Below are 54897 nucleotides of genomic sequence, written 5' to 3' on the forward strand. Positions count from 1 at the left end.
CACGCCGCGAGGTCGCGGAAGCCAGCATCTAGATCAGGGAGGGGCCGGACCAGCCGCGACGGCGCCTGATCGCGGCGAACGTCGTGCCCGGGTCGGGGACCAGCGGGCGGCCGGCGGGGCGGGGCGCGGGCCGCTCGTGCCCGGCGTTCGCGCGGGCCCAGTCGACGATCGCCCCGTCGGGGTCGACGAGCGGCCGCAACCGCTGCTCGATCGTCGCCCAGACCCCCGCGTCTCCCCACTCGCGGAGCCGGCGCCAGCAGGTGACCCCGGCGCCGCAGCCCAGCTCCTGGGGCAGGTCGCGCCAGCTGATCCCGGTCGCCAGCACGTGCAGGATCCCCTCGAGCACCGCGCGGTCGTCACGACGGCGGCGTCCGGGCTGCTGACGCCGCCGCGGGACCTCCGGGATCAGCGGGGCGATCTCCGCCCACAGCTGCTCGTCGATCGGCACGGCCGGGCCGACCCGGACCGCCCGCAGGGTCCGCCCACGGGCGCGGATCGCCCGCGGCTGCTGCGCGTAGGGGGACGCGGTGCTCACCGTGGGGCTACCGCGCCTCGGCGAGGACGAAGCGGCCGACCAGCAACTCGAGCTGGTTGGCGGTCGCGGCCAGCTCCTGGGCCGACGCGGCGATCTGCTGCGTCGAGGCGCTGGTCTGCTCGGCGGACGCGGCGACCTGCTCGGCGGACGCGGACGACGCCTCGGCGACGGCCCCGATCTCGACGACCTGGTCACCGGCACGGGCGGACTCGACCGCGGTCTGCTGGGCCGACGCGGCGATCCCCTCGATCCCGGCGGTCATCTCCGCGACCGACTCGCCGATCCGCTCGAACGCGGCGCGGGCCTGGGCGACGGTCGCGACGCTCTCGCCGGTCCGCTCGGAGCCGGACTCGACGACCACGACCACGGCCTGGGTCTCGCTCTGGATCTGCGTCACCAGCGCGGCGATGTCGGCCGCCGCGGCCTGGCTGCCCTCGGCGAGCTTGCGGACCTCGTCGGCGACGACCGCGAAGCCGCGGCCCTGCTCGCCGGCGCGGGCCGCCTCGATCGCCGCGTTCAGGGCCAGCAGGTTGGTCTGGCCCGCGATCCCGGTGATCGTCGAGACGATGCTGCCGATCTCGTCGGACTTGCGGGCGAGGCTGGCGATCGCGTCGCTGATCTGGAGGCTCGACGAGGCGACCTCCTCGATCGCGGTCGTCGCGCGCTCGGCCGCCCCGATCCCCTCGTGGGCGACGGTCTGGGCGCGATCGGCGGCCTCGTGCGTCTCGCGGGCGCTGATCGCCATCTCGCCGGCGATCGTCGTCGCCTGCCCGACCGCGCCGCGGAAGCCCTCGACCATCTGCGACTGGCGCTCCGCCCCGCGGGCGACGTCGCCGACCGCACCGGCGATCTCGCCGACCGCGCGGCCGGCCTCGTCGGAGGTCGCCGCCATCTGCCGCGACGCGGACGAGACCGATCCGGCGCTGTCGGAGACGGCCCCGATCATCCGCGCCAGCTCGTCCCGCGCCGTCGCGTAGGCGGTGATGCTCTGCTGGACGGTCTCCAGCATCTGGTTGAAGGTCTCCGACGCGCGGCCGACCTCGTCACCGGAGTCGACCTCGATCGGCTCCGTGACCGTCACGGCCTCGTGCGTCAGCTCGCCCGCCGCCAGCCCGTCGAGCGCCCGCCGCAGATCGGTCATGCAGTACTCGGAGAGGCTGATCATCCGGTCGGTGAGCAGCCGCAGCGGGTGGATCAGGTGGGCGGCCAGCAGCCGCCCGGCGACCAGCGCGATCACCGCGACGACGACGAACAGCCCGATCACCAGCAGCGTCGAGATGTCGACGAGCTCGGTGGCGCCGTCGGCCAGACGCGACGCCTCGCCGGGATCCTTGGCCGCGATCGCGCCTGCTTGTTGCAGCCGGTCGTCGACCCGGTGCAGCGCGATCAGCGCGACCGCGGCGAGCGCCGCGACCACGAGCACGACGACTCCGAGGATGACGCCGAGCCTGACGGCGAACGGCTGGTTGCGGATATGTCTCATGGGATGCTCCGTCCGGGTACCGGACACGCGACCGACCGGTCACGCGGACGACCTGGTGGGTCGGTCACGTCCCTCCATCGGCCGGAGCCAACAGAAGTTGAGGACCAACTACCGGCGGTAGGACGTCCCGTGTTCCTAGGCCAGGGCCTTCTCGACGGCGGTCAGCACGCTGCCGGGCGAGAACGGCTTGACCACGAAGTCGCGGGCGCCGAGCTTGACCGACTCGAGGACACGCGACTCCTGGCCCAGCGCGGAGCACATGATCACGCGCGCCGCCGGGTCGATCTCGATGATCTCGCGGAGCGCCTCGAGCCCGTCCTTCTCGGGCATCGTGATGTCCATCGTGACCAGGTCCGGTCGCAGCTCCTGGTACTTGCGGACCGCGTCGGCGCCGTCCCCGGCCTCGCCGGTGATCTCGTGGCCGGCACCGACCAGCACGTCCCCCAGCATCTTGCGCATGAACGCGGCGTCATCGACGACGAGCACTCTGGCCATCAGGATCCCTCTCCTTGTGATTCTTCGCTGTTGATCCCGTTGACGGTCTCGATCCGGACCGCCCACTCGCTGCCGTCCACGACGACCAGCCGTCCGGTCCCGAACGGCAACCCGCCGACGTAGAGGTCGACGGGGTCCTCCGCCAGCCGGTCGAGGGCGACGACGCCCCCGGCCGGAGTCCCGACCAGCTGCCCGGCCGGCATTCGCGTACGCCCCAGCTCGACCCAGACGTCGACCTCGACGTCGACCATCGTCGCCGCGGTCAACATGACCGGCTCGTAGGTGGCGTCGCCGTTGCCGCTGCCCTGCAGCTCGGCCCCACGGTCGTCGAGCGCCCGGGCCATCCGGACGACGATCGCGTTGGGCACCAGCTGGACCAGCCGGCACGGCTCGCCGAGCACCGAGAAGGCGATCGTCGCGGCGTGCGGGGCCGGCTCGTAGAGCCCGTCCGCATCCCGCGGGACCGTCAGGTGCTTGGTGCGCGGCGGTGAGATCTCGACCTCGATCCCGAGCACGCCGCTGGTCGCAGCGGCCGCCGCAGCCATCATCTGGTTCATCGCCTCGCCGACGGCGGAGCGCTCCAGCTCGTCGAGCGGGCCGTCGACCTCGCCGGCGTCGGGGTCGGCCCCGGTCATCGCGCAGGCCAGCCGGCGGGCGCCGGTCGGCGTCATCACGAAGACGTTGCCGCCGGTGACGCCATCGACGTACTGCACGTCGGTGGCCACGGCGGGGAAGCTGACGCCCGCCAACGGATGGGTGTCGGGGTCGAGCACCCGGACGTCGCCGACGATCACGTCGTCAGGCGCGTAGGTGCGGAGGGCGACCGCGGCCGCCGCAGCGGTCGAGGCCCCCAACTCACGCAGGACGCGGGCGATCACGCTCACGGGTTCACCTCGGCGGGGCTGGTGATCTGGACGGCGCGGCGGGCCGCGAGCCGGCCCGGGTGGCCGCGGAAGACGACGGCCTCGTCGGCGCAGAGCACGACGCCCTGCTCGACCGATGCGTCGAGCCGCAGCACGTCACCGGGCCGCAGCGCACTGACATCGCCGAGCGAGAGGCGCACACGGGCGACCTCGGCACGGACGTCGACGGAGACGCCACGGACGGCCGCGTCGGCCTCACCACGGCTGTCCTCGTCCGGGAGCACGCCGTGGTGCTCGCCGCTGAAGCCGCCGACCGCGCCGGCCACCGCCACGTACGGGATCAACAGCACGATCGTGCTGCTGCGCCGGAGCATCCGGGCCTCGACGGTGACGGCCAGGGTCGGCTCGCTGACCGACGCCAGGTGCGACGTCTCAGCCGTCGAGTCGAGCCCGACCAGCTCCATCGGCACGCCGCAGAGCTCCTCCCAGACCGGGCTCAGCTGCGACACGAACAGCTCGAACAGCAGCCGCGAGAGCGCCCAGTCGATGTCGCCGAGCCGGCGGCCGGCCGCCGGCGGACGGTCGCCGCCGAGCAGCCGCTCGACCGCCGAGAGCACGAACGCCTGCTCGGCCGCGAGCAGCACCCGGCGCCCGCCGGTCAGCAGGGTCGCGCCGATCGCCTCGCGCGGGAGACCGCTGTGGGCGCTCGACCAACCGAGCTGGTCGATGTCGATGACCTCCAGCTCGAGCTGCGTCCGCAGCTCGGCGGAGAGCCGGGTCGTGGCGGAGCGGCAGAAGGCGTCGACCGCGCGGTGCGTGCGGCGCTCCTGGTCGCTGCTGAACTTGGTCGGGCGGGTGAAGTCGACCCGGCGCACGCGCCGCGCGCGGCGCCCGCCGTTGCTGTTGTCCGGCTCGTTCAGGGCGCCGGTCCGGGCCGCAGCCACCAGCGCCGTGATCGCTTCCTGCGTGAGGCTCTCGCTCATGCCGTTTCCGTTCCCGTCAGGCGACGCTCGACGCCGCCGACCTGCTTGACCCGCACGCACCCGTCGGCGTGCACGCGCAGCGTCCGCCCCTTCGAGCCACCGACGTCGTCGTCGACGACCGGGATCCCGGCCTTGTCGAGCGCCTGCCGGACGGCCGCGATGTTGCGGTCGCCGATCTCGACGGCGGGGCCGCCCTGACGGGGCGGGAACATCCGCGCCCCGCCGACGAGCACGGCCTCGAGCCGCGGCCGGTGGCCACCGTTCGCGGTCACCCGGCGCAGCAGCGCGGGCACCGCAGTGTCGGCGAACTTGCCGCCCGGATCCTCGCGACCGTCGGCGGCGGGCAGCACGACGTGCGCGAGCCCCGCGACCCGACGGACCCGGTCCAGCAGCGCCACGCCGACGCAGCTGCCAAGGCCGACAGTGCAGAGGACGCCGCCGTTGCCACGGACCGTCGCCAGCTCACCCATCCGGACCATCGTCTCGCCCACTACGTCCCCAGCCCGATCCGCTGGAGCAGCCGTTCGATGTCGGCGGTGCCCGCCAGCAGCACGAAGGCCAGCTCGCAACGCTCGCCGGCGACGTGCAGCTGCGAGTCGACGACGATCGCCGCGTCGTAGGCGACCGGGCTCGCGGCCAGCGCCGACGAGACCAGCGCGGCGCGCATGTCGGTCACGGTCACGGGCGGCTCGGGCTCGGCCTCGCCGCCGCCCAGCGCGACGACCGCGTTCAGGTAGGCGGTGCCGAGGATGTTGCCGATCTCGCTGACGGCGGACTTCGCCATCGCGTCGTCGGTCGGGTCGACCCCGAGCAGGGTGCAGAGGCTGACCACGTCGTCGGCCGAGAAGACCAGGAGGACGGCCGCGGCCAGGTCGCCACGGACCGGCAGCACGACCGCGGTCACGATCTCCTCGGCCGGGCCGAGCGCCTCGACGGCGTCGGCGAGGTCGAGCGCCCGCACCTGCGGCACCGACAGATCGACGCGACGACCGAGCATCTGGGCCAGAGCCGTGCTCGCCTGCCCGCAGCCGACGTTGGCCAGCTCGCCGAGCGCGTCCCGTTGGAGCTCGGTGTAGTTCGGAACGGTCATCGGATGCTCCCTGGGGCTGCGGCCAGCCGTGGATCGGCACGAACGGGATCGGGGACGAGCGCGTCGACGTCGACGATCAGCGCGATCTGGCCGTTGGCGAGGACGGCCCCGCCGGCGACGGGGGTGTCCTGAACCGCGCTCGCCGGCATCGGCCGGGTGACGAGCTCGCGCTGGCCGACCAGGTCGGTCACGCTCATCGCGATCACCCCGTCGCGGCCCCGCAGCAGCAGGGCGTACGGGGTCTCGGCGGCGTCGGCGGTCGCGAGCGTCTCGGGTCCGTCGAGCAGCGGCACCGAGCTCTCGGCCTGGAGCAGCACCGCGCTGCCGGCGACCGAGCGGACCGAGTCGTCGTCGAGCCGCACGATCCGCTCGACGCGGTCGAGCGGGACCGCGAACGGCTGCCCGGCGACGTCGACCAGCAGCGCCGACGTGATCGCGAGGGTCAGCGGCAGGCGCAGGCGGGTGGTGGTCCCCTGGCCGGGGACCGAGCTCATCGCGACGTCGCCGCCGAGCTCGCCGACGGCGGTCCGGACGGCGTCCATCCCGACGCCGCGCCCGGAGACGTCGCTGGTGGTGATCGCGGTCGAGAAGCCGGGCGCGAAGAGCAGCTCGACGGCACCGGCGGCGTCGAGCGACGCGGCCTGCTCCTCGTCGATCACGCCACGCTCGAGCGCCCGCTTGGCGACCGCGCGCGGGTCGATCCCGCGGCCGTCGTCGGCGACCTCGATCACGACCTGTCCCCCGGCCTGGCGGGCCGAGATCGTCACGATCCCGGTCTCCGACTTGCCGGCGGCGACGCGGGCGGCAGGATCCTCGAGGCCGTGGTCGAGCGCGTTGCGCACGAGGTGCACGAGCGGGTCGCCGAGCGCGTCGACGACGGTCCGGTCGAGCTCCGTCTCCTGGCCCTCGAGCCGCAGCTCGACGCGCTTGCCGAGCTGGCCCGCGAGGTCGCGAACCAGTCGCGGCAGCCGGACCAGGACCGCCTCGACCGGGACCATCCGGACCTGCATCACCATCTGCTGGAGCGCGTGCGACGAGCGCTGCATGTCCTGGAGGGCGGTCTGGAGCTCGAGGTGGTCGACGGTCTCGGCCAGCGCCTCGATCCGGGTCCGGTGCACGACCAGCTCGCCCATCCGGTGCATCAGCGCGTCGAGCCGGTCGGCGTCGACGCGGACGCTTGCGGCGCGGCGGGGATGGTCGGCCCCGGTCGCACGGCGCGGAGCACGCGCGGCGTCCGGGGTCGCACGGGCGGCGGTGGTTGCTGCCGGGGTGGCGCCGTTGCCGTTGCCGGTCACGGCGCCGTTGGCCGGGGAGGCCGCGGTCGCGGTGGCCCCGTTGGTGGCCCCACCGCTCGCCGCGGTGGGCGCCGTCGGCTCGTCGTCGGCGGCCACCGGCGTGTCGGCCGGCACCGCCTGCACGGCAGCCGTCGCGACGTCGCTGACCCGCAACACGGCCGCCTCGATCTCGGCCAGCTGGTCGGCCTCGGGGCCGGCGATCCAGACCCGGATCTCGCGCCCGCCGAAGTCGTCTACGGCATCGGCAGCCGGCGTCGAGCCGACGACCTCGCCGTGGCCCCCACAGGCGGCCAGGGCCATGTAGGCCCGGACGGCCGGCATCGAGACCGCGTCGTCGAGCCGGGCCAGCACGTACGTCAGTGGGCGACCGTCCGCGGCCGCGGCGACCGTCGCCGGGATCGCGGGGATCTGCGGAAGCTCCGGGGCCTCGTCGGCGGCGTCCTCGTCGGCGGCGTCGGTGGCCGCCTCGTCGCCGGCAGCGGCGTCGTCGGAGTCCTCGGGCGCGTCGTCGGTCGTCCCGTTCTCGGGCACCGCGGTCTCGTCGGCGGTCGCCGGGACCGGCTCGGCCGCCGGGGCACCGGCCTCGGACGCCCGCAACCGCTCGACCAGCGGGGCCGGATCCAGCCCCTCGTCGGCGCCGTCCTCGATCCGCCCGATCGCGGCGTCGATCTCGTCGAGCGCGGCAAGCAGGGTGTCGACCAGCGGACGCTCGGCGGTCGCGCCGCCACGCAGCGGCTCCAGCGCGTCCTCGATCGCGTGCGTGACCGCGGCGATCGCGGCGAAGCCCATCGCCGCGCTCATGCCCTTCATCGAATGGGCACCGCGAAAGATCGCCTCGAGGGTGCCGGCGTCGCCGTCACCCCGTTCGAGTTCGACGATCGCGACGTTCAGCTCCTGGAGGTGCTCGCGCGCCTCGGCCAGGAACATCGGAAGGTAATCGGCAACATCCACGATTCAGGACCGCCGCAGCATGAAGGGAACGACCGGCTCGAGACCGGCTTCGGCCGGCGCGGCGACGCGCTCGGTCGGGCCGATGACGAGATAGCCGCCAGGACGCAGCCCCGCCGCCAGGCGCGCGTGCAGCGCGTCACGGTCGGACGGGACGAAGTAGATGACGGTGTTGCGACAGATGACGATGTCGAACGCGGCCCGCCGGATCGGCTCGGTGAGCAGATCGCTGGTCTCGAAGCGGACGCCGCGCCGCAGCGCGTCGTTGGCCCGCCAGCCGTCGTCGGTGCGCTCGAAGTGCCGCTCCAGTGCCGCACGTGGCGCGGTCCGGGCATCGGCCTCGGTGAAGACCCCGAGCTTCGCGCGCTCGACGACCCGGCGGTCGACGTCGGTCCCGAGCACGGTGACCGTGACGCCGGGGGCCGCGTCGCGGCAGACGGCCGCGGCGGTGTACGCCTCGGCGCCGTTCGAGCAGCCGGCGCTCCAGATCCGGATCCGGCCCTCGGTCGCCAGCTCGGGGACCAGCCGCGAGGCCATCGTCGTCCACTGCTCCGGGCTCCGCCAGAGCGACGAGACGTTGATCGTGACGCGGTCGAGGAACGAGTCGAGCTGGGCGCCGTCGCGCCGCAGCAGCCGCAGGTAGGCGCTCAGGTCGGGCGTCCCGCAACGGTCCGCGTGGGCCCGGATCCGGCGCTCCATCTGGGCGCGCTTGTAGCGGCTGAGGTCGATCCCGCTGAGGGTCTGGACCCCGCGGCAGAACACGAGGTAGTCGTCGCCGGCGAGCGCCGGGGCCGTGCTCATCGTGCGCTCCGGGCGACGGCCGGGCCACCGGCGTGCTCGGCGATCGCGCCGGCCAGCTCGGGAAGCGGCAGGATCGCGTCGGCGAGACCGGCCTCGGCGACCGAGCGCGGCATCCCGTAGACCGTCGACGTCTCCGCCGACTCGACCAGGATCCGTCCGCCGAGCCGCCGGACCTCGCGCGCGCCGTCGGTGGCGTCGCGACCCATCCCGGTCAGGACCACGAGCAGGACCCGCTCGCCGAAGCAGCGGGCGATGTCGGCGATCGTGTGGTCGGCCCGCGGCCGCAGGCCGCCGACCGGCGGCTCGAGCGTGGTCCGCACGCCGCCACCCTCGTCGACCCGCAGGTGCTGGCCGCCCGGGGCCACCAGCACCGCGCCGGGCTCGAGTCGGTCACCGTCGACGGCCTCGCGCACGTTCAGCGCGGAGCTGCGGTCGAGCCGCTCGGCGAGCGAGCGGGTGAAGCCGGCCGGCATGTGCTGGACCACGACCGCACCGCGGCCGAGCGGCGCCGGCAGCTCCGGCAGCAGCACGCTGAGCGCGCGCGGGCCACCGGTCGAGGAGGCGATCACGACGACCTTCGCGCGACCGGCCCGAGCGGGACGGGCTGCGCGGACCGGTGGCCGCGGGGCCGGCGGACGGACGGCCGACGGGCGCTCGCGGGCGGCCGCGCGGCTCGCGCGGCTGCGCTCGGCGGCGGCCCGGACCTTCGCCTCGAGCTCGGCGGTGAACGCCAGCAGCTCGCCCGCCGCCGGCTTGGCGACGAGCTCGAAGGCGCCGGCGGTCAGGGCGGCGATCGCGGTCGCGCCCTCGGACGGCGAGAACGCCGAGACGACGACGACCGGCACCGCCGGCGCCTCGCCGGCGGCCATCCGCCGCAGGACCTCGAGTCCGCCCATCCCCGGCATCGTCAGGTCGAGCGTGAGCACGTCCGGACGCACGTCGCGCAGCAGCGCGAGCGCCTCGGCACCGTCCCGAGCGCGCCCGGTGACGGTGAAGCCGGCGTCCTCCAGCGCGCGCCCGACGAGCGCCCGCATCAGGCCGGAGTCGTCGGCCAGCGCGACGCGAATCGGAGCGGTCGAGGCCATGGACTAGGCGGCGGGAACGGCGTCGGCCGCGTCCGCGACCGAGGCCACGACGGCGTCGGCCGCGTCCGCGACCGAGGCCACGACGGCTTCGGCCGTGGCGTCGTCGAGGACGACGGCCGAGGCACCCTGCAGCAGCGCGACGGCGTCCAGCAGGACGACCAGCCGCTGTCCGACGCGAGCGACGCCGGCGACCGCGGGCGAGGCCGCGCGGGGACGATCGATCGACTCGTCGTCGACGGTCAGGACCTCGGTCACGTCGTCGACGACGATCCCGACCGGGCCGTCACCGGCGTCGACCATCACGATCTTGGTCGGCGACTCGATCTCGACCGGCAGGCCGAGACGGTGTCCGACGTCGTGGACGGGGACGATCGTGCCCCGGAGGGCGATCACGCCGCGAACGCCGGCGTCGGAGGCCGCCACCGAGCGCGGCTCGGTGTAGCGGATGATCTCCTGGACCTGGGCGATCGGCAGCGCGTATTCCTCGGCGCCGAAGGTGAAGGCGACGAACTGCTGGGGTTCGTGAGTGGTGGTCATCGACGGGCTCCGCGGGTCATGCGCCTTGGTCATCGGCGGGCAGCGGCCCGGCTTGAGGGTCGTCGGCGGCCGGAACGGCGGGCAGGTCGGCGGCGAACGCCAACCCGGCCTCGGCCTCGTCGGGCGCGACGGCGTCCGCCGCGTCCAGTCCCTCACGGCTACCGACACCGTCGACGACCATCTCCGTGATCCGGAGCGCGAACTCCTCGTCGACCACGACGACCTCGCCGCGGGCGATCGGCTTGCCGCCGGCCAGCAGGTCGACGGGCTCCCCCGCCGAGCGACGCAGCTCGACGATCGCGCCCGGGCCGAGGCCGAGGGCCTGCCCGAGGGTCATCACGGTGCGGCCGATCTCGACCGACAGCTCGACGGGGACGTCGTGCAGACGGGTGAGGTCGTCGACGACCTCACCGGCCCGCGGCTCCGGCGCCAACTCCTCGTCGGCGGCCCATTCGGTGGTGTCCACAGCTGCTCCTACTGGACCGTGACGTCAGGGAAGAAGACGTCGTTGATTTGCAGATCAGTGCTCTGCGTGAGCCGCCGGCGCAGGGTCCGCTTGACCTTCTCGCGCCCGCCGGAGCTGCTCAGCGCCGGACCGTCGGCGGCCCCGACGACGTCGGTCACGATGCCGCGCACGACGGCCTCCTCCGGCAGGCTGCCGTAGCCCTCGGGCGGGGTCCCCTCGCCCTCGGCCGCAGCCGGGTCGTCCCGCAGCAGCAGCGCGACCGTCAGCTTCGCGTAGCGCCCGTCGCTCAGGTTGATCAGGAACTCCTTCGGCAGCACGTAGACGCTGCCGTCGACCTTGCGCGGACCGGCGTCCGCGCTCGAGAGCAGGAACTTGTACGCGCCACCCGCGATCACGAGGACCACGATGGCGATGATCAACAACTTCTTCTTGAGCATCAGGGACCGACGGTGGGGGATGGGGAAACTGGGGTCTCGAGCCGGGTCAGGGCGATCTCGACGCGACGGTTCGTCCGTCGTCCGGTATCGGTGTCGTTGCTGACCCGCGGCTTCTGGGCGCCGTGGCCGGTGGCGGCGAACCGCGACGGGGCCAGCGAGCGTCCGATCAGGAACCGGGCGACGCTCGTCGCCCGGGAGGCCGACAACTCCAGGTTGTCGGGGAAGCGGGCCGTCGAGATCGGCACGTTGTCGGTATGCCCGTCGACGGCGATCGGGTGACGCGTGTCGACGCGCAGCACGCGGGCGATCCCGGCGAGCAGCTCGCGGCCGCCCGGCTGGAGCGCGGCCGAGCCGGAGGCGAAAAGGACGTCGTCGGTGACCACGCGGATCACGAGGCCGCGGCGCTCGACGGTCGCCTCGACCCGCGCGTTCAGTCCACGCTCGCGAATCGCCTCGTCGATCCTCCGCTTGAGCTCGATCAGCTCCTGCTCCTCGCGGCCGGCGGCGGCGGCCCGCTCCTCGACCCGGCGCTTGTCGTCCTTCGCGAAGTCGGGCACGAACGGGGCGATCGCCGCGATCTGCTCGACCGGCTGCTTCGGGCCGCCGTCGCCGGTCGGCTCCTCGCGGATCGAGCCACCGCCGGTCAGGACCTTGCCGTTGAACGCCTGCTGGAACGACCGCGAGACGATGTCGAGCTTCTGCTGGTCGACGACCGAGACCGAGAACATGACGATGAACAACGCCATCAGCAGCGTGATCATGTCGGCGTAGGTCAGCAGCCAGCGCTCGTGGTTGGCGGGAGCAACCTGCTGGCCGCGCCGGCCGGACCGCCGCCGGCTCATGCGGCTCGGCGCCGGCGAGCGTCGTCGATCGACGGAACCTCGTCCTTCGTGGCCGAGCCACGAAGGGCCGGCGGCACGAAGGTCTCGAGCCGCTCGCTGATGATCCGCGGGTTCTCCCCCGCCTGGATCGCCAGCGCGCCCTCCATCGTCAGCTCCCGCAGCTCCTGCTCCTCCTGCGACATCGCCGCGAGGCGGTTGCCGATCGGGAGCAGGGCGACGTTGGCGATCCCGACGCCGAGCAGCGTCGCCACGAACGCACTGGCGATCGCGGCGCCGAGCATCGCCGGCTGGTCGAGGTAGCCGAGCGCGTGCATCAGGCCGAGGACCGCGCCCATGATGCCGATCGTCGGGGCGAACCCGCCGGCCTTCTCGAAGGCGCCGGCGCCGGTCGCGTGACGGGCGGCCATCGCGTCGATCTCCGACTCGAGCACCGAGCGCAAGGCCTCCGCCTCGGTGCCGTCGACGACCAGCTGCATCGCCTTCCGGCAGTACGGGTCGTCGATCTTGCTGACCTCGCTCTCGAGCGAGAGCAGACCGTCGCGCCGCGCCTGCTCGGCGAAGCCGACGAGCTGGGTCGCACGCCCGGCGAGGTCCTGGGTCTCGCCGGTGATCGCGCGGCGGGCCAGTGACGGCATCCGCTTGAAGACGTCTATCCCGACCGCCGCGAGCGTGACCCCAGTCGTACCGCCGATCACGATCGCGATCGCGGGGATGTTCATCAGGGTGCCGAGGGACGTGCCCTCGACCATCGCCCCGCCGAGGATAGCCACGACGGCGACGACGATCCCGATTCCGGTAGATGCCTTCATCACCGTTGGTGATCGGCGGCACCCACCGGAACTTCAGCGATCGGCCGAACTTCAGCGATCGGTGCGGGCGCGATTCAACGACACGACCGAGCTGTCGAGCCCGACCGCGCGGAGCGCGTCGATCAGCAGGCCGCTGCGCCAGGCGGCGATCGCATTGCGGATCGCGTCGGGCGTCTCGGTGACGGGGATCCGGACCCCGGACGTCAACGTGATGATCGTGTCGGGGTGGGCCTCGACGGTCGCCACCAGGTCCGGGTTGAGGTGGAACGGCTCGGGCTCGCGGGCCAGCCGGTGCAGCAGGATCACGAGCGACCCCGCGGGCACGACCGCCGCGCCCGCGAGCGCGCCCGCCGGCCGGACAGGCGCGCCCGCCCACCCGCCGGACGGACGCGCGACGCGCACGCCGAAGCGAGCGGGATGCTCACCGCTTCATGTTGACGACGTCCTGGAGCATCTCGTCGACCACCGAGATCACCCGCGAGTTCGCCTGGAAGCCGCGCTGGGCGGAGATCATCGTGGTGAACTCGCTGGCCAGGTCGACGTTGCTCATCTCGAGCGCGCCGGCCATGATCGCGCCGTTGCCGTCGACCGCCGGGGTGCCGGTCACGGCGGCGCCGGAGTTGGCGGTCGCCGACCACAGCGACCCGCCGTTGCGCTCGAGTCCGGACTGGTTGGAGAAGCGGCTGACCGCGAGGTAGCCCGCCACCTGGCGGGTGCCGTCGTTCGGGCCACCCGAGTGGTCGACGTAGCTGACCGAGCCGTCGGCGGCGATCGAGACGTCCGACGCCTTCGCCGGCATCTGGATGAAGCCCGGTCCCGCGGCCGTGTTCGGACCACCGGCGGGGGCGGGCGGGAAGCCGAGGACGTAGTAGCCCTCCTGCGTCACCAGGTAGCCGTCGTTGGTGGTCGTGAACGCCCCGGCGCGGGTGTACTGGCGCGCGTCGGCGGCGGGCAGCGGAGCGCCCGGGGTACCGCTGGAGACGGTGAACCAGCCCTCGCCCTGGATCGAGACGTCGAGCGGGTTGCCGGTCGTCTGGGTCGAGCTGCCGCCCATCAGGTTGTCGATCGAGGCGACCTTGACACCGAGCCCGACCTGCAGGCCGTTGGTGCCACCGGTCCCCGCCGTGCCCGCGGACGCGCCACGGATCTGCTGCGAGAGCGAGTCGGAGAACGTCGCCCGCGACGCCTTGTAGCCGATCGTGTTGACGTTGGCCAGGTTGTTGGCCGTGACGTCGAGCAGCGTCTGGTGGGCCTTGAGCCCGCTGATAGAGCTGTACATGCCGCGAATCATCGGATCGTGCTCCTTAGGGGGTGACGGGCGCCGGGTCACCGGCAGCCGGGGGTGTGGGGACCGAGCCGCCGGGGGCGTTCTCGGGGGAAGAGGGGGTCTCGGCGACCTCGGTCACCGCGGCCGGGGAGATGCCGGCGACGCCGCTGACCGTCAGGGTCGCCGCGCCCTTGTCGAAGACCACGCGCTCGACGACGCCGGTGTGGGTCTTGCCCTGGGCGTCGACGTAGGTGACGGTCTTGCCGCTCAGCGAGAGCGCCTGGGCGGTGGCCTGGGCGCCGAGCTGGAGCGCCGAGTAGTCACCGACGTTGGTGATCTGCTCGAGGGTGGCGAACTGCGCCATCTGGGCGAGGAACTGCGTGTCGTCGACCGGGTTCATCGGGTCCTGGTGACGCAGCTGCGTGACCATCAACTTGAGGAAGTCGTCCTTCCCCAACCCGCCGGAGGTCGCCTTCGCCTGCATGTTGCCGTTCGCCGGGGACGCGGCCTGGTTCTCGTTGGCGGCCGCGCCGACCGCCGGGTTCGTGGGGGGAATCGTGCTCATCGGTCCTCGTTCAAGCGAGCACGTCCACGAGCGACCCGTCGGGCAGCTCCACGGACGTACGGCGTTCGGTGTGGTCGAGCGGAAGGTCGACGCGGGCGCTGCCGGAGCGACCGGACCAGCGGTCGCCGCCGCGGTCGTGGTCGGGCGACCGCTGGCCGCCGTCGGTGCGGGCCTCGCCGATCTCGACCCGCAGGACGGCGATGCCCTGGGACTCGAGCTGACGGCGGAGCTGGTCGCCGGCCTGCTGGAGGGCGCGGATCGTCTCGCTGCCGTCGGCGGTCAGCTTGGCGTCGAGCCCGCGGGTCGTCTGGCGGAGGACGATCTCGATCCCGCCGAGCGCCTCGGGCCGCAGGCTGAGGCGGGCGAGCGTCGCCCCGCGACGGGCCAGCAGCTCGACGGCGACGGCGATCGTCGGCAGCGCACGGGCGGCCGCGGCGGCGAGCGGATCGACCGGGGCCGGTCCGGCCGCCGGGGCGACGGCCGCCGGGCCGGCGACGGTCGGCGCCGCGGTCGCCGTCGAGCCCTGCCCGGCGCTGCGGGTGGCCTCGTCGGCGGCGGTTGCCGCGGTCGGCACCGGCGCGGCCGACGGGGTCGGCGGCCGCTCGTCGCGGGCGCCGCCGTCGGAGTGGGCGCCGTTCCCGGCACCGGTACCGGTGCCGGTCGCCGGACCGGTGGCCGTGGCGGACCCGTTGGCGGAGCTCGTGCTCGCGGTGGTGGTGGTGGTGGTGCGATCGCTGGGCGCCGCGCCGTCGTCGGCACCGGCCGCCGGTCCGTCGGTCGTCGGCACGGTCGCCTGGGGCGTAGCCGGCTCGCCGGCCGGGGTGGCCGTCTGCGGCACGCTGCCACCGACCGGGGTCTCCGCCGGCCGCGGCGCCGTGGTGCCCGCGGTGGGGGTCTCCCCCGCGGGCGCGTCGCTGGCGCTGACGGGCAGCCCCGGGAGGGTGCTCGGCGCGGGCGCCGTCGCGCCGGTCGGGGCGGCCCCGCCCGGCGGCGTCGGCACCACGGCCGGATCGGCCGTCGGTGCCGTCCCGGGCACCGTCGGCACCGGAGTGCCGCCGGTCGCAGGCGGCGTCAGCGGCGAGACCGGAGCCGGGGGCAGGACGGTCGTCGCGACCACCGACTCGGCCACGACCGGCGTGGCCGTCGGCTCGGTGACCGGCGCCGCGGGCTCGCCCTCGCCGGTCGCGCCGCCGGGGGTCCCGGTGGCGGGCGCCTCGGCGCCGTCGGTCGGCGTGACGGGGCTGGTCGTCGCCAGCGGATCACGGTTGGCGGAGGGGTCGGCGTCGAGCGGCCCGCGGGCCTCGCGCAGCGCCGGGCGCTCCGCCGACGGCTGTCCGGAGAGCACGCCGTCGAGCAGCGAGGCGAACGACGATCCGCCGGTGCGCGACTCGGCCGGGCCGGAACCCGGAGCGGCGACCGGCGGGCGCGGGTCGATCCGCGCGACGCTGCTCATGCCCTCCGCCCCGTGCCGAGGATCGTCTGCACGTAGTGCTGGGTCTCGGCGTACGGCGGGATCCCGCCGAACCGCTCGACGGCACCAGGGCCGGCGTTGTAGGCGGCCAGCGCCTTCGGGTAGTCGCCCCCGAAGCGGTCGAGCTGCTGGCGCAGGTACTTGGCCCCGCCCTCGAGCGACTGGGCCGGATCGAGCGGGTCGGTCACGCCGAGGCTGGCCGCCGTCCCGGGCATCAGCTGGGTGAGGCCCTGGGCGCCCGCCGAGCTGCCGGCTCCGGGATCGAAGCCGGACTCCTGGCGGACCAGGTTGGTGAAGACCTGCGGGTCGATCCCGTGGCGCGCGGCGGCCGCCTGGATCATCTGCGCGTACTGCCCGCCGTCGCTGCCCCCGGTCGGCGCACCGACCCCGCCAAGCCCGCCGACCGTGCCGTTGCGGGCGGCGTAGGCGGCCGGGGCCCCGGTCAGGCCGGCGGCGCCGAACGTGACCGGCTCGGTCCCGGCGAGCGCCGCGGCCTGGGTGGCCTGGCTCGTCTGCGCCGTCTGGAGGTTGGTCGCGAAGCCGTCGCTGGCGGCCGTCGGCGTCACGCGCGTGGCGTTCGCCGAGGCGATCGCCTGCTGGACCAGGGCCTGGATCTCGGCCACGCGATTGGTGACCTCGGCGACCCGGGTGGTGACCTCGGCGATGCTCATGCGGACTTCCGTCGGTGGAGGACGAGGGCGACCTCGTCCAGTTCGGCCTGCTCGATCCGGCCCTGCTCGGCCCGGTGGGCCGCCTGCTGACGCTCGCGCAGGCGCTCGAGCACCTGGCGCTCGCGGGCGGCCTCGGTCAGCAGCCCGCGGTGGGTGGTGCTGTCGTGGACGTGGCGGTCGAGCGAGAGCGCCAGCTCCTGCTGCTGCTGGCCGGTCCGGTCGATCCAGACCGCGGCGGCGCGCAGCTCGGCGCCGCTGACCCGCACGTCGGTCCGCGGCGTCGCCTTGCGGCGCGCGTCGCGCGACTGCTCGCTGGCCTCGGCCAACGCCAGGCGCACGTGCTGCTCGCGGCTGAGCGCGGCGGCGAGCGCGCCCTGGGCACGCTCCTCCCCGCGCTCACGGAGGGCTCGCACGGGCTCGAGGCGGAAGCGGAAGCCAGAGGTCACGCTGGCGTGATCGGCGGCGCGACCGGTTCGACGCGCGCCGCCGGACGGATGTTGGACCCGATCGCTCATGCGGCGACCGCGTGCAGCTCGGGCGTCGCGAGCAGCTGCTCGGCACGGTCGGCGAGCGCGATCAGGCCGGCGTCGGCGTCGGCCGCGCTCGAGGCCTGCTCGACGTCCTGGCGGAGGAACGCCTCGATCTCGTCGCGCATCGCGATCGCCGCGTCGGTGCGGGCGTCGCTGCCCGCCTGGTACGCCCCGATCGCGATCAGGTCGGCACGGTCGTTGAGGTCGGCCATCAGGCCGCGGACCCGGCCGGCGGCGGCTCGGGCCTCAGGCGTGGTCACCTCGCCGACCAGGCGCGAGACGCTCTGAAGCACGTCGATCGCCGGATAGTGGTTGCGGTGCGCCAGCTCGCGGCTGAGCACGACGTGCCCGTCGAGGATCGAGCGGACCGCGTCGGCGACCGGCTCGTTCATGTCGTCGCCGTCGACCAGCACGGTGTAGAGCCCGGTGATCGAGCCGAGCGGCGAGGTCCCGGAGCGCTCCAGCAGTCGCGGCAGCTGGGCGAACACGCTCGGCGTGTAGCCGCGGGTCGCGGGCGGCTCCCCGATCGCCAGGCCGACCTCGCGCTGGGCCATCGCGAAGCGGGTCACGGAGTCCATCATCAGGACCACGTTCTGGCCCTGGTCGCGGAAGTGCTCGGCGATCGCGGTCGCGGTGTGCGCGGCCCGGATCCGGACCAGCGCCGGCTGGTCGGAGGTCGCGCAGACCACCACCGACCGCGGAAGCGCGTCGCCGAGGTCGCGCTCGATGAACTCGCGGACCTCGCGGCCACGCTCGCCGACCAGCGCGATCACGTTGACGTCGGCGGTCGTCGAGCGGGCGATCATCCCCAGCAGCGAGGACTTGCCGACGCCGGAGCCGGCGAAGATCCCCAGCCGCTGGCCCCGCCCGCACGGCACCAGGCCGTCGAGCGCGCGCACGCCGAGGTCGACGCGATCGGCGATCCGCGGGCGGCTCAGCGGCTCCGGCGGTGCGGCGATCGTCACCCGCGGGGTCCCGGCGGGCTGCTGGCCGCCGTCGATCGGCGCCCCGAGCCCGTCCAGCACCCGTCCGAGCAGGCCGTCGCCGACGTCGACGCGGAACGGCTGCCCGGTCGCGGTCACGGTCGTCCCCGGCCCGACGCCGGCCAGCTCGCCGAGCGGCATCAGCAAGGTCCGCCCGGAGCGGAAGCCGACGACCTCCATCGGCACGGGACCGCGGCCGGCGGGGCCGCGTGACGCCGAGCCCCGCCCACTGCCGCGCGCGACGTGGATCTCGCACAGCTCGCCGATCTCGGCCCGGAGCCCGGTCGCTTCCACGACCAGGCCGATCACGTCGACGACGCGTCCGTTGCGGCGACCGAGGTCGGCGTCGCGAAGGGTCTGCGCGAGCCCTCCGAGGCGTCCTTCGATCGGCAGGTCGGCGACGTCGACCGGGATCACGTGCGCGCCTCGCGCAGCAGTTCGCCGGCCCGCTCGAGCTTCGCCTCCAGCCGCACGTCGACCTCGCCCTCGACCGTCCGCAGGACGGCGCCTCCCCGACCGACCCGGCGCTCGGCCTGGACGTCGCAGTGCTCGATCCCGCCGATCTCGGTGGCGACGGCGTCGATGCTGTCGCGGACCAGCTGGAGGTCGTCGGGGTGCACGAGGATCGTCAGCCGCTCACGCTCGACGACGCCGCGGAGCGCGCCGCGGATCACGTCGAGCACGCGCGCCGGCTCGGAGCGGACCGCCTCGGCCACGACCTTCTCGGCCAGCAGCAGCGCCAGCTCGACGGCCTCGCGCTCGAGCGTCTCCGCCATCCGCGAGCTCTGGGCGACGGCCTCGCGGAGGGCGTCGGAGAGCGCGCGAGTCGCGGGCTCGAGTGCGGCCCGGACCTCGACGGTCGCTGCGGCGTGGCCCTCGGCCCAGCCGGCGGCGCGCGCGTCCTCGCGGATCTGCGCGGCCTCGGCGCGGGCGTTGGCGAACTCGTCGGTCAGCTCCCGGACCGTCGGCGGCGGCACCGGCCGCTCGAGGGCCGGGAACGAGAACTCCGCGGCAGTGTTCATCGAAACCCCGTGCATCAGACCACGTCGTCCCCGTCGCCGCGCCCGATCACGAGCGCACCGGACTCCTCGAGCCGGCGAACGGCACCGACGATCCGGCCCTGGGCCTCCTCGACCACGCGCTTGAGCTGCGGCGGCTGGAACTCCATCTCCTCGCGGAGCATCTGCGCCCCACGCTGGGAGAGGTTGCTGAGGATCCGGTCGCGGACCCCGTCGTCGACGCCGCGCAGGGCGAGCGCCAGGTCGCGCTGGTCGACCTCGCGCAGGACCATCTGGATCGAGCGGTCGTCGAGTCCGGCGACGTCCTCGAACACGAACAGCAGCCGCCGGACCTCCTCGGCGATCGCGCTGTCGGTCTCGGCCAGCGCGTCGAGCACGTTGCGCTCGGTCGGGCGGTCGGTGTGGTTGAGGATGTCGGCCAGCGACTGGACGCCGCCGGCGGCCTGGTAGTCGGCGGAGACGACGTTGGCGAGCTTGCCGCGGACGACGCTCTCGATCCGCTTGACGACCTCGGGGTTGGTCTCGCTCATCGTCGCGACCCGCCAGGCGACGTCGGCCTGCTCCTCGGGATCGAGCGCGGCGAGCACCGGCGCGGCGAGCCGCGTGTGGAGGTTGGCGATCACCAACGCGCGCGTCTGCGGCGACTCCGCCCGCAGGAACGCGACGACCTGCTCCGGCGGCGTCCGCCGCAGGAACTCGAAGGGGCGCTTCTCGATCACCGAGGCCAGGCGGCCGATGATCTCCTCGGCCCGCTCGACGCCGAGCGAGCGCTCCAGCACCTCGCGGGCGAACTCGACCCCGCCCTCGGCGTAGGACTGCAGCGCCATCGTCATCGCGGCGGCTTCGTCGAAGACGCCGTCGACGTGCTCGGGCCGGACCTGGCCGAGCTTGGCCATCTCCAGCGAGAGCGACTCGATCTCGTCGTCGCGCAGGTGCTTGAAGACCTCGGCCGCCCGGCTCGCGCCGAGCGACACGAGCAGGATCGCGGCCTTGCGCCGGCCCCCGAGCTTGAGCAGGGGCTTGGGCGGACCGACGTCCGGCGGCCCCACGGGGAAGCCGTCGACGAGCTCGAAATCCTCGTCGAACCGTTCGGGACTGCTCACGACCGCCATCTAGTCCTCCGTCATCCAGTGACGAACCTGCTGGGCCACCCGGTCGGGATCCCGATCGGTGAGGTCCTCCATCTGCTTGCGCGTCCCGGGGATCTCGAGCGCGGCGACGGGCTGCGGCCGGGCCGCGTCCCGCTCCGCCTCGAGCTCGCGCAGCGAACGCGGCGGGGCCTCGATCTCGCTCAGCCAGACCGGCGAGGCCAGGGCCTCCTGCTCGCGCTTGCGCAGGTGGCGGGCGACGAGCACGAGGAAGGCGATGATCGCCAGCGCGAGCGCGATCCACTTGAGGTTGGTGAGCAGGTCGCCCGGGATCGCCGGGCTGCCGTCGGCGGCCGGGGGCGGCGCGAAGGCCATCCGCTGGACCGTCAGCTCGTCGCCGCGCTCCGTGTCGATCCCCGCGGCGGCCGCGATCGACGAACGGATCGCCGGGATCTGGCTGGCGGGCACGCTGTCGCTGACCATCACGGCGACGCTCTGCTTGTTGACCCCGCCGGCCGCCAGCTTGCGGCGGGTGACGGTCTTGTCGACGCCGAACTCGCGCTCGCCGGTCTTGTGGCTGTAGTTGGAACGGCCACCAGCGGCGGTCGCGGCCGCGGCGTAGCCGGGCACGTTCGCCGCCGCGCCGGAGGCGCCACCGGTTCCGCCGCCGCCGCGCATGGTCTCGTCGGAGGTCGTCTCCTTCAGCGGCACCTGGCGCCGGCCGTAGCGGAGCTGCTCCTCGGACGCCTGGTCGGCGTCGACGTCGGCGTTGACCCGCACGCGGGCCTTGTCCGGTCCGACGGTCTGGGCCAGCACCGAGCTGAGGCTGCTCTCCATGCTGCGCTGGTAGCGGCTCGCCGCGGCCTGCTTGGAGAGCGCGCCGCTGGCACCGCCCGCGGCGTCGTCACCGGAGCTGGTCGGCCAGAGCAGCCGTCCGCCGCCGTCGGTGATCGTGACCCGCGAGGGCTTCAGCGACTTGACGCTCGAGGCGACCAGCCGCGCGATCCCCTGGATCGCGGCGGGCTCGGGGCTCTCGGCGCCGGACAGCAGCACCGCGGCGCTCGCCTGCGGCGCGTCCTCGCTCAGCAGCGCGTCGCTGGCGTCGGGCAGCACCAGCTGGACCGAGGCCGAGCTGACCCCCTGGATCTGACCGATCGTCCGGGCCAGCTCACCTTCCAGCGCACGCTGGTAGGTGACCTGCTGCTGCATCTGGCTGCTGCCCATCTTCTGCTTGTCGAAGATCTCGAAGCCGGGCTGGACGGCACCGCCCGCGACCCCGCCCTGTTCGGCGAGGGCGATCCGGGCGTTGCCGACGTCACGCTTCTCGACGGCGAGCGCGGTGCCGTTGTTCTGCAGCTCGTAGCGCACGCCCTTCTCGTCGAGGGCGGCGGTCATCTTGCCCGTCTGGGCAGGATCGAGTCCGCTGACGATCGTGGTGTAGCCCGGGCTCGAAGCGAGCGAGAACATGAGGTAGGCCACGACGACGACCGCCAGCACGGCGGCGCCGACGACGATCCGGCCGCGGGTGGACAGCGCGGTGAGGACCTTCGGGAACGGCACGGGTACGTCGTCCTCAGATCTGGGTGTGGAGGATGTCGCTGAGAGCCTCGACGCCGCGCGTGCGGAGCGTCGACGCCATCTGCATCGAGAGCTTGGCCTTCTCGACGGCCATCACGACGGCCTCGGTGCTGACGGCGGTGCCGGTCGCGAGCTCGGTCGCGGCCTTGGCGCCGGCGGCCTGCGTCGACTCGAGGCTCTGGATCGCCGAGGTCAGCGAGTTGCCGAACGAGGCACCGCCCTCGGTCGCGCCGGTGGCCGGGGTGACCGGGGGCGTGATCGGGGCGACGCCGCCGATCGCGGCGTCGGAGCCGAGCACCATGCTCGGATCGATCGGGACGATCATCGGAGCAGCTCGAGGGTTCGGGCGAACATCTGCTTGGAGCTCTGCATGGCGGTGACGTTGGCCTCGTAGGCGCGGGAGGCGGCGATCAGATCGACCATCTCGGTGACGGAGTCGACGGCGGGCATCTCGACGTAGCCCTCGGGGTTGGCGTCGGGGTGGCCGGGGTCGTAGACCAGCCGCGGCGGGGCGGGGTGCGGGACGATCCCGGCGACCTCGACGCCCGCGGGGGCCACTCCCCCGCGCTGCATCGCGCCGGCGAGGACGGTCCCGAAGCGGGGATCGGCCTCGGCCGTCCGCAGCACGACGGTCTTGCGCTGGTACGGGCCGCCTTCGGCGGTCCGCGTGGTCTGGGCGTTGGCGAGGTTCTCGGCGCTGACGTCGAGCTGGACCCGCTGGGCGGTCAGCGCGGAGGCGCTGACGTCGATCGCCCCGAAGATGCCGGTCACTGGGCGCTCCCGGTGATCGCGACCATCACGGTCTCGAGCCGGTTGCGGGCGACCGACACCAGTGCCTGCTGGTCGAGCGCGTTCTTGGCCAGCTCGGCGGACTCGCGGTCGAGGTCGATGCCGTTGCCGTCGGCCGCGACCATCGAGGCCTCGACCGTCGGGGTCAGGGAGATCTCCGTCGTCCCCTCCGCCATCGCCGCGCGGAGCGCGCCGTGGAAGTCGACGTCGCGTCTTCCGTAGCCGGGGGTGTTGACGTTGGCCAGGTTGCCTGCCAGCAGCTGGTGGCGCGTGGAAGCGCCCTGAATGGCGCTGTTGAGCGCACTTTGCGTGGGGTCGATCAGGCTCACGGTAGGGGTCCGTCGGAACGTCATCCATCCGTGGATGCGAGAAATGTCCCCTCCGTGGGACGCTCCGGTGATCGGCGGGTCCCCGGCGAACTTGAGGGCTCGTGTGACCTATTCGCACACACGGTCACTCAGCGCCCTCCCAGCGTCGATCAACCGTCGAGCGGAGCGGCCACAGCGGCCTGGACGTTCAAGCGACGCCTACGCGAGGCGCCGCTGGACAGCAGGCGATCAGGCCTGGTGGCTGCTGACCGGAACGGCGCTCGCGCCGCCGTAGCCGTTCGCGGTCCGGCGCCCGCGTCCGGTCAGGGCCAGCTCCTTGCCCAGCCGCTCGCGCAGCTCCCGCAAGGCGACGCCGATCTGGTCGTGCCCCGCGACCGTCCGCTCGAGCGCGGCGCGCGCGTGCTGCGGCGCGTCGGTCGGCAGTGCGGCCACCAGCGCCGCCCAGCGGACCGACAGCTGCTCGAGCCGGTCGAGGTCGCCCGCCTGGACCGCGACGAGCTGCTCGTCGGTCAGCTCGGCGAGCTGCTCGTAGACGCTGGATCCCGTCGAGATCGCCACGATGCTCACGCGCCCGCGGTGGCGTAGGCGACCCGCAGCTCCGCGGCGTGGCGGACGACCTCGAGCAGCTTCGCGGCGTCCTGCTCGCGGCGTCCCTCGTCGAGGTGACGGCGCCAGAAGCCGTAGATCGCCTCCAGCCGGGCGGCGACCTCTCCCCCGCGCTGATGGTCGAGCGTGACCGTCAGCTCGGAGATGATCGCCTCGGCGCGCTGGATGCGCGCCGTGGCGGTGATCTGGTCGCCGGCCTCGATCGCCGCGACCGCCTGGCGGAGGAACCGTCCGATCCCGTCGTACAACATCACGACGAGTCCGGACGGCGAGGCGGTCAGGACAGCGTTGTCGCGATAGGCCTGAGGTGCGGCGTAGCTGGACACGTTTCAGTGATCGGTCAAAATCACTTGGGCTGAAGGGCAGCCAGCTGTCCGTCCAGCCACGAGCGCTGGTCGTTGAACTGGGAGATCGTCGCCTCGAGCCGTCCGAACTGCGCCTTCAGCGCCGTCTCGCGGTTGGCCAGACGGGCGTCGAGCGACTCCATCTGACGGCCGAGGTTCGACATCATCTGGTCGGAGTCGCTGATCCGCTGGGCCAGCGAGCCGGCGGCGCCGCTGTACGTGTTGACCATCGTCGAGAGCCCGCCGAGCACGCCCGAGCGCCCGAGGACGTCGCGGACCTTGCCGGAGTCCGAGGTCAGGGCCGCGGCGAGCGCGGCGTTGTCGACCGTCAGCCGCCCCTGGACCGCGTCAGCCGAGTAGGTCGCCGTGCCGGAGGCCTTGCCGGTGGTGATCCCGAGCGCCTCGAGCGGCAGCGAGGCCCCGCCCGGGCCGATCGAGATCAGCGCCGAGCGCAGCTGCTCGTGGAGCTGGGTCAGGGTGACGTCGCCGCCGAGCTGGCCCTTCGAGTTCTGCGAGACCGCGGTCGCCGTCCGGATCAGGTCCAGCGACGCGTTGTACGCGTCGACGAAGGTCTTGACCGCGTCCTGGACCGCCTTGGGGTCGGTCCCCGGCGTGCCGACGTTGATCGTCGTCGCCGTCGAGGTGACTCCGCGCAGCTGCAGCGTGACGCCGGGGATCACGTTGGCGAAGACGTTGGTCGCCGCCGTGTGCTCCTCGCCGTCGATCCGGATCAGCGAGTTCTGGCCGACCTTCACGACCTCGTCGGAGAGCACGCCGGCCGAGGACGCCGAGAAGCCGCTGGCGGCGCCGGTCGCGCGGCTGGAGAAGGCGAGCCGCTCGACGCCGTTGACGGTCGTGACCGAGGCCACCACGTGCAGGGTCGAGTCGCCGTTGATGCGGGCGGCGATGTCGGTCGCCGTGTCCCCGGCCTCGAACGTGACCGAGTCGTTCCAGCCTGCGCCGGCGATCGCGATCGTGCCGTCCGCGGTCGGCGCCGCGAAGGCGTAGCTCGACTGGCTCGCGCGGGCGAGCTGGACGACCTCGAGCGAGTAGCCGCCGGCGGGAGCGCCGGAGGTGATCGTGCCGGTCGCAGCGCTGGCGTTGCCGATCTCGACCGACTGCTTGTTCGCGAACAGCGACGGGTCGGCCAGCGCCAGGCTGGCCGCGTTGAGCTTCTTGAGCGCGTCCGAGACGGCCTGCAGGGCGTTCTTGTTCGCCTGGATGCTCGTCTGCTGGTTGGCGAGCCGCGTCTTCGGCTGACGCTCGATCGACATGAGCTTGGTGATCAGCTCATTCGTGTCGAGGCCCGTCGCCAGGCCCGTGAGGTTGATCATGCCCATTGCTCAGCCCATCCCGTCGAAGCCGGTCGGCTCGTCCGTGTTCGTGGTCGTACGGCCGTCGACGGAGCGTTGCCCCGTGACGATCTCGATCGCCTCGGTCGCGGGCACCGTGCGAACCACGTTGCCCTCGTCGTCGACGATCTCGATCCGCAGCCGCTGGCCCTCGCGCACCTCAAACCGCAGCGAGAGCTGCCGCTCCTTGAGCGCGTCCAGCTGGTCCATCGCCGCACCGATCTCCGCCAGTACCTCGGCCGGAGGCTCGGAGGGCAGGACGTCGAACGGCTGCTGCTCGGCCGGGATCACGGAGACCTCCGGAGTCGGCGTGACGTGGACGCGACGGGGGTCCGTCGGGCCTGTCTCGTGGACACGGCTGGGCGGTTCGATCGGTGTCATGGTGAGCACGGCAAGGGTACCTCGCGGGGCGTCGTCCATTTCCTGAAGCGTCCGCCCGAGCTGTGGATCGCCCCGGTAGTCGGCAGCGACCCCCGAGAACTTGAGCCCCAATTTCGGATTGGGGGGAGAACACCGTTCACCAGCCGGATCCCGGCTCGCGTCGCTCAAGCCCCGGGCGACCCCGCCGATCACCCGGGACATGGACCGAGGCCTCTACGTCGCCGCTGCCGGAATGCGGGCCGAGCAGGTTCGGCAGGACCAGATCTCCGCCGACCTCGCGAACGCCGCGACACCCGGCTACAAGCGGGATCGCACGACCCAGACGTCGTTCGGCGACCTGCTGTTGCAGAACACGCGGACGCGCGAGGTCGTCGGCCCGGTCGGCCTCGGCCCGTACGCCGACGCGAGCGTCACCGACCTCCGCGGGCAGACCGCGCGGGTGACCGACGAGCCGCTGGACTTCGCGGTCGCCGGCGACGGCTTCTTCTCCGTCCAGACACCGGCCGGCGTTCGGTACACCCGCAACGGCCAGTTCAGCACCTCGGCGAACGGTCTCCTGGTCGACGGCCAGGGCAACCAGGTGCTCGGCCGCAACGGCGGGCCGATCACCGTCCCCGTCGACGGCAAGCTCGATCCCGGCCGGATCGCCCTGGTCGCCCTGACCGATCCGACCAAGCAGGGCGAGGGCCTGTTCGCGGGCACCGCGGCCGGCGTCGGCACCGGCACGATCCAGCAGGGCGCGCTCGAGGCCTCCGGCGTCGACGCGACCCGCGCGATGGTCGAGATGATCTCCTCGCTGCGGGCCTTCGAGGCCGGCCAGAAGTCGATCACCACGATCGACGACACGCTCGCCAAGGCCGCCCAGCAGGTCGGCTCGACCAGCGCCTGAGGCTGCGGCGGCCGTCGCCGCCGCACCCACGACCGGGCCGGGACGCCGATCGACCCCGCCGGTCGCCCCCGCGGCCGGGCGGACGATTCAAGTCCCTCCCGCTCCCGCCGACTACCCGACCACCTCCCGCAGCAGCCGCGGGAGGCGACCCGAAGGACGGACCGATGCTCCAAGGCCTCAACGCGGCAGCGGCCGGTATGACCGCACAGCAGACCCGGATGGACGCGATCTCCGGCGATCTCGCGAACGTCAACACCCCCGGGTACAAGCACCAGCGGGTCAACTTCCGCGACCTGCTCTACGTCCGCGACGGCGTCGAAGGCGTCCAGGTCGGGACCGGCGCCGCCGCCTCCACGATCGGGCGCGGCTCCGCCCAGGGCGCGCTCCAGGAGACCGGGCGCTCGCTCGACGTCGCCCTCCAGGGCCCGGGCTACATCGAGGTCCGCGCCCCCGACGGCACGATCGCGCTGACCCGCGCCGGCAGCCTCCACGTCGACGACCGCGGCCGGCTGACGACCGCGACCGGGGCGCTCGTCCCCGGCGTCCGCCCGGTCCCGGCCGGCACCAGCGCCGAGAAGCTGAAGATCGCCGCCGACGGCACCGTCACCACCGACGGCGGCCGGCGGCTCGGGCGGATCCAGCTCGTCGAGGTGCGCGCCCCCGACAGCCTCCGCCCGATCGGCGACAGCCTCTCGGTCGCGACCGCGGAGAGCGGAGCGCCGACCCGCGTCGCGCTCGCCCGCACGAGCCTCGTGCAGGGCGCGCTCGAGGCCTCCGACGTCGACACCGCCGACGCGATGGTCGACCTGATCGAGTCGCAGCGCGCCTTCGCGATGGCCAGCCGCGCGGTCCAGACCCAGGACCAGATGGCCGAGATCGCCAACGGGGTCAAGCGATGAGCGTGCTGCCCGTCGGAGCCGTCCCGCCCGTCGATCAGCGGACGATGCCCGCCGCCGTCCGCGAGGGCAGCGCCGAGGTCCAGGATCGCTACCGCGCGGCCGCCTCGTTCGAGCGGATGCTGGCCCAGCAGCTTGCCCAGCAGCTGCTGAAGACGGCCGCCCCGGCCGGCGACGAGCAGGACGACGCGTCCGCCGCCACCTCGGCCTACCGCGACATGCTGCCCGACGTCTTCGCCGACGTGCTGACCGCCAACGGCGGGATCGGGATCGCCGCCCAGATCGCCACGGCCGCGGCCGCCAGCGCCCGTCAGGCCGGGGACGCGACCGCGTCCGACGGCTCCGCCTCGCCCGCCGGACAGGTGTCCGGCGGCGTCTCCCCCACGACCGCGAGCACCACATGATCACCGCCGCTGCCACCCCCCTCGGCCGCGAGCTGCTCGGCCACCTCGACGAGCAGCTGCGCTCGATCGAGCGGCTGCAGGCCGCCGTGACCGCCCTCGGCGCTGCCGTCAGCGCCCGCGACGCGCCGGGCGTCGTCCGTCACACCGGCACGATCGAGGCCGAGACGACGTTCCGCAGCACGCTCGAGGAGCGGCGGACCGCGCTGCTGGTCCGCGGCGGCGCGCTGCTCGGGATCGAGCCGTGGCAGGTGACCGTCTCCGCCCTCTGCAGCCTGATCTCCCCGCTCGAGGCGACGACCGCCCAGGAGCGCAGCGAGCGGCTGGTCGCCGCGACCGAGGCGGTCCACCACGATCACCGCTGCAACCGTGCCCTGATGCAGCAGGAGCTGACCTTCATCGATCACCTCCGCCGCCTCGGCGGCAACCTCTCCGACGTGACCTACGAGCCGCCGACCGGCGCCCGTGTGCCGTCACCGTCGACTCCCGCAGCTCTGCCCAACCGCGTCCTGGATCTCCAAGCCTGATGGTCTCCTCCTTCCACGGCATCGAGACCGCGCTGCGGGGCCTGCTGGCCCAGCAGCGCGCGATCGACGTCACCGGCCACAACATCGCCAACGAGCAGACGCCGGGATACACGCGTCAGCGGGCCAACCTCGCGGCCTCGAACGCCCTGACCGTCGGCCCGTGGGGCCCGAGCGGCCAGTTCGCCCAGCTCGGCACCGGCGTCGACGTGACCGGGATCCAGCGGATCCGCGACCAGTTCGCCGACATCCAGCTGCGGGCCCAGACCACCAAGCTCGGCGACGCGTCGACCGCATCCCGGCTGATGGGCCAGGCCGAGCTGGCCTTCCAGGAGCCCGGCAGCAACGGTCTCGCCGCCCAGCTCGGGCGCTTCTGGAGCGCCTGGAGCGACGTCGCCACCAACCCGAGCTCGCCGGCCGCGCGCCAGGTGCTGCTCGACGCCAGCAAGGCGACCGCCGACCAGATCGGCGGTCTCGACAGCCAGCTGGCGACGATCCAGGCCCAGGCGGCCAAGGAGTACGAGGACCGGATCGCCGCCGGTGGTCCGATCGACACGGCCATGCAGGAGCTGGCCGAGCTGAACCAGGCGATCGGTGCCGCCGCCGCCCGCGGTGAGGTCGCCAACGACCTGATGGACCGGCGCGACGTCATCCTCGACGACCTCTCGTCGTACGCGCAGGTCCGGACCGAGCCGACCCTCGACGGCGGCGGCAAGCCGATCCCGGGCAAGATCGACGTCTACCTCGGCACCGACAGCACGCCGGTCGTCTCGGGCGACCAGTCGCGCCAGCCGTTCAGCCTCGCCTTCGGCCCGACCGGCCCCGGCCCCGGCTCGCTCGCCGCGCTGGCCAACGCCGCCTCGGCGACCGGCCCGATCGGCGTCTACCGGCGCGAGCTGGCGGCGACCGCGACCGCGATGGCCAACGCCGTCAACGGGATCCACCAGGCCGCCGGCGGCCCGCCGATCTTCGTGGTCAACGCCGGGCCGGTCGTCGACGGCGTCGCCCGTCGCCCGATCTCGGTCGGGGCCGCGATCGATCCCGCCCAGGGCGGATCGCTCAACGCGTTCGTGGCCGGCGCCACCGGCAGCAACGAGACGGCGACCGCGATCGCCGCGCTGCGCGGTGGCGCCAGCGACCAGCAGTACCGGGCGCTGATCGGCCAGGTCGGCAGTCAGACGGCGGAGGTCCGCCGTCAGGAGGCGACCGCGGTCTCGCTGGCCGGGGCGCTCGCCGACCGTCGCGACTCCGTCTCCGGCGTCTCGCCGACCGAGGAGATGGCCAACCTCGTCCGCTTCCAGCGTGGGTACCAGGCTTCGGCCCGGACGCTCTCGGTGATGGACGAGATGCTCGACCAGCTGATCAACCGCACCGGACGCGTGGGCTTGTGACCCCGCCCTCCGCCCTGACCCACCTGTCCTCCCCCGTCCTCGTCCCCCGTCCGAAGGCTCGCCCGTGACCTCTCGCATCACCAGCGGCATGCTGACCCGCACCGTCCTGACCGATCTCCAGAACAGCCAGGCGCGGCTGACGAGGACCTTCGAGATGGCCAGCTCCGGCATGCGGATCGGGCGTCCCTCGGATGACCCGTTCGGCACCGTCCGCGGGATCGACCTGCGCGACGAGCTCTCGCGGATCGGCCAGTACGAGCGCAACGTCCAGGACGGCAAGGGCTGGCAGGGCACCGCCGACGCGTCGATGCAGGGCATCGCCGACGTGATCCAGCGGGCCCGGGTGCTGCTGATCGCCGCCGGCAGCGACGGCGGCGGCCAGGTCGGCCGCGACGCCGCCGCGGCCGAGATCGGACAGCTGATCAAGGCCGTCAAGAGCACCGCCAACGCCCAGTACGGTGGCGTCCCGGTCTTCGCCGGCTCGTCGAACACCCCGCCGTACGCGATCGAGGGCGCCGACACCTACCTCGGCAACAACGGGATCGTGACCCGCGCGATCTCCGACGGCGTCGACCTCAAGGTCAACGTCGACCTCGCCGGCCGCGTGACCGGCAGCGGTGGCGGCGACGGCAAGCTGATCGACACGCTCCGAACGATCGTCCAGCACCTCCAGGGCGGGACCGCGGCCGACGCCGACGCGCTCCGCTCGACCGACCTGAAGGCGATGGACCGGCAGCTCGAGGCCCTCAGCGGCCTGCGGGCGGAGGTCGGCGCGACCGGCAACCGGCTGTCCTCGGCCTCCGATCGCCTCAAGCAGCTGACCGGCACCGTCGACGAGCAGCGGTCGCTGATCGAGGAAGCGGACGCCGGGACTACGATGATCGCGTACGCGACCCAGCAGGCTGCCTACCAGGCCTCCCTGAAGGCCGGTGCGAGCATCGTCCAGATGTCGTTGCTCGACTTCCTGCGCTAAGAACCTTCTCCGAAACAGGTTCCAAGGACTCCCCCCATGCCGATCACCCTCCAGAGCACCCGGTTCGGCGATCTCGAACTGGCCGACGACGACACGATCGTCTTCGCCGACGGGCTCGTCGGGCTTCCCGGCTCCCGCTACGCGCTGGTCAGGCCGGGCAACGTCGAGGAGCCGTTCGCCTGGCTGCAGTCGCTGGAGGACCCGGAGCTGGCGCTGCCCGTCGTCCGGCCCGGGCGGTTCTTCCCGGACTACGCGGTGGTCCTCGATCCCGAGGACCTGGCGAAGGCGTCGTTCGATCCCGCCGCCGCCGAGGTCTGGGTGATCATCCGGACCGCCGAGCGGCTGGAGGACTTCGTGGCCAACCTGCGCGCGCCGCTGCTGCTCGCCGAGGGTCACGGCTGGCAGGTCATCAACCGCTCCCCCGACGCGGCGCTCCGCGCGCCCCTGATCAGCGCCGCAGCGGCCACCGGTCCGGGCGACTCCGCGTGCTGATCATCAGCCGCCGTCCCGGCGAGAAGGTCCTGATCGGCGACGACATCGTCGTCACCGTGGTCGAGATCAGCGGCGGCGCGATCCGCCTCGGGATCGACGCACCGCGCTCGCTGCCGGTCTACCGCGAGGAGCTGTGGGCGGCGATCCGCGACGAGAACCGCGCCGCCGCGTCCGCCCCCAGCGTCCTGCCGACGCTGCCCCGCTCCGGCGGCTGAGCACCAGGTCGGCGGCGGACTCAGTCCCCGCCGACCGGCTCGCGAGCCGCGAGCGCCGGGTAGTCGACGTAGCCCGCGGGTCCGCCGCCGTAGAAGCGCTTGGCGTTCGCCTCGTTCTGCGGGGCGTCCTGCTCCCACCGCCGCCAGAGGTCGGGGTTGGCGATGAAGGCCCGGCCGACGGCGACCGCGTCGGCGTGGTCCTCGTCGACGATCGCGATCGCGTCGGATCGCTCGGTCGCCGCCGTGAAGCCGGTGTTGAGCACGAGCGGGACGGTGAACCGGCGGCGCAGCTCGTCGACCAGCGGATCGCCGGGCTGCCCGACCAGGTGCAGGTACGCCAGCCGCAGTGGCCGCAGCGCGTCGGCGAGCGCCCGGTAGACCGCACCGCCGTCGTGCTCGACCATCTCGTGGCCGGTGAAGCCGGGCGAGAGCCGCAACCCGACCCGATCGGCCCCGATCGCGTCGGCGACCGCGCGCACGACCTCGACGGTCAGACGCGCGCGGCCCGCCGCGTCCCCGCCGTACGCGTCGTCGCGACGGTTGCTGCCGTCGGCGAGGAACTGGTGCAGCAGGTAGCCGTTGGCCCCGTGGATCTCGACCCCGTCGAAGCCGGCCTCGAGCGCCCGCCGGGCGGCGTCGACGTAGCCGGCGACGACCGCCGGCAGCTCGTCGAGGCCGAGCGCCCGCGGGACCGGCGGGATCTCGCTGCCGTCGGGCGTGAAGACGGTCAGCGCGTCGAACCCGACCGCCGAGGCCGAGACGGTCGGCTCGCCGCTGGTGGCCGGGTGCCCGACCCGTCCGCCGTGCCAGAGCTGGGCCACGATCAGCCCGCCCTCGGCGTGGACCGCGTCGGTCACGGCCCGCCAGCCGTCGCGGTGGGCGTCGGTCGCCAGGCCCGGGGTCCGCGGGTACGGCTTGCCGGCGGGCACGACCCAGGTCGCCTCGGAGACGATCAGCGCCGCCGCCCCGGCCCGCTGCCGGTAGTACTCGGCCATCAGCGCGTTGGGGGTGCCGTCGTCGTCGGCCCGGTTGCGGGTCAGTGGCGCCATCAGCAGCCGGTGCGGGAGCTGGAGGGCGCCGAGCGCGAGCGGCGGGCGGAGACGGTCGAAGCGATCGGTGCTCACCGCTGAAATAGTGGCATACCGATCCGAAATACCCAGTTCCAGGCGGGGCGCAGGCGCCCCCACATCCGCCTGTCCCGCAGCCGCCCGCCGCGCCGCCGGAGACCCGCCGTACGATGGTCGGATGGACGACGACCTGGGAGCGACGCTCGCCGACCGGCTGCGGGCCGGCGACCTCGCCGCCGCACCGGCCGTGCTCAACCTGGTCGAGACGAGGACGCCGGCCGCCCGTGCCCAGACCACCGTCCTGCTCGACCGGCTCTCCCCCGCCGCGCTCGGCCACGAGCCGACCGGCCACGTGATCGGCGTGACCGGCCCGCCCGGCGCGGGCAAGTCGACGCTGCTCAGCGAGCTGGTCCGGGCCTACCGCCACGGCGGGCGCTCGGCGGCGGTCCTCGCCGTCGACCCGTCGAGCCGACGGACGGGCGGCTCGCTGCTCGGCGACCGCGCCCGGATCCTCGTCGACCCCCACGACGACGCGGTCTTCATCCGCTCGACCGCCGCCGCCGACCGGCTCGGTGGCCTCGCCGGCCCGACCCGGGCCGCCGCCCAGGCGCTCTCGGTCGCCTTCGACGTCGTGATCGTCGAGACGGTCGGCGTCGGCCAGTCGGAGACCGACGTCGCCGACGTCGCCGACACCGTCGCCGTGATCGTCCAGCCCGGCTCCGGCGACGTGCTCCAGTTCCTCAAGAGCGGGATCATGGAGATCCCCGACGTGCTGGTCGTGACCAAGGCCGACCTCGGCCGGATCGCCCAGCGCGCCCGGAGCGACGTGCGCGCCGCCCTCCGCTCGGTCGGCGACCGCACGACGAAGGTCGTCGCGGTCAGCTCGCTGCCCCCGGTCAGCGGCTTCGACGAGCTGGTCACCACGCTCGACGCCCATCGCGCCACGCTCGACCTGCCGGCCGCCCGCCGCGACGCCCGCCGCCGCAGCGCGATCGACGACTTCCGGATCGAGTTCGGCGAGCGGGCGCTGCGCGCGCTCGGCGGACGCCGTGGCGCACTGCACCGGTTGGAGCAGACGCGCGATGATCTGGCGGTGCCGATCCTGATGCAGGAGCTCGAGCGGGCGGCGAGCCTTCACCGTGCCGCCGACGCACCGACCGAGGTGACCCGGTGAGCGGATCGCCGCCGCGCAAGCAGAGCGCCGCTCAGCGGGCTGCGGCCGAGTCCGGCGAAGCCACCTCGGACGCCGCCCCCGGCGGCGTCAAGCGCCTGACCGACGCCGACGTCGCCGTCCGCCCCAGCCGGCCGTTCGTCCAGAACCTCGGGATCGTCGTCGGCGCGTTCGCCGGCGGCACCGTGATCGCCGAGATCGCCGGCGCGGCCAACCTCGGCACGGCGATGAGCTTCGGTCAGATCGCCTTCGCGATGGCGCTCGTCTACGTGCTGATCCGGCGCTAGCCGGGCGGCCACCGCCGGAGCCCCGGCCGGCCTGGCGTCGTGGACGGTCGAGACCCTCAACGACCGCTAGCCCCGCGGGCAACGGAGGACCGCGAAGCTCCCGCCCGCGGTCCGCAGCCGCACGACGGTCTCCGGCGGGGCGAAGCCGGCCTCGGTGACGAAGCCCGGCAGCCGCCCGGCGCGGTGATCGCGGGTCGAGACCCGCCCGTCGGCGAGCTGGATCACGGCGAACGCCAGCCCCATCAGCGGGTCCTGCGGGCGCACGAAGTCGGCCACGTAGAGCGTGCCGGCCGGCGCGAGCACCCGCCGGGCCTCGGCCAGCGCCAGCCGCTTGGCCTCGGGCGCGAGGTGGTGGAGCATCAGCGCCATCACGACCGCGTCCTGGCTGCCGTCGGCGAGCGGCAGTGCCTCCGCCCGCCCGTCGCGCCAGGCGACGTCGGCGACCCCCGGCTTCGCGGCGGCGATCGCCCGCGCCCGCGCGTCGGGCTCGACCGCGGTGATCGTCGCACCCGGCATCCGGGCGGCCAGCACCCGGATCAGCGAGCCGGTCCCCGCCCCGACCTCGGTCAGCGTCGGCGCCTCGCCCGTCCGCCGCGCCAGGTCGTCGGCCAGCCGTGGCCGCCAGCGCCGCTCGCGCATCATCGAGCCGGCGATCGCGTCGTAGGCGGCGACGGGCAGGAACCGTCCGGCGGCGGGCGTGATCGCGTCGGGAAGGGTGCTCATGCGACCCAGCATTACAGCGCTGTTGCAAATATGCAACGCTAGCGCCCATGACCGCTCCGCTCGACCCGCGCGTCCTCGAGGCCGGCCGCCGCGTCCTCCGCGAGCACGGCTGGGAGCGGACGACGGCGGAGCGGATCGCCCAGGCGGCCGGGATCTCACGGGTAACCCTGCACCGTCAGGGCGTCAAGCGCGAGCAGGTCCTCGCTGCCCTGGTCGAAGCAGCGGTCGCCGCCTACCAGCGGGCGCTCTGGCCGGTCCTGGTCGCGCCGGGCTCCAGCCGCGAGCGACTCGAGGCCGCGCTCGACGCGCTCTGCGCCACCGCCGAGGAGCACCTCGACGTGCTGATCGCCGTGCGGGTCGCCTCGGACGCGATCTTCCACGAGGACGACGGCGGCGACGAAACGGACCCGGTCGACACCCGCGCGGTCTTCACCGAGCCGTTCGAACGACTCCTGCGCGACGGCGCGATCGACGGCACGCTGCGGCCGACCGACGACCCGCACGAGCAGGCGGTGACGCTGTTCAACGCCGCCTCCGGCACCTACCTGCACCTCCGGACCGGCCACCGCTGGCCGCCGCAGCGGGCCCGCGAGGCGACCCTCCGCCTGTTGCTGCACGGACTGGTCGCCGCCTGACCCCCGGCCCGCTCAAGCGTCGCGGTCCTCCCGCAGCGTGTCGGCGACCAGCGCGTTGGCGTGCCCGTGACCGAGGCCGTGCTCGTCCTTGAGCATCGCGACCAGCTCCATGTGCTTGGTCAGCTCGGACGCACGGATGACCGCCTTCCACTCGCTGATCGGTCGCCCGTACCTCTCCTCGATCGAGGGGAAGTACGACGCCGGGCCCTTGACTGCGTTCTCCATGCTGCTCCTGTTGCTCGCGGCTGCCTGCGGTCCTCCCCAGACGGCCCCGGCGCCGGGAACTCATCGGTCGCCGCGGACCCTCCGGCAGCGCGGGCTCCAGGCACGCTCCGCGATGCGTTGTCCACCGCAGGGGTGGAGAACACATCGCCAAGCATCGCCAAGCGCCCGTCGGGCCGACCCCAGGCCCGCCCCGCCTGCCCGACCCCCGCCCAAGGCCCGCCCCGAGACGTACCCCGTCGCCGGGGAATCACGGACCATGACACCACCTACGGCCATCCTGGCGTTGCAATGGCGCCACTGTGATGCCATACTGGCGCCATGGACCTCACGCAGTACGTCGGGAACCTCCGCCGTGAGCTCGCCGTCGCCGCCGAAGCCGGCGGGGAGGACGCCCGCGCGCTGGCCGACCGCCTGACCGCGCCGCTCGAGTCGTCGATCCGGCTGATGCTGCTCGACGCGCTCTCCGCCGCCGCCGACGAGATCACCCGCGAGCTCGCCCCCGGATCGGTCGAGCTCCGCCTGCGCTCCGGCGAGCCCGAGTTCGTCGTGACCCCCGCGCCCACCGACGAGCCCGCCGATCGGCAGCTCACCGCGCCCGTCCCGCCCTCCGCGCCCCTCCCGGCGCCGGACGCCGACGAGGCCGCGACCGCGCGGATCAACCTCCGGTTGCCCGAGCAGCTCAAGGCCGGGATCGAGCAGGCGGCCGGCCGCGAGCGGCTGTCGGTCAACGCCTGGCTGGTCCGCACCACGGCGGCCGCGCTCGCCAGCGACGACCGCGACCGCCAACCGCGACCGCCCGGCGGCCGCCCCGGCCAGAGCTACACCGGCTGGGTCCGATGACCGTTCCGCCCGCACGCCCCGCTCCCGCCGCACCCGCACCCGCCAGGAAGGCCCCCATGTCGACCTTCGACACCCCCCGAGCGATCGCCGCCACGATCGAGCTCCCCGCCGGCGACCTCCGGATCAGCGCCGGCGACGGCCCGACCACCGTCGTCACGGTCCGCCCGAGCGACCCCGCCGCCGACGACGACCGCAAGCTGGCCGAGCAGACCAGCGTCGAGTACGTCGACGGGCAGCTGACGATCAAGGCCGCCAGGCTGGTGCCGAAGCTGCGCTCGTGGCTGAGCCCGGGGATCGGCCCGTCGGTCGACGTGACGGTCGAGCTGCCCGTCGACTCGCAGATCGACGCCACCCTCGGGATGGCGGACGTCCACACCGACGGCCGGCTCGGCGACTGCCGGCTCAAGATCGGCATCGGACGCGTCCGCCTCGACCAGGTCGGCACGCTCGGCCTGAAGAGCGGCACCGGCGACGTCAGCGTCGCCCACGCCACCGGTCCGGCCGAGATCCATGCCGGCTCCGGCGACGTACGCGTGCGCCAGCTCGACGCCGGCGCGGTGATCAAGAGCTCCAACGGCGACACCTGGGTCGGCGCGTCCGCCGGCGACCTGCGGATCAGAGCCGCCAACGGCGACATCGCCGTCGGGATCGCCCACGCGGGGGTCGACGCGCGCTCCGCCAACGGCGACATCCGGCTCGACGAGGTCGTCCGCGGCACGGTCGTGCTCGAGACCCCGATCGGCGAGCTCGAGGTCGGCATCCGCGAGGGCACCGCCGCCTGGCTCGACGTCCGCGCCAAGACCGGCAAGGTCCGCAACGCGCTCGACGCCGCCGCCAGTCCCGAGCCGTCGACCGAGACCGTCGAGATACGCGCCCGCACCACCGTCGGCGACATCGTGATCCGGCGCCCGTCCCCGTCCCCGTCCCCGCAGACCTTCCCTGAGGAGCACGCATGATCCGCACTATCGGCAACCTGCCGCCGGCCGCCGGGCGGCTTCCCGCCACAGCCAGGCCGGCGATCGCCGCGACCGGCCTGCGCAAGTCGTTCGGCGACCACGTCGTCCTCGACGGGATCGACCTGCACGTCGCGGAGGGCACGATCTTCGCCCTGCTCGGTCCCAACGGCGCCGGCAAGACGACGATCGTCCAGATCCTCTCGACCCTGATCGGGGCCGACGGCGGGACAGTCCGGGTCGCGGGCCACGACCTCGCCCGCGACCCGGACGCCGTCCGTGCCGCGATCGGCGTCACCGGTCAGTTCTCGGCCGTCGACGACCTCCTGACCGGCGAGGAGAACCTGATCCTGATGGCCGATCTGCACCGCCTCGGCCGCGAAGAGGGCCGCCGCCGGGCGGCCGAGCTGCTCGAGCGCTTCGACCTCGTCGACGCGGCGAAGCAGGTCCCGGCCACCTACTCCGGCGGGATGCGGCGCCGACTCGACCTGGCGATGGGGCTGGTCGGGGACCCGCGGATCGTCTTCCTCGACGAGCCGACGACCGGCCTCGACCCACGCAGTCGCCGGACCATGTGGCGGATCGTCCGTGAGCTCGTCGCCGGTGGCGTGACGGTCTTCCTGACCACGCAGTACCTGGAGGAGGCCGACCAGCTCGCCGACCGGATCGCCGTCCTCGACGGTGGCGTCCTGGTCGCCGAGGGCACCCCCGACGAGCTCAAGCGGCGGGTCCCCGGCGGGCACGTCAGCCTCCGCTTCGTCGATGCGCACCGACTCCAGGCCGGCGCCCGCGCGCTCGCCGAGGCGACCCGCGACGACGACGAGCTGACCCTCCAGCTCCCCAGCGACGGTGGCGTGTCGTCGCTGCGGTCGCTGCTCGACCGGCTCGACGCGGCGTCGGTCGAGGTCGAGGAGCTGTCCGTCCACACCCCCGACCTCGACGACGTCTTCCTCGCCCTGACCGACCGCACCGCCGACCCGAAGGAGGCAGTCCGATGAGCACCTTCGGCTACGCCATGACCGACTCGGCGACGATGCTGCGCCGCGAGCTGCGACACCTCCGTCGCTCGCCGCTGCCGCTCGCGCTGGCGGCGATGCCGGTCGTCTTCCTGCTGCTGTTCGTCTACGTCTTCGGCGGGACCCTCGGCAACGGACTCGGCGGCCCGACCGGCGGCCGCGACGCGTACGTCGACTACGTGACCCCCGCGATCATCCTGCTGGCCGTCGGCAGCATCGCCCAGGGCACGGCGATCTCGGTCGCGGTCGACATGACCGGGGGCATCATCGCCCGCTTCCGGACGATGGCGATCTCCCGCAGCTCGGTCCTGACCGGCCACGTGCTGGGCAGCACGATCCAGACGCTCCTGAGCATCGTGCTGGTCATCGGCGTCGCACTGCTGATCGGCTTCCGGCCCGAGGCCAGCGCCGCGGACTGGCTCGGACTCGCGGGCCTGCTGGTCCTGCTCTCGCTCGCGATCACCTGGCTGTCGGTCGCGCTCGGCCTGGTGACCAAGAGCGTCGAGGCCGCCAGCAACCTGCCGCTGCCGCTGATCCTGCTGCCGTTCCTCAGCAGTGGCTTCGTCCCCACCGACTCGATGCCGGCCGGCCTCCGTTGGGTCGCCGAGAACCAGCCGTTCACCCCGATCATCGAGACCCTGCGGGGCCTGCTGCTCGGCACCCCGATCGGCAACAGCGGGGTGCTCGCGGTCGCCTGGTGCATCGTGATCGCGGTCGGCGGCTACCTCTGGGCCAGGCACCTGTTCCAGCGTGACCCGGTGCGCTGACTCCTAGCGCCCGCTCAGCCGCGCCCCGGCCGGCAGCGGCCGGGTGTGCTCGAGCGCGAGCGCGACCAGCAGCAGCGCGACGCCGAGCACGCCGACCAGGATCGGCAGGGCCGGGCTCGCGGCCGCGAGCGGGCTGTCGCGCAACGCCGCCCCGAAGAGCACGTCGCCGATCCGGACGATCCCCTGCTGCGGCGCGTCGAGCGGAATCGCGGCGGCACCGATCAGGATCGCGGCGCCGGCCACCCCGAGGCTGCCGCCGAGGACGACCGAGACCGATCGGCGGCGGGCCGTCGAGCCGGCCAGCAGGGTCAAGCCCAGCAGCAGGACGATCGCGACCAGGATCCCGGCCAGCCGCGCACCGTCGTCGTGACCTTCGAGCCCGGTGAACGCGGCGTAGTCCTCGATCGCGACCGCCGCGACGAACGCCAGGACGGCGCCGGACGCCTGCAGCTCGGCCGTGCGGCGGGACGGTCCGAGCAGCGCGACCGCGGCGACCGCCACCAGCGCGACCGCCGGAATCCCGACCAGCGTCAGCGGCCCGGCCGTGGCGTCGAGTCCGCCGGCCAGGCCGTCGCCGAGCACCGCCACCGCGACGGTCGCGAGCGTGCCCACGAGCAGCCAGGTGACCGCGGCGACGACCGCGGGACCGGCCGGACGGCCCCGCCGCAGCAGCGGCCAGCCGACCGCCAGCGCGGTCGCCACCGTCGCCACCGCGGCGGCGATCAGGACCCCGGTCGACCAGTCTCCCCCGGTCTCCTCGCCGCCGATCAGGCGCCACCACGGAGCGACCTGCAAGAGCACCACGGCAGCGACGATCGCCGCCGCGCGGGCCGCGTCGCCGGCGAGCCGCAGGGCGAGCACGACCGTCAGCGCCACCAGCAGCAGCGTGATCGCCCCGATCAGCCGCTCCGGCCCGGCCACCAGCTCGCTGGCGTGCAGCGCGAGCCAGCCGAGCGCGATCGCGGCCACCGCACCGAGCGCGTCGGCCCCGACCGCCGCCCGATGGTCGGCCGGGACGACCCGCAACAGGCGCGTCCGCGCCCCCGGCCGGACGATCGCCGCCACCACGACGACCAGCACCGCCAGCGGCAGCGCGACGACGATCGCGCGCGCCCCGCCGGTCACGTAGGCCGACCCGCCGAGCAGCGTCACCCCGGCGAGCACGCCGGCGACGGCATCACGACGGACGACGGCCAGCAGCAGCACCCCCGCGGCGACCAGGGTCGCCGCGACCAGCAGCAGCGCCCAGGCGACCGGACCGGTCTGGTCGTGGCCGATGACCACGTCGACGGGCAGCAGACCACCGACCGGCGGCAGCACCAGCACCAGCCCGTTGGAGACCAGCGTCGCCAGCACCGCGGCGACCAGCAGTGCCGCCCGCGCCGTCTCCGGCCGGCTCGCCGTGCGCGGATCGCGGGCGACGGCCAGCGCCGCGATCGCGACCGCCAGCAGGACGACGCCGACCCAGCCGCTCGACACGCCGAGCAGGCCCGCGACCGCGACCGCCGCCGCCAGGGTCCCGGCGATCGACATCACCACCAGCCCGAGCGAGCGGTCCCGCCCGAGCGTCGCGGCGCCGGCCGCGGCCAACGCCGCGAAGACCACCAGCGAGACGACCGCCGGCGTCATCAGCGCCGACCAGGCCGCGCCGTCGCGGTCGAGCCAGGAGACCACGGCGGAGGCGGTCAGCAGGGCCCCGCCGAAGCCCAGGATCGCCGTGATCGCCCCAACCAGGCCGGGGCCGAGGCGGGCGCCGAGGCCGGTCCAGCGCTGGCCGTGGATCCCGATCCCGAGGATGATCAGCGCCAGTCCGAGCCCGGCCCGCGACGGCCACGGCAGCAGCGCGGCGGCCAGCAGCACCGCCGCCCCGAGCGGCACCAGCGCCGCGGCGCCCAGCAGCGTCGCGGGCCGGGGCGCGGGATCGGGGCCCGCGTTGGTCGTGGCACGCGCGGCGGGACGGGAGACAGCCATCGCCCGCCAGGCTATCCGTCCCCGACGTCGGCGCTCCGGCCCACCCGCCGCCCGTGCTCGGCCCCGCCCGGGGCGACCTCCGCCCCAGCCTGGCGCCGCCGCCCGCCGCTAGGCGACCGTGCCGCGCTCGCGGGCGAGCGCCAGGTACACGTCGAGCACGCCGGGATCGGCCAGCGACCCGGTCGACGCGGCCTCCGCGATCGGGGTCCCGGTCAGGATCCGCTTGACGGGGACCTCGAGCTTCTTGCCCGAGAGCGTCCGCGGCACGCCCCGCACCAGCAGCAGACCGTCGGGCACGTGGCGCGGGGAGAGCTCGCGGCGGAGCGCCCGCGCGCAGCGGGCCGCCAGCTCGTCGCGCAGCGCGGCGGCCGCCTCCGGCTCGGCGGGGATGCCACCGCTCGGGACCACGAACAGCAGCAGCTCGCCCGCCCCACCCTGCGGGTCCTCCAGGTGCACGACCAGGCTGTCGTCGATCCCGTCGAGGTCCTCGACGACGGCGTAGAACTCCGCCGTCCCGAGCCGTACCCCACCCCGGTTGAGGGTCGCGTCGGAGCGGCCGCTGACCTCCAGCGAGCCGTCGGCGTGGATCGTGACCCAGTCGCCGTGGCACCAGAGCCCGTCGAAGCGGGCGAAGTAGGCCGCGCGGAAGCGGGAGCCGTCGGCGTCGCCGAGGAAGCCGACCGGCATCGAGGGCATCGGGGTCCCCACCACCAGCTCTCCGGTCTCGTCGATCACCGCCCGTCCCTGGGCGTCGGCCGCCCGCACGTCGCAGCCGAGCCAGGCGCCACCGATCTCGCCCGCCCGCACCGGCAGCAGCGGCGAGCCGCCGACGAACGCGGTGCAGACGTCGGTCCCACCCGAGATCGAGCTGAGCAGCAGGTCCTGGCCCGGCCCGGCGACCGAGTCGTAGACCCAGCGGAAGCCCTCCGGCGGCAGCGGCGCCCCGGTCGAGCCGACGAACCGCAGCCGCGAGAGGTCCGCCAGCTCGCGCGGGACCAGCTCCGCCCGCCGGCAGGCGAGCAGGAACGGGGCGCTGGTCCCGAACGCGGTCACGCCGGTCTCCGCCGCCACCCGCCAGGTCTCGCCGAGGTCGGGGAAGCCCGGATCGCCGTCGTAGAGGACGATCGTCGCCCCGACCAGGAGGCCGGAGACGAGGTAGTTCCACATCATCCAGCCGGTCGTGGTGAACCAGAGGAAGCGGTCCCCGGGGCCGAGGTCCTGCTCCAACGCGAGCGCCTTCAGGTGCTCGAGCGTGATCCCGCCGTGGCCGTGCACGATCGGCTTCGGCAGCCCGGTCGTGCCCGACGAGAAGAGCACGTAGAGCGGGTGCTCGAACGGGACGGCCGCGAACGTCAGCGGCTCCTGCTCGGCGAGCAGCGCGTTCCAGGTCGTCGTGACGGCGGCCTCCGTCTGCGTCCCGCCGGTCGCGTTCGCGGCCCGAGCGGGCTCAGCGGCCTGGTCGCCGTCGTCGGCCGGGTAGAGGTACGGCACGCGGACCACGTGCCGGAGCGACGGCAGTCCCGCCGCGATCTGGCGGGCCTCGTCGCGACGGTCGAGGTCCTTGCGGCCGTAGCGGTAGCCGTCGACGGTCAGCAGCAGCTCGGGCGCGAGCTGGCCGAGCCGGTCGACCACCGAGCGGACGCCGAACTCCGGCGGGCAGCTGGCCCAGGTCGCCCCCAGCGATGCCGTCGCCAGCAGCGCGACCACCGCCTCCGGGCCGTTCGGCAGGTAGCCGGCGACGCGCCCGCCGCGCGCGACCCCCAGCCGCCGCAGACCGGCCGCGCAGCGTGCGACCTGCTCGCGCAGCTGGTCGCGGGTCAGCACGACCTCGTCGCGGGTCTGGGAGCGGGCGATCAGCGCCGGAGCGTCCGCGGGCAGGTCGGCGATCGGTGCCAGCGCGTGCTCGGCGTAGTTCAGCGTCCCGCCCGGGCACCAGCGGGCCCCGGGCATCCGGGCCTCGGCCAGGTAGCCGTCGGGACGCTCGCGCCAGCGGACGCCGAGCTGCTCGGCGACCAGCCGCCAGAAGCGGTCGGGATCCTCGATCGACCAGCGCCAGAGCGCCCGGTCGTCGGGAAGCGCGCGCCCGGCGACCGCTTCCGCGGCGTCGGCGAAGCGGCCGATCCGGGTAGTCCGGCGGGCGTCATCGGGCACTGCGCGCAGCAGCTCGCCGCGCGCCTCGCGAAGATCGGTCACTCGTGGCTCCTCCGCTGTCGGTCGGGACGGACGCTATCCGGATCGACCCCCGGCGCGCGACCGGGATCGCGACGTCGCGACCGGGCCGTCCGCCGTGCCCGCGAGGATCGACCGAACGGCCGGACGTACGGCGTTCAGGCCGGGTAAAGCCCCCACCGGTAGCCTCCCGCGCGTGCTGACGCATCTCCTGGCCGACCTCGTGACCCCGCTGGCGCTGATGCCGGAGTGGCTGAGCCCGCGCCACATCTTCGAGGAGTACGGCCTGATCGCGATCGTGGCGATCATCTTCGCCGAGACCGGGCTGCTGATCGGCTTCTTCCTCCCCGGCGACACGTTGCTCTTCAGCGCCGGGCTGCTGGCCAAGCTGAGCCCGAACGGCGACCCGCTGTGGCTGATGCTGGTGGCCGTCCCGCTCGCGGCGGTCGCCGGCAACATGGTCGGCTACGAGATCGGGCGACGAGCCGGGCCCGCACTGTTCACGCGGGAGGACTCGAAGTTGTTCCGCAAGGAGCACCTGGCCCGTTCCCACGCCTTCTTCGAGCGCTACGGCCCGCTGACGATCTTCCTCGCCCGCTTCGTGCCGATCGTCCGCACCTTCGCCGCCGTCGTCGCGGGCGCGGTCGGCATGAACCGCCGCGTCTTCTTCATCTGGTCGGTCCTCGGGGCGCTCGCCTGGTGCACCGGCCTGATCCTGATCGGCTACCTGGCCGCGTCGATCCTGCCGGACTCGACCGCGCTCTGGATCGAAGGCCACATCGACCTGCTGATCATCGGCGTCGTCGTCGTGACGATCGGCTCGGTCGTCTTCGAGACCACGGTCGGCAAGCGTCACCGTGAGCGCAAGCAGGCCAAGAAGGCCGCCAGCAGCCCCGAGTCCTAGGACACCCAGGACCGGCCTGCGGGCGGGGTCGCGCGACCCCGCCCGTCCGCCTCACTGCTCGTCGGCCGGGACCACCGCCGGGTCCGCCGTCGCTGCAGTGGCGGCGGCCTTGCCCCGCCGCCGGGCCAGCAGCAGCTCGATCGCGATCGGCAGGAACGAGAAGCCGACGATCAGGAGCAGGATCGCCTCGATGTTCTCGTTGACGAACGAGATCCCGCCGAGCGCGTGGCCGAGCGCGGTCACGCCGGCACCCCAGACGATCCCGCCGAGCACGTTCCAGCGCAGGAACTCGCGGTAGCTCCAGCCGGAGGCCCCGGCGACGAGCGGCGCCGCCGTCCGCACGATCGGCACGAACCGCGCCAGGAAGATCGTGCGGCCGCCGTAGCGCGTGAAGAAGTCCTGGGCCCGGACCAGGTACTCCTGCTTGAAGAAGCGCGACTCCGGCCAGCGGAAGATCGCGGGCCCCGCCCGCCGGCCGATCAGGAACCCGACCTGGTCGCCGGCGATCGCCGCCAGCGAGATCGTCACGCAGAGCAGCCACAGCGGCTGCCCGATCACGCCCTGCTGGGCGAGCACGCCGGTGGTGAACAGCAGCGAGTCCCCGGGCAGGAAGAACGCCAGCAGCCCGCACTCGGCGAAGACCACCGCGATCACGGCGAGGAAGCCGAAGCGCTCGATGATCTGCTCCGGGTCGAGCCACTCGGGCATCAGGGCCAGCGGTGGCAGGGCGGCGACCATCGAGCTCAGCACGGCGGGAAGGCTAACGAGCAACGAGCGCCAACGCGCCACGCAAGAGTGCTATCGCGCCACGTACGAGCGGCCACGTGCCACCGATGAGTGCTAGCGCGCCAGTTTCCCCCTCGGCCGCGGGCCGACCCTCGCACCGCTCGCCGCCGCACGCCGTTCGCCCGTACGATCCGGGTATGTCGGAGACCGGGACGCTCCCGTGGATGCGCTGCTATCGCTGCTGGTCGACGTCGCTCGAGCTGCACGTCCACTACGACGGGATCCACCGGATCGACGCGAGCACCGGCACCCCGGTCCACGCCGTCGAGGAGCACCAGGAGGCGGTCGTCCAGTGCCTCGACTGCATGCACGACCAGCCGCACCTGCTCTTCCGCGACGGCCAGCTGGTGGCCGACGAGAGCCGTTGGGAGCGGCTGGTGATGGGCACCCCCTGGGTCGCCTCCTGCACGATCACCGTCCCGGCCGACGACGTCGACGTCTGCTCTGGCCCGGACGCGGGCGAGGCGCTCAGCTTCGCGGCGCTCGGTGACGCGGGCACGCTCGAGTTCTTCAGCCACGTCCGCTTCCACACCCACGCCGGCGACCAGATCGTCGTCCACCTGTTGGTCGAGCTCTACGCCCGCTCGCAGGACGAGGCCGGCAGCGTGCTCGACGACTCCGCCCGCGGCCCGCTGGTGATCACCTCGCTCGCCGAGGAGTCGCGCCCGCCGGCCGTCTCCTCCGGTGGAGGCCACTAGATGAGCGGCGCCCCCGCCACCTCTTCGGCGATCCGCGTGCGGCCGATGGTCGCCGCAGACCACCCCGCCGTGCTGGCCATGAACGAGGCCAGCGTCCAGCACCTGAGCCCGATGGACGGCGAGCGCCTGATCTGGATCCTCGCCCGCGCGAGCACCCCGCTGGTGGTCGAGGACGACGAGGGCCCGCTCGGCTTCGCGATCGCGATCGGCGCCGGCACCGACTACGACGGCGCGTACTACCGGCGGTTCTCCGAGCAGTACGACGACTTCCTCTACCTCGACCGGATCGCGGTCAACGAGCGGGCCCGGCGCCGTGGCGTCGGCAACCTGCTCTACGCGACGGCCGAGGCCGCAGCCCGCCCCCACGGCCGGATGCTGTGCGAGGTCAACGTCCGGCCCCGCAACGAGCCGTCGCTCGCGTTCCACGCCAGCCGCGGCTACGTCGCGCTCGAGGAGCGCCCCGCGCCCAACGATCCCGACAAGGCCGTCGTGATGCTGGCCAAGGAGCTGGCGGGCTAGCGTCACTCCCCCGGATCGTCGGCCGGCGGCGGCTCGGGCTCCTGCTCGACCATCGCCTGCAGCTGCCGGACGGCCAGCGACGACGCCGAGACCGAGCTGCCGGATCCCCCGCCGCTGTCGCTCGGCAGCTCGCGGAGGAACAGCCGCAACCGCGCGACCGCCCGCGGCCGGGCGCCCAGCAGCGCGTCGACCGACGCCGCCGGCTCCGCGTCGGGGGCGTCCTCCAGCGCCCGCCGCGCGATCGCCGCCCGCGCGTGGAGCAGGTCGTCGCGGAGCGCCTGCACCGACCAGCGGGTCAGCCGGTCGGGGATCGGGAGCGCCGTGATCGCCCGGTGCAGGCCGTCCAGCGACAGCGCCTCGCCGGTGTGCAGGACCGCCTCGGCGACGGCCACGACCGGGCGCTCGATCGCGTGGGCGACGGCAACCGAATGGGGGGCCAGCAGCAACGCCGGTCCGGCGGTGACCGCGTCGGCCAGGTCCTCGGGCACGCCCTGCTCGACCAGCTGCGCCGTCGTGCGCTCACGCTGCTCGTCGGGTCGCAGCGTGTCGAGCCGCTCGCGAATCGCGCGGGTCCCGTCGCGGTGGGCCGCGATCGTCTCCGCGATCGGCGCCCCCGGCGCCTGGGTCATGTGCCAGCGGCTGGTGACCCGGACCAGCTCGTCGACGCCCGACCGCAACCCCCAGACGAGATCCGGGTCGAGCTCGCGGAGGGCGTCGATCCGGGCCCACAGGTCGCGGGCGTCGGTCGCGCCGACGGCGACCCGGAAGGCCCGCACGACCTCGCCGGCGCCGGTCCCGAACTCGGCCGCGCGGCGGGCGACGAAGGTCGGCCCGAGCGCGTTGACCGCCTCGCCGGCCTCCAGCATCGCCAGCAGCTGCCGCCGCAGCGGATGCTCGGGCACCAGCGCGCCGAAGCGCTCGGCCACCGCCGGCGGGAAGTACGCGATCAGGTCATCGGCCAGCGCCGGTTCGTCGAGCAGGCCGGAGCCGAGCAGCTCGCGGGTGATGCTCGACTTCGACAGCGCGACGAGGAAGGCCAGCTCGGGCCGCGTGAGTCCCTCGCCGTCGGTCCGGCGGTCGGCGATCTCCTCCGCCCCCGGCAGCCCGTAGTCACCACGCTGGACCCGGCCGTCCTCCTCCAGCGCGGCCATCAGCTCCTCCGCGGCCTGGGTCCGCCGCGGAGCCCGCCGCTCCTCCTGGGTCAGGACCCGAGCCTGGGCGAAGCTGTCGGCGAGCACGTGGGCGACGACGTCGTCGGTGACCTCGGCCAGCAGCGCGTTGCGCTGCGCGACGTCGAGTTGGCCGCGCCGAACCGCGAGGTCGAGCAGGACCTTGAGGTTGACCTCGTGATCGGAGCAGTCGACGCCCGCCGAGTTGTCGATGAAGTCGGCGTTGATCCGGCCCCCGGTGCGGGCGTACTCGACCCGGGCCGCGCGGGTGAAGCCGAGGTTGCCGCCCTCGCCGACGACCGTCGCGCGAAGGTCCCGCCCGTCGACCCGGATCGCGTCGGAGCTGCGGTCCTCGGCGTCAGCGTCGTGCTCCGTCGAGGCCTTGACGACGGTCCCGATCCCCCCGTTCCAGAGCAGGTCGACCGGCGCCCGCAGGACCGCCCGGATCAACTCGGCCGGCGACAGCGCCTCGTCCTCGATCCCCAGCGCCTCGCGCATCTGCGGCGTGATCTCGACCCGCTTGACGTCCCGCGGGAAGACGCCGCCGCCCTCGCTGATCAGCGACCGGTCGTAGTCGTCCCAGCTCGTCCGGCCCGCTGCGAAGAGGCGCTTGCGCTCGGCCCACGACGCCGCCGGGTCGGCCGGGTCCGGGTCGACGAAGACGTGGCGGTGGTCGTAGGCGGCGACCAGCCGGATCGTCTTCGAGAGCAGCATCCCGTTGCCGAAGACGTCGCCGGACATGTCGCCGATCCCGACCACGCTGATCGCGTCGCGTTCGGGGTCGATGCCGATCTCGCCGAAGTGCCGGCGGACGGAGACCCAGGCCCCGCGGGCGGTGATCCCGAGCTGCTTGTGGTCGTAGCCGGTCGACCCGCCCGAGGCGAACCCGTCGCCGAGCCAGAACCCACGCTCGACGGCGATCGCGTTGGCGGTGTCGGAGAAGCTCGCGGTGCCCTTGTCGGCGGCGACGACCAGGTACGTGTCGTCCTCGTCGAGCACCCGCACGCCGTCGGGGTGCGAGACCGCGCCGTCGTGGAGGTCGTCGGTGACGTCGAGCAGCGCCGACACGAACGTGACGTAGCCGCGCTCGACCGCCGCCCGCAACGCCGCCGCGTCGGCGAAGCCCTGCCCGCGCAGCCGGAAGCCGCCCTTCGCGCCGACGGGCACGATCACCGCGTTCTTGACCATCTGGGCCCGCATCAGGCCCAGGATCTCCGTCCGGTAGTCCATCCGGTCCGACCAGCGGAGCCCCCCGCGGGCGATCATCCCGCCGCGGAGGTGGATCCCCTCGACCTCCAGCCCGTGGACGTAGACCTCCCAGAGCGGCGTCGGGTGCGGCATCGACGGAACCTCGCCGCTGCGGAACTTGAGCGCCAGCGCCCCGCGGCCCGGGCGGTACGCGTTGGTGCGGTAGGTCGCGTCGATCGTGTGCAGCTGGTTGCGCAGGATCCGGTCGTGGTCGAGCGAGGGGACGGCGTCGAGGGCGGCCGTGATCTCGTCGTGCAGCGCCCGCTCGGCGGCCTCGTCGCGCGGGGAGATCGCGCCGTCCGCCCCGGGGGCCCCGAACCGCAACTCGAACAGCCGCACCATCTTCTCGGTGATCGCCGCGTGCTCGACGATCACGTCGTTCTGGAAGCGCTCCGTGAACCGCGACCCGATCCGCTGGCGGTAGCTGCGGTAGGCCCGCAGGACCTCCAGCCGCTCGTGCCCCATCGGGGTCAGCACGACCAGCCGGTTGAGCGAGTCGGACTCGGTCTCGCCGCGCCAGGCGGCCGTGATCACCGCCGCCACCCGATCACCGGCGACGTCGAGGTCGAGCGGTCGGCCGTCGGGCCCGAGCACGCCGAAGTCCTGGATCCAGATCGGCTCCGCCGTGCGCAGCTGGGTCGGCCGCTCCTCGATCACGTGCAGGCCCAGGTGCTCGAGGATCGGCATCGCCCGCGACAGCTCGACCTTGCGCCCGCGGACGACGAACGCGACCCGCGTCATCCCGCCCGCGCCACCGTTCCCGCCCGAGGACGAGCCGCCACCGACATCGCCCTGCTCGTGCTTGAGCGTGACCAGCAGGTCCTCGCCGCCGGTCGACAGCCGTTCGAGCGCGACCACGTCGTGGATCGCCGTGGTCGGATCGACGCCGGCCTTGTACTGGCCCGGCAGCCGCGGCGACCAACGCGCCGCCAGCACCCGTCCGCGCTCGCCGCCCTCGCGGACGACCAGTGCGTCGCGCAGGCGGTCCTCCCAGCTGCGGGCGAGCCGCGCGGCCTCGTGCTCCAGCGCGGTCACGTCGACCTCGCCGAGGCCCCCGGGGTCGTAGGCCTGGAGGTGCAGGTAGGCGTGCTCGCCCTCGCCGAGGACCTCGTAGATCGACACCCGCTCGGTCCGGAAGCGGTCGCGGGCCAGCTCGCGAAGCGCGTCGCGGACCGACGCGTCGTACGAGGAGCGTGGGATCGCGACCACCACCGTCGCCGCCCGCCCGTCGGCCGAGCGCCGCGCCCGCAGCGCCGTCTGCCCCGGAGCGAGGTGGACGAACGCCATCAGCGTGCGGTGGAGGTCGCCGGTCGGCATCGCGAACAGCTCGTCCTTGGGGAAGCTGTCGAACAGCGCGACCAGGGCCTTCCAGTCGTGCGAGCCGGGCCGCAGGCCCTCGTCGTCGAGGATCCGCCGGAGCGTGCCGCGCAGCAGCGGGGTCTCGCTGGCCGGGGCCGCGTAGGCGCGCGAGGCGACGTGCAGGACCAGCCGCCGCAGCAGCAGGACCGGCTCGCCGTCGGCGCCGATGCCGCGGCTGCGGACCGCGACGTCCTCCATCCGGGTCCGGCGGTGGACGGTCGAGAGCGCGACGGTGTGGCCGATGCTGATCAGCTCGCCGGAGCGCAGCCGCTCGAACGTTCCCTCGGCGGGCGGATCGACCGGCTCCCGTGCCGCCGCCGACGCGGACCCCTCGGACAGCAGCCCGAGCGCGCTTCCCGCCACCAGCGCCCCGGCCTCGTCGCCCTCGAGCCGGTAGTCGGCGGCCCCGAGCAGGACCGCGTTGTCGTCGGCCAGCCAGGCCAGCAGCGCGGCGACCTCGTCCGGGTCCTCCTCCGGCGAGTCGGTCGGGACGACGACCGGATCGACCGGCGTCGGGGTCGGCCCGCCCCGGACCCGCCCGTAGGCGATCCCGTCGCCCTCGGCCCCGACCGCCTCGGCGATCTCGGTCACCCGCCGGTAGAGCGCGGAGAAGTCCTCGACGACCCGTCGCGCGTCGGTCAGCGCGTCGCGGACGTCGTCCTCCAGCGCGGCGACCTCCTCGGGGGTCAGCCGCCGGTCGAGCTCGACGTGGACCAGAGACTCGGCCGGCAGCGGCCCCTGCTCGTCCGCCGCCTCGATCCGCACCAGCCGCCGCTGGCCGTCGCGCTCGACGCCGACGATCGGGTGGCGGGTCGCGCGCGGCTGGAGGCCGTGATCGCGCAGGCACTCGAGGATCGTGTCGACCAGGAACGGCTGGTCGGGGGCGTTGGTCTGGAGCACGCTGCCGGGCGCCTCGTAGCCGTGCTCCTCCAGCGTCGGCGTGAACGCCCGCACGATCGCCGGGGCGGTCCCGCGCGCGTCAGCCAGCTCGACGAGCCCGCGCACCGCCGCCACGATCGCGGCGGGGTCGTCGCGCTGGTCACCGCCCTCGGCGTCGCGTCGCAGCAGCTCCCGGGCGAGGCCGACGAGCAGCCGCTCCTGCGGGTCGCCGTCCTCCGCGACCTGCTCCAGGACCGCGTCGATCGTGGATTCCCGCTGCACGTGGTTCGCTCCCTTGAATGGATCGTTCCCGCTTCCGACCCTAGCGGGGCCGGCGGGGCCTGCGTGACCGTCCGGTGACCGGTGCCGACGGCGCGGAGCGGACGCCCGACCGCCGGCGGGCGGCGGTCGCACGCGTCCGCCCGGCCCCGGTAGTGATCGCGCCATCGGTGGCGCGGCGGCAAGTGGCGCCGCGCCGCTATCCTCCCCGCGGTGCGCGCCCTCGCGATCCTGGTGTTCGTGGTCGGTGCGGGGAGCCTGGGAGCGGAGATGGCGGCCGCTCGGCTGCTGGCTCCGTACTTCGGCGACTCGACGATCATCTGGGCCAACACGATCGGCGTCTGCCTGGTCGCGTTGGCCATCGGCCACTGGCTCGGTGGCCGCTTCGCCGACCGCCATCCGCACCTCTCCGGCCTCCGCGTCCTGACCCTGATCGCGGCCGGCCTGCTGGCCGTCGTGCCGCTGGTCGCCGGGCCGTTCCTGCACCTCGCGGTGACCGCCTTCGACAAGATCGACGCGGGCGCCTTCGTCGGCTCGCTGATCGGCAGCCTGGCCCTGATCGCGCTGCCGCTGGTCCTGATCGGGGCGGCGACGCCGTGGGCGACCAAGCTCGCGGTCACCGACCTGGCGACTACGGGGACGACCGTCGGCCGGCTCGGCGCGATCGGGACCGCCGGCAGCCTGGTCGGCACGTTCGCCGCCTCGCTGGTGCTGATCCCGTTCGTCGGCACCCAGCGGACCTTCATCGTGCTGGCGCTGGTGATGGCGTCGGTCGCCGTCGTCGGCCTCCCCCGCCGGGCGCTGCTCGCGCCGCTGCTGCTGGTCGCGCTGCTGGCGCTGCCGCCGGGGGTCACCAAGCCGGCCGAGGGCGACGACCACGTGCTGGCCGAGGCGGAGACCACCTACCAGTACGCGCGGGTCGTCCAGCGCAACGACGAGCGCTTCCTCGAGCTCAACGAGGGCCAGGCGGTGCACTCGATCTGGCGCGGCGACACGGTCCTCACCAACAACTACTGGGACGCCTTCCAGGTGCTGCCGTTCGCGGCCCAGGACGGTCCGCCGCAGCGGATCGCGATGCTCGGCAACGCCGGCGGCACGGTCGCCCGCGCCTCGCTCCACTTCTTCCCCGACGTCCAGTTCGACGGGGTCGAGATCGACGGCAAGGTCTCGGAGATGGGCCGCCGTTGGCTGGGGATGCCGGACGATCCGCGGCTGCGGATCCACACCGCCGACGCGCGCCCGTTCCTGCGCGCAGACGGCGGCGACCGCTTCGACCTGATCGGGGTCGACGCCTACCGCCAGCCCTACATCCCGTACTACCTCACCACCAAGGAGTTCTTCGGTGAGGTCCGCGACCGCCTGACCCCGCGCGGGGTCACGATCGTCAACGTCGGCCACCCGGACGACAGCGACCAGCTCGAGCGGGTCCTGACCCGCACGATCGGGACCGCCCTGCCCTACGTGATGCGGTACCCGATCACGCCGACCAACACGCTCCTGGTCGCCTCGCGCGTGCCGCTCAGCGCGGACCGGATCCGCGACCAGCTGACGACGATGCCGGCCGAGCTGCGGCCGGTCGCCGAGCAGGCCGCCGACGAGCTGCGGCCGCCGCTGACCGGCGGCAGCATCTACACCGACGACCGTGCCCCGGTCGAGTGGCTGATCGACGGCTCGATCGTCTCGTACGCCGCCGGCGGCGCCTGAGCCCGGCCCCGCCTCGACGGGCGCCGGCGGCCGCTTCCGCGGCACCCACCGGCCCGGCATAGTGGAGTCATGTCGACCCCCGACCTGCACCGCCCCTGGACCGCCGATCCGGAGCGCTACGACGGCCGGATGCCCTACCGCCGCGTCGGTCGCAGCGGGCTGCTGCTGCCGGCGATCTCGCTCGGGCTCTGGCACAACTTCAGCGACCACGAGCCGTTCGCCGACCAGCGCGCGATCCTCCGCCGGGCCTTCGACCTCGGCGTCACCCACTTCGACCTCGCCAACAACTACGGCCCGCCGTACGGAAGCGCCGAGACCAACTTCGGCCGGATCCTGCGCGAGGACCTGCGCCCGTACCGCGACGAGCTGGTGATCAGCAGCAAGGCCGGCTGGGACATGTGGCCCGGCCCCTACGGCGACCACGGCTCGCGCAAGTACCTGCTGTCGAGCCTCGACCAGTCGCTGGAGCGGATGGGCCTCGACTACGTCGACGTCTTCTACAGCCACCGCTTCGATCCCGACACGCCGCTGGAGGAGACCTGCGGCGCGCTCGACAGCGCCGTCCGGCAGGGCAAGGCGCTGTACGTCGGGATCTCGTCCTACTCGGCGGGGCGGACCCGCGAGGCGATCGCGATCCTGCGCCAGCTCGGCACGCCCCTGCTGATCCACCAGCCGTCGTACTCGCTGCTCAACCGCTGGATCGAGGACGAGCTGCTCGACGTGCTCGGCGACGAGGGCGTCGGCTCGATCGTCTTCACCCCGCTCGCCCAGGGCCTGCTGACCGGCAAGTACCTCGACGGCGTCCCGGCCGGCTCGCGGGCCAGCCGCGACGAGGGCGTCGGCTCGCAGCTGACGGAGGGCAACCTCTCCCGGATCCGGGCGCTGAACGCGATCGCCGGCGAGCGCGGCCAGAGCCTCGCGCAGATGGCGATCGCCTGGACCCTCCGCGATCCGCGCGTGACCAGCTCGCTGATCGGCGCCAGCTCGGTCGCCCAGCTGGAGGACTCGCTCGGCGCGCTCGAGCGGCTCGACTTCAGCGCCGATCAGCTGCGCCGGATCGACGAGCACGCCCAGGACGGCGGGATCAACTGGTGGGCGGAGTCCGCCGAGCTGGAGTAGGGCCGAACGCGACCTTCCGCGGCACGGCTGCTCGTCATCGCTCGCATCCTGCCGCCCCGATCCCCGCCCACCGCAGTTCCATCGAGTTGTCGCGATCTCGCCGCCGTATTGGCACGTTCGTGAAGGAATCGCCGCCATTTGCGGCTCTCACCCCTTCGCGAACCCGTGCCCGCGACCGCCGTCCGACCGCCGCGCGCGCCGCCGCAGCGATCGTCGAACGCGTCCCCGCGCCGCGCCCGGTAGCGTCGGAGCCATGAAGATTCGCGCCGCCGTCCTGGAGCAGTTCGGAGAGCCCCTGGTGGTCCAGGACGTCGACCTGGCCGAGCCGAAGACGGGCGAGGTGCTCGTCCGCCTGCACGCCTGCGGCGTCTGCCACACCGACCTCTACACCGCCTCGGGCGCCGACCCGACCGGCTACGCCCCGTGCGTGCTCGGTCACGAGGGCGCGGGCGTCGTCGAGCAGGTCGGCCCCGGGGTCTCGTCGCTGGTCGTCGGCGACCACGTCGTGACGCTGTTCTCGCCCGAGTGCGGCGAGTGCCTGCACTGCCGCAGCGGCCGCACCAACCGCTGCCTGGCGATCCGTGACCAGCAGGGCCGCGGCTACCTGCCCGACGGGACCACCCGGCTCTCGCGCGACGGCGAGGAGCTGCGCCACTTCATGGGCACCTCGACCTTCGCCGAGTACACGGTGATGCCGGAGATCGCCCTCGCCAAGATCGACAAGGCGGCCCCGCTCGACGGCGCCTCGATCTTCGCCTGCGGGCTCTCGACCGGGCTCGGCGCGGCGATCTACACCGCCGACGTCCAGCCGGGCGCGACCGTCGCCGTCTTCGGCTGCGGGCTGGTCGGACTCGGCGCGATCGCCGGCGCCCGGATCGCCGGCGCCGGCCGGATCATCGCCGTCGACCTCGCCGCCAACCGCCTCGAGATGGCGACCCACCACGGGGCCACCGACCTGATCGACGGCTCCAAGGCCGGCAAGGACG

Annotated in this window: 60 protein-coding genes (1 of these 60 only partly in view); 21 read left to right on the top strand and 39 right to left on the bottom strand. The window is 73.9% G+C overall.

What is annotated here, in order from left to right; all coding sequences use genetic code 11:
- Window positions 1–28: 28 nt before the first annotated feature.
- The 32 genes from ACVUH9_RS16890 to ACVUH9_RS17045 form a co-directional block, all read right to left on the bottom strand.
- Window positions 29–535: a transposase gene (locus ACVUH9_RS16890; RefSeq protein WP_475758976.1), complete on the bottom strand. Its 507-nt coding sequence runs from the start codon at window positions 533–535 to the stop codon at window positions 29–31.
- A gap of 7 nt (window positions 536–542) precedes the next feature.
- A complete protein-coding gene (locus ACVUH9_RS16895; RefSeq protein WP_475758977.1) occupies window positions 543–2018 on the bottom strand; it encodes a methyl-accepting chemotaxis protein in 1476 nt (491 codons plus the stop codon).
- 135 nt (window positions 2019–2153) lie between these two features.
- On the bottom strand, window positions 2154–2513 hold the full coding sequence (locus ACVUH9_RS16900; protein WP_475758979.1) for a response regulator: 360 nt from the start codon (window positions 2511–2513) through the stop codon (window positions 2154–2156).
- Window positions 2513–3397, bottom strand: a complete 885-nt coding sequence (locus ACVUH9_RS16905; RefSeq protein ID WP_475758981.1) for a FliM/FliN family flagellar motor switch protein — start codon at window positions 3395–3397, stop codon at window positions 2513–2515. The genes ACVUH9_RS16900 and ACVUH9_RS16905 overlap by 1 nt, the downstream gene beginning before the upstream one ends.
- Window positions 3394–4359, bottom strand: a complete 966-nt coding sequence (locus tag ACVUH9_RS16910) for a flagellar motor switch protein FliM (RefSeq protein WP_475758983.1) — start codon at window positions 4357–4359, stop codon at window positions 3394–3396. The genes ACVUH9_RS16905 and ACVUH9_RS16910 overlap by 4 nt, the downstream gene beginning before the upstream one ends.
- Complete coding sequence (locus ACVUH9_RS16915; protein WP_475758985.1) at window positions 4356–4829, bottom strand: chemotaxis protein CheD; 474 nt, start codon at window positions 4827–4829, stop codon at window positions 4356–4358. The genes ACVUH9_RS16910 and ACVUH9_RS16915 overlap by 4 nt, the downstream gene beginning before the upstream one ends.
- A 20-nt stretch (window positions 4830–4849) precedes the next feature.
- Window positions 4850–5449 carry a chemotaxis protein CheC gene (locus ACVUH9_RS16920; RefSeq protein ID WP_475758987.1) on the bottom strand — a complete coding sequence of 200 codons (600 nt, stop codon included), beginning with the start codon at window positions 5447–5449 and terminating at the stop codon, window positions 4850–4852.
- Window positions 5446–7671: an ATP-binding protein gene (locus tag ACVUH9_RS16925; RefSeq protein ID WP_475758989.1), complete on the bottom strand. Its 2226-nt coding sequence runs from the start codon at window positions 7669–7671 to the stop codon at window positions 5446–5448. Before ACVUH9_RS16925 ends, ACVUH9_RS16920 begins: the two co-directional genes overlap by 4 nt.
- A gap of 27 nt (window positions 7672–7698) precedes the next feature.
- On the bottom strand, window positions 7699–8493 hold the full coding sequence (locus tag ACVUH9_RS16930) for a CheR family methyltransferase (RefSeq protein ID WP_475758991.1): 795 nt from the start codon (window positions 8491–8493) through the stop codon (window positions 7699–7701).
- Window positions 8490–9578 carry a chemotaxis-specific protein-glutamate methyltransferase CheB gene (cheB, locus tag ACVUH9_RS16935; RefSeq protein WP_475758993.1) on the bottom strand — a complete coding sequence of 363 codons (1089 nt, stop codon included), beginning with the start codon at window positions 9576–9578 and terminating at the stop codon, window positions 8490–8492. The genes ACVUH9_RS16930 and cheB overlap by 4 nt, the downstream gene beginning before the upstream one ends.
- A gap of 3 nt (window positions 9579–9581) precedes the next feature.
- Window positions 9582–10115 (bottom strand): chemotaxis protein CheW, encoded by a 534-nt coding sequence (locus ACVUH9_RS16940; RefSeq protein ID WP_475758995.1) that lies wholly within the window; start codon window positions 10113–10115, stop codon window positions 9582–9584.
- Between the two features lie 16 nt (window positions 10116–10131).
- Entirely contained in the window at window positions 10132–10581 is a 450-nt protein-coding gene (locus tag ACVUH9_RS16945; RefSeq protein ID WP_475758997.1) for a flagellar motor switch protein FliN, read from the bottom strand.
- A gap of 8 nt (window positions 10582–10589) precedes the next feature.
- Complete coding sequence (locus ACVUH9_RS16950) at window positions 10590–11018, bottom strand: flagellar basal body-associated FliL family protein (protein WP_475758999.1); 429 nt, start codon at window positions 11016–11018, stop codon at window positions 10590–10592.
- Window positions 11018–11860: a flagellar motor protein MotB gene (locus tag ACVUH9_RS16955; protein WP_475759001.1), complete on the bottom strand. Its 843-nt coding sequence runs from the start codon at window positions 11858–11860 to the stop codon at window positions 11018–11020. Before ACVUH9_RS16955 ends, ACVUH9_RS16950 begins: the two co-directional genes overlap by 1 nt.
- Window positions 11857–12669 (bottom strand): flagellar motor protein, encoded by an 813-nt coding sequence (locus ACVUH9_RS16960; protein WP_475759003.1) that lies wholly within the window; start codon window positions 12667–12669, stop codon window positions 11857–11859. Before ACVUH9_RS16960 ends, ACVUH9_RS16955 begins: the two co-directional genes overlap by 4 nt.
- A 51-nt stretch (window positions 12670–12720) precedes the next feature.
- The gene (locus ACVUH9_RS16965) at window positions 12721–13071 is read right to left on the bottom strand and encodes a flagellar FlbD family protein (protein WP_475759005.1); all 351 of its coding nucleotides are present in this window, start codon (window positions 13069–13071) and stop codon (window positions 12721–12723) included.
- 19 nt (window positions 13072–13090) lie between these two features.
- Entirely contained in the window at window positions 13091–13948 is an 858-nt protein-coding gene (locus ACVUH9_RS16970; protein ID WP_475759007.1) for a flagellar hook-basal body protein, read from the bottom strand.
- A 25-nt stretch (window positions 13949–13973) separates the two neighbouring features.
- The gene (locus ACVUH9_RS16975) at window positions 13974–14501 is read right to left on the bottom strand and encodes a flagellar hook capping FlgD N-terminal domain-containing protein (protein ID WP_475759009.1); all 528 of its coding nucleotides are present in this window, start codon (window positions 14499–14501) and stop codon (window positions 13974–13976) included.
- 10 nt (window positions 14502–14511) lie between these two features.
- Window positions 14512–15954 (bottom strand): flagellar hook-length control protein FliK, encoded by a 1443-nt coding sequence (locus tag ACVUH9_RS16980; RefSeq protein WP_475759011.1) that lies wholly within the window; start codon window positions 15952–15954, stop codon window positions 14512–14514.
- Window positions 15951–16643, bottom strand: a complete 693-nt coding sequence (locus tag ACVUH9_RS16985) for a lytic transglycosylase domain-containing protein (RefSeq protein WP_475759013.1) — start codon at window positions 16641–16643, stop codon at window positions 15951–15953. The genes ACVUH9_RS16980 and ACVUH9_RS16985 overlap by 4 nt, the downstream gene beginning before the upstream one ends.
- Window positions 16640–17089, bottom strand: coding sequence for a flagellar export protein FliJ (fliJ, locus tag ACVUH9_RS16990; RefSeq protein WP_475759014.1), 450 nt, complete (start codon window positions 17087–17089; stop codon window positions 16640–16642). The genes ACVUH9_RS16985 and fliJ overlap by 4 nt, the downstream gene beginning before the upstream one ends.
- Window positions 17090–17154: 65 nt before the next feature.
- A complete protein-coding gene (locus tag ACVUH9_RS16995; protein ID WP_475759087.1) occupies window positions 17155–18570 on the bottom strand; it encodes a FliI/YscN family ATPase in 1416 nt (471 codons plus the stop codon).
- Window positions 18570–19178 (bottom strand): FliH/SctL family protein, encoded by a 609-nt coding sequence (locus ACVUH9_RS17000; protein ID WP_475759016.1) that lies wholly within the window; start codon window positions 19176–19178, stop codon window positions 18570–18572. The genes ACVUH9_RS16995 and ACVUH9_RS17000 overlap by 1 nt, the downstream gene beginning before the upstream one ends.
- Window positions 19179–19192: 14 nt before the next feature.
- Window positions 19193–20278: a flagellar motor switch protein FliG gene (gene fliG, locus ACVUH9_RS17005; RefSeq protein WP_475759017.1), complete on the bottom strand. Its 1086-nt coding sequence runs from the start codon at window positions 20276–20278 to the stop codon at window positions 19193–19195.
- Window positions 20279–20287: 9 nt separating this feature from the next.
- Window positions 20288–21823, bottom strand: a complete 1536-nt coding sequence (gene fliF / locus ACVUH9_RS17010; RefSeq protein WP_475759018.1) for a flagellar basal-body MS-ring/collar protein FliF — start codon at window positions 21821–21823, stop codon at window positions 20288–20290.
- 13 nt (window positions 21824–21836) lie between these two features.
- Entirely contained in the window at window positions 21837–22166 is a 330-nt protein-coding gene (fliE, locus tag ACVUH9_RS17015; protein WP_475759020.1) for a flagellar hook-basal body complex protein FliE, read from the bottom strand.
- The gene (gene flgC, locus ACVUH9_RS17020) at window positions 22163–22612 is read right to left on the bottom strand and encodes a flagellar basal body rod protein FlgC (RefSeq protein ID WP_475759022.1); all 450 of its coding nucleotides are present in this window, start codon (window positions 22610–22612) and stop codon (window positions 22163–22165) included. The genes fliE and flgC overlap by 4 nt, the downstream gene beginning before the upstream one ends.
- Window positions 22609–22959: a flagellar basal body rod protein FlgB gene (locus tag ACVUH9_RS17025; protein ID WP_475759024.1), complete on the bottom strand. Its 351-nt coding sequence runs from the start codon at window positions 22957–22959 to the stop codon at window positions 22609–22611. Before ACVUH9_RS17025 ends, flgC begins: the two co-directional genes overlap by 4 nt.
- A 228-nt stretch (window positions 22960–23187) precedes the next feature.
- Window positions 23188–23526, bottom strand: a complete 339-nt coding sequence (gene fliT, locus ACVUH9_RS17030; RefSeq protein WP_475759026.1) for a flagellar protein FliT — start codon at window positions 23524–23526, stop codon at window positions 23188–23190.
- Window positions 23523–23891: a flagellar export chaperone FliS gene (gene fliS, locus ACVUH9_RS17035; RefSeq protein WP_475759028.1), complete on the bottom strand. Its 369-nt coding sequence runs from the start codon at window positions 23889–23891 to the stop codon at window positions 23523–23525. Before fliS ends, fliT begins: the two co-directional genes overlap by 4 nt.
- A gap of 20 nt (window positions 23892–23911) precedes the next feature.
- Entirely contained in the window at window positions 23912–25243 is a 1332-nt protein-coding gene (fliD, locus tag ACVUH9_RS17040; protein WP_475759029.1) for a flagellar filament capping protein FliD, read from the bottom strand.
- A gap of 9 nt (window positions 25244–25252) precedes the next feature.
- Complete coding sequence (locus ACVUH9_RS17045; protein ID WP_475759031.1) at window positions 25253–25642, bottom strand: hypothetical protein; 390 nt, start codon at window positions 25640–25642, stop codon at window positions 25253–25255.
- A 199-nt stretch (window positions 25643–25841) separates the two neighbouring features.
- On the opposite strand from ACVUH9_RS17045, the gene ACVUH9_RS17050 reads away from it, so the two are divergent.
- The 8 genes from ACVUH9_RS17050 (at window position 25842) to csrA (ending at window position 31423) form a co-directional block, all read left to right on the top strand.
- Window positions 25842–26531, top strand: a complete 690-nt coding sequence (locus ACVUH9_RS17050) for a flagellar hook-basal body protein (RefSeq protein WP_475759033.1) — start codon at window positions 25842–25844, stop codon at window positions 26529–26531.
- Between the two features lie 164 nt (window positions 26532–26695).
- Window positions 26696–27430 (top strand): flagellar hook-basal body protein, encoded by a 735-nt coding sequence (locus tag ACVUH9_RS17055; protein ID WP_475759035.1) that lies wholly within the window; start codon window positions 26696–26698, stop codon window positions 27428–27430.
- On the top strand, window positions 27427–27831 hold the full coding sequence (locus tag ACVUH9_RS17060; protein ID WP_475759037.1) for a hypothetical protein: 405 nt from the start codon (window positions 27427–27429) through the stop codon (window positions 27829–27831). The genes ACVUH9_RS17055 and ACVUH9_RS17060 overlap by 4 nt, the downstream gene beginning before the upstream one ends.
- Window positions 27828–28355: a hypothetical protein gene (locus ACVUH9_RS17065; RefSeq protein WP_475759038.1), complete on the top strand. Its 528-nt coding sequence runs from the start codon at window positions 27828–27830 to the stop codon at window positions 28353–28355. The genes ACVUH9_RS17060 and ACVUH9_RS17065 overlap by 4 nt, the downstream gene beginning before the upstream one ends.
- Window positions 28355–29743, top strand: coding sequence for a flagellar hook-associated protein FlgK (gene flgK, locus ACVUH9_RS17070; protein WP_475759040.1), 1389 nt, complete (start codon window positions 28355–28357; stop codon window positions 29741–29743). Before ACVUH9_RS17065 ends, flgK begins: the two co-directional genes overlap by 1 nt.
- Before the next feature lie 64 nt (window positions 29744–29807).
- Complete coding sequence (locus ACVUH9_RS17075; RefSeq protein WP_475759042.1) at window positions 29808–30716, top strand: flagellin N-terminal helical domain-containing protein; 909 nt, start codon at window positions 29808–29810, stop codon at window positions 30714–30716.
- A gap of 36 nt (window positions 30717–30752) precedes the next feature.
- Window positions 30753–31208, top strand: a complete 456-nt coding sequence (fliW, locus tag ACVUH9_RS17080; protein ID WP_475759046.1) for a flagellar assembly protein FliW — start codon at window positions 30753–30755, stop codon at window positions 31206–31208.
- The gene (gene csrA, locus ACVUH9_RS17085; RefSeq protein ID WP_475759048.1) at window positions 31202–31423 is read left to right on the top strand and encodes a carbon storage regulator CsrA; all 222 of its coding nucleotides are present in this window, start codon (window positions 31202–31204) and stop codon (window positions 31421–31423) included. The genes fliW and csrA overlap by 7 nt, the downstream gene beginning before the upstream one ends.
- Window positions 31424–31443: 20 nt before the next feature.
- Here csrA and ACVUH9_RS17090 read toward each other — a convergent pair whose 3' ends face one another.
- On the bottom strand, window positions 31444–32547 hold the full coding sequence (locus ACVUH9_RS17090) for an alkene reductase (RefSeq protein ID WP_475759050.1): 1104 nt from the start codon (window positions 32545–32547) through the stop codon (window positions 31444–31446).
- Window positions 32548–32668: 121 nt separating this feature from the next.
- Between ACVUH9_RS17090 and ACVUH9_RS17095 the strand changes: the two genes are divergently transcribed.
- Window positions 32669–33664, top strand: a complete 996-nt coding sequence (locus tag ACVUH9_RS17095; protein ID WP_475759052.1) for an ArgK/MeaB family GTPase — start codon at window positions 32669–32671, stop codon at window positions 33662–33664.
- On the top strand, window positions 33661–33948 hold the full coding sequence (locus ACVUH9_RS17100) for a hypothetical protein (RefSeq protein ID WP_475759054.1): 288 nt from the start codon (window positions 33661–33663) through the stop codon (window positions 33946–33948). Before ACVUH9_RS17095 ends, ACVUH9_RS17100 begins: the two co-directional genes overlap by 4 nt.
- A 66-nt stretch (window positions 33949–34014) precedes the next feature.
- Here ACVUH9_RS17100 and ACVUH9_RS17105 read toward each other — a convergent pair whose 3' ends face one another.
- Window positions 34015–34671 (bottom strand): class I SAM-dependent methyltransferase, encoded by a 657-nt coding sequence (locus ACVUH9_RS17105; protein ID WP_475759056.1) that lies wholly within the window; start codon window positions 34669–34671, stop codon window positions 34015–34017.
- A 47-nt stretch (window positions 34672–34718) separates the two neighbouring features.
- On the opposite strand from ACVUH9_RS17105, the gene ACVUH9_RS17110 reads away from it, so the two are divergent.
- Complete coding sequence (locus tag ACVUH9_RS17110) at window positions 34719–35306, top strand: TetR/AcrR family transcriptional regulator (protein WP_475759058.1); 588 nt, start codon at window positions 34719–34721, stop codon at window positions 35304–35306.
- 12 nt (window positions 35307–35318) lie between these two features.
- On the opposite strand, the gene ACVUH9_RS17115 is transcribed toward ACVUH9_RS17110, so the two are convergent.
- The gene (locus ACVUH9_RS17115) at window positions 35319–35531 is read right to left on the bottom strand and encodes a DUF4287 domain-containing protein (protein ID WP_475759060.1); all 213 of its coding nucleotides are present in this window, start codon (window positions 35529–35531) and stop codon (window positions 35319–35321) included.
- A gap of 318 nt (window positions 35532–35849) precedes the next feature.
- On the opposite strand from ACVUH9_RS17115, the gene ACVUH9_RS17120 reads away from it, so the two are divergent.
- From ACVUH9_RS17120 to ACVUH9_RS17135, 4 genes are read left to right on the top strand one after another with little or no spacing between them, the layout of a single operon-like run.
- Entirely contained in the window at window positions 35850–36371 is a 522-nt protein-coding gene (locus ACVUH9_RS17120; RefSeq protein ID WP_475759062.1) for a hypothetical protein, read from the top strand.
- Window positions 36372–36427: 56 nt separating this feature from the next.
- The gene (locus ACVUH9_RS17125) at window positions 36428–37327 is read left to right on the top strand and encodes a DUF4097 family beta strand repeat-containing protein (protein WP_475759064.1); all 900 of its coding nucleotides are present in this window, start codon (window positions 36428–36430) and stop codon (window positions 37325–37327) included.
- Window positions 37324–38322: an ATP-binding cassette domain-containing protein gene (locus tag ACVUH9_RS17130; protein ID WP_475759066.1), complete on the top strand. Its 999-nt coding sequence runs from the start codon at window positions 37324–37326 to the stop codon at window positions 38320–38322. Before ACVUH9_RS17125 ends, ACVUH9_RS17130 begins: the two co-directional genes overlap by 4 nt.
- The gene (locus ACVUH9_RS17135; protein WP_475759068.1) at window positions 38319–39107 is read left to right on the top strand and encodes an ABC transporter permease; all 789 of its coding nucleotides are present in this window, start codon (window positions 38319–38321) and stop codon (window positions 39105–39107) included. Before ACVUH9_RS17130 ends, ACVUH9_RS17135 begins: the two co-directional genes overlap by 4 nt.
- Before the next feature lie 3 nt (window positions 39108–39110).
- Here ACVUH9_RS17135 and ACVUH9_RS17140 read toward each other — a convergent pair whose 3' ends face one another.
- Both ACVUH9_RS17140 and ACVUH9_RS17145 read right to left on the bottom strand, forming a co-directional pair.
- Window positions 39111–41078, bottom strand: coding sequence for a hypothetical protein (locus tag ACVUH9_RS17140; RefSeq protein ID WP_475759069.1), 1968 nt, complete (start codon window positions 41076–41078; stop codon window positions 39111–39113).
- A 108-nt stretch (window positions 41079–41186) separates the two neighbouring features.
- Window positions 41187–43271 (bottom strand): acetoacetate--CoA ligase, encoded by a 2085-nt coding sequence (locus ACVUH9_RS17145; RefSeq protein WP_475759071.1) that lies wholly within the window; start codon window positions 43269–43271, stop codon window positions 41187–41189.
- Between the two features lie 172 nt (window positions 43272–43443).
- Here ACVUH9_RS17145 and ACVUH9_RS17150 point away from each other — a divergent pair, with 172 nt between their 5' ends.
- Complete coding sequence (locus ACVUH9_RS17150) at window positions 43444–44151, top strand: DedA family protein (RefSeq protein WP_475759073.1); 708 nt, start codon at window positions 43444–43446, stop codon at window positions 44149–44151.
- A gap of 51 nt (window positions 44152–44202) precedes the next feature.
- On the opposite strand, the gene ACVUH9_RS17155 is transcribed toward ACVUH9_RS17150, so the two are convergent.
- Entirely contained in the window at window positions 44203–44889 is a 687-nt protein-coding gene (locus tag ACVUH9_RS17155) for a DedA family protein (protein ID WP_475759089.1), read from the bottom strand.
- 185 nt (window positions 44890–45074) lie between these two features.
- Between ACVUH9_RS17155 and ACVUH9_RS17160 the strand changes: the two genes are divergently transcribed.
- Together ACVUH9_RS17160 and ACVUH9_RS17165 are read left to right on the top strand one after the other, a co-directional pair.
- Window positions 45075–45635 carry a hypothetical protein gene (locus tag ACVUH9_RS17160; protein WP_475759075.1) on the top strand — a complete coding sequence of 187 codons (561 nt, stop codon included), beginning with the start codon at window positions 45075–45077 and terminating at the stop codon, window positions 45633–45635.
- The gene (locus ACVUH9_RS17165; protein ID WP_475759076.1) at window positions 45636–46154 is read left to right on the top strand and encodes a GNAT family N-acetyltransferase; all 519 of its coding nucleotides are present in this window, start codon (window positions 45636–45638) and stop codon (window positions 46152–46154) included. It abuts the gene before it with no gap.
- A gap of 2 nt (window positions 46155–46156) precedes the next feature.
- Here ACVUH9_RS17165 and ACVUH9_RS17170 read toward each other — a convergent pair whose 3' ends face one another.
- Window positions 46157–51091 (bottom strand): NAD-glutamate dehydrogenase domain-containing protein, encoded by a 4935-nt coding sequence (locus ACVUH9_RS17170; RefSeq protein ID WP_475759078.1) that lies wholly within the window; start codon window positions 51089–51091, stop codon window positions 46157–46159.
- Window positions 51092–51301: 210 nt separating this feature from the next.
- Between ACVUH9_RS17170 and ACVUH9_RS17175 the strand changes: the two genes are divergently transcribed.
- The 3 genes from ACVUH9_RS17175 to ACVUH9_RS17185 form a co-directional block, all read left to right on the top strand.
- Window positions 51302–52792 carry a spermidine synthase gene (locus ACVUH9_RS17175; RefSeq protein WP_475759080.1) on the top strand — a complete coding sequence of 497 codons (1491 nt, stop codon included), beginning with the start codon at window positions 51302–51304 and terminating at the stop codon, window positions 52790–52792.
- Between the two features lie 69 nt (window positions 52793–52861).
- The gene (gene mgrA / locus ACVUH9_RS17180; protein ID WP_475759081.1) at window positions 52862–53911 is read left to right on the top strand and encodes an L-glyceraldehyde 3-phosphate reductase; all 1050 of its coding nucleotides are present in this window, start codon (window positions 52862–52864) and stop codon (window positions 53909–53911) included.
- Window positions 53912–54164: 253 nt separating this feature from the next.
- On the top strand, window positions 54165–54897 hold the 5' portion of the coding sequence (locus ACVUH9_RS17185) for an alcohol dehydrogenase catalytic domain-containing protein (RefSeq protein WP_475759083.1). Its footprint extends 395 nt past the window's final position; 733 of the gene's 1128 nt are visible here — the first part of the coding sequence; its start codon is at window positions 54165–54167; its stop codon lies beyond the right edge, outside the window.

Source organism: Patulibacter ginsengiterrae (assembly GCF_056269115.1).

Bases quoted from the DNA above. Each gene is read 5' to 3' on its own strand.
- ACVUH9_RS16895 (WP_475758977.1), bottom strand. From the start codon at position 2,018: ATGAGACATATCCGCAACCAGCCGTTCGCCGTCAGGCTCGGCGTCATC.
- ACVUH9_RS16900 (WP_475758979.1), bottom strand. From the start codon at position 2,513: ATGGCCAGAGTGCTCGTCGTCGATGACGCCGCGTTCATGCGCAAGATG.
- ACVUH9_RS16910 (WP_475758983.1), bottom strand. From the start codon at position 4,359: ATGAGCGAGAGCCTCACGCAGGAAGCGATCACGGCGCTGGTGGCTGCG.
- ACVUH9_RS16915 (WP_475758985.1), bottom strand. From the start codon at position 4,829: ATGGGTGAGCTGGCGACGGTCCGTGGCAACGGCGGCGTCCTCTGCACT.
- ACVUH9_RS16920 (WP_475758987.1), bottom strand. From the start codon at position 5,449: ATGACCGTTCCGAACTACACCGAGCTCCAACGGGACGCGCTCGGCGAG.
- ACVUH9_RS16925 (WP_475758989.1), bottom strand. From the start codon at position 7,671: ATGTTCCTGGCCGAGGCGCGCGAGCACCTCCAGGAGCTGAACGTCGCG.
- ACVUH9_RS16930 (WP_475758991.1), bottom strand. From the start codon at position 8,493: ATGAGCACGGCCCCGGCGCTCGCCGGCGACGACTACCTCGTGTTCTGC.
- cheB (WP_475758993.1), bottom strand. From the start codon at position 9,578: ATGGCCTCGACCGCTCCGATTCGCGTCGCGCTGGCCGACGACTCCGGC.
- ACVUH9_RS16940 (WP_475758995.1), bottom strand. From the start codon at position 10,115: ATGACCACCACTCACGAACCCCAGCAGTTCGTCGCCTTCACCTTCGGC.
- ACVUH9_RS16950 (WP_475758999.1), bottom strand. From the start codon at position 11,018: ATGCTCAAGAAGAAGTTGTTGATCATCGCCATCGTGGTCCTCGTGATC.
- ACVUH9_RS16955 (WP_475759001.1), bottom strand. From the start codon at position 11,860: ATGAGCCGGCGGCGGTCCGGCCGGCGCGGCCAGCAGGTTGCTCCCGCC.
- ACVUH9_RS16960 (WP_475759003.1), bottom strand. From the start codon at position 12,669: ATGAAGGCATCTACCGGAATCGGGATCGTCGTCGCCGTCGTGGCTATC.
- ACVUH9_RS16970 (WP_475759007.1), bottom strand. From the start codon at position 13,948: ATGTACAGCTCTATCAGCGGGCTCAAGGCCCACCAGACGCTGCTCGAC.
- ACVUH9_RS16975 (WP_475759009.1), bottom strand. From the start codon at position 14,501: ATGAGCACGATTCCCCCCACGAACCCGGCGGTCGGCGCGGCCGCCAAC.
- ACVUH9_RS16980 (WP_475759011.1), bottom strand. From the start codon at position 15,954: ATGAGCAGCGTCGCGCGGATCGACCCGCGCCCGCCGGTCGCCGCTCCG.
- ACVUH9_RS16985 (WP_475759013.1), bottom strand. From the start codon at position 16,643: ATGAGCATCGCCGAGGTCACCACCCGGGTCGCCGAGGTCACCAATCGC.
- ACVUH9_RS17000 (WP_475759016.1), bottom strand. From the start codon at position 19,178: ATGAACACTGCCGCGGAGTTCTCGTTCCCGGCCCTCGAGCGGCCGGTG.
- fliE (WP_475759020.1), bottom strand. From the start codon at position 22,166: ATGATCGTCCCGATCGATCCGAGCATGGTGCTCGGCTCCGACGCCGCG.
- fliD (WP_475759029.1), bottom strand. From the start codon at position 25,243: ATGATCAACCTCACGGGCCTGGCGACGGGCCTCGACACGAATGAGCTG.
- ACVUH9_RS17045 (WP_475759031.1), bottom strand. From the start codon at position 25,642: ATGACACCGATCGAACCGCCCAGCCGTGTCCACGAGACAGGCCCGACG.
- ACVUH9_RS17050 (WP_475759033.1), top strand. From the start codon at position 25,842: ATGGACCGAGGCCTCTACGTCGCCGCTGCCGGAATGCGGGCCGAGCAG.
- ACVUH9_RS17055 (WP_475759035.1), top strand. From the start codon at position 26,696: ATGCTCCAAGGCCTCAACGCGGCAGCGGCCGGTATGACCGCACAGCAG.
- ACVUH9_RS17060 (WP_475759037.1), top strand. From the start codon at position 27,427: ATGAGCGTGCTGCCCGTCGGAGCCGTCCCGCCCGTCGATCAGCGGACG.
- ACVUH9_RS17065 (WP_475759038.1), top strand. From the start codon at position 27,828: ATGATCACCGCCGCTGCCACCCCCCTCGGCCGCGAGCTGCTCGGCCAC.
- flgK (WP_475759040.1), top strand. From the start codon at position 28,355: ATGGTCTCCTCCTTCCACGGCATCGAGACCGCGCTGCGGGGCCTGCTG.
- fliW (WP_475759046.1), top strand. From the start codon at position 30,753: ATGCCGATCACCCTCCAGAGCACCCGGTTCGGCGATCTCGAACTGGCC.
- ACVUH9_RS17095 (WP_475759052.1), top strand. From the start codon at position 32,669: ATGGACGACGACCTGGGAGCGACGCTCGCCGACCGGCTGCGGGCCGGC.
- ACVUH9_RS17105 (WP_475759056.1), bottom strand. From the start codon at position 34,671: ATGAGCACCCTTCCCGACGCGATCACGCCCGCCGCCGGACGGTTCCTG.
- ACVUH9_RS17110 (WP_475759058.1), top strand. From the start codon at position 34,719: ATGACCGCTCCGCTCGACCCGCGCGTCCTCGAGGCCGGCCGCCGCGTC.
- ACVUH9_RS17115 (WP_475759060.1), bottom strand. From the start codon at position 35,531: ATGGAGAACGCAGTCAAGGGCCCGGCGTCGTACTTCCCCTCGATCGAG.
- ACVUH9_RS17120 (WP_475759062.1), top strand. From the start codon at position 35,850: ATGGACCTCACGCAGTACGTCGGGAACCTCCGCCGTGAGCTCGCCGTC.
- ACVUH9_RS17125 (WP_475759064.1), top strand. From the start codon at position 36,428: ATGTCGACCTTCGACACCCCCCGAGCGATCGCCGCCACGATCGAGCTC.
- ACVUH9_RS17130 (WP_475759066.1), top strand. From the start codon at position 37,324: ATGATCCGCACTATCGGCAACCTGCCGCCGGCCGCCGGGCGGCTTCCC.
- ACVUH9_RS17135 (WP_475759068.1), top strand. From the start codon at position 38,319: ATGAGCACCTTCGGCTACGCCATGACCGACTCGGCGACGATGCTGCGC.
- ACVUH9_RS17140 (WP_475759069.1), bottom strand. From the start codon at position 41,078: ATGGCTGTCTCCCGTCCCGCCGCGCGTGCCACGACCAACGCGGGCCCC.
- ACVUH9_RS17155 (WP_475759089.1), bottom strand. From the start codon at position 44,889: ATGGTCGCCGCCCTGCCACCGCTGGCCCTGATGCCCGAGTGGCTCGAC.
- ACVUH9_RS17160 (WP_475759075.1), top strand. From the start codon at position 45,075: ATGTCGGAGACCGGGACGCTCCCGTGGATGCGCTGCTATCGCTGCTGG.
- ACVUH9_RS17165 (WP_475759076.1), top strand. From the start codon at position 45,636: ATGAGCGGCGCCCCCGCCACCTCTTCGGCGATCCGCGTGCGGCCGATG.
- mgrA (WP_475759081.1), top strand. From the start codon at position 52,862: ATGTCGACCCCCGACCTGCACCGCCCCTGGACCGCCGATCCGGAGCGC.